Source organism: Paenibacillus sp. CFBP 13594, assembly GCF_014842675.1.
GTDB lineage: Bacteria > Bacillota > Bacilli > Paenibacillales > Paenibacillaceae > Paenibacillus > Paenibacillus amylolyticus_B.
The window spans coordinates 230,687-285,519 of record NZ_JACYVQ010000008.1; the positions used below are offsets into that span (position 1 = coordinate 230,687).

Genomic DNA, 54,833 nt, shown 5'->3' on the forward strand with positions numbered 1-54,833 from the left:
GGTCAACCCGCTGCTTATCCTGATTCTGGCACTGGGTGTATTCGGGATCATTACAACAGAAATGGGGATTGTGGGGGTGCTGCCTCAGGTTGCGCACAAATTCAACATTACGGCTGCACAGGCAGGTTGGCTGGTCAGTATATTTGCGCTGGTCGTAGCCATCGCGGGTCCTTTTCTCACCTTGCTGGCGTCTGGAATTAATCGCAAAATCATCCTTTTAGCCGCTGTGCTGATGTTTGCCATTTCGAACGTCGTCTATGCCTACGCCACAACATTTGATACCATGCTTATCTTCCGTATCATTCCCGCGTTATTCCATCCCGTCTTCTTTTCCGTAGCCCTGGTCACCAGTGCCCAACTCGTTCCGGCAGAGAAAAGCAGTCAGGCCGTCGCCAAAGTATTCACCGGAGTTACCGCGGGCTTTGCCTTTGGCGTGCCACTGACATCGTATCTTGCTGAACGCCTATCCCTCGAAATCGCCTTCCTGTTTGGAGCGATGGTCAGTGTGGTCGCTTTGATCGGCATATGGATCTGGTTACCCTCGATGCCCGTGAAGGAAAAGATGTCCTATGGCAAGCAACTCGGTATTCTGCGCAAACCTGGATTATGGCTGAATGTTGTCGCAGTCATTTTTATATTCGCCGCCATGTTCTCCGTATACAGCTATTTCGCCGAGTATCTTGGACAGGTCACCCAAATGAGCGGATCATGGATCAGTGTCATGCTGACTGTCTTTGGTGTCGTCATGATCATCGGAAATTTGGGGTTTGGACAGTTTCTGCGTAAGAGCGTGGTCCGAACTGTCCTCATGTTCCCCCTGCTGTATGTAGCAGCTTACGCACTCGTCTATTGGGCCGGTCCCCACTTCATGTGGATGGTTATTGTAGTCATCCTCTGGGCATCCGTGCATTCAGGAGGATTAATTGTAAGCCAAACCTGGTTAACCGCTGAAGCGCAAGATGCGCCTGAATTCGGCAACAGCTTGTATGTATCCTTTTCCAACCTCGGTATTACCCTGGGTACTGCTATCGGCGGCTGGTTCATCGCAAACCTGGGAGTACATCAACTGGTCTGGAGCGGAATGATCTTTGCACTGATCGCTTTTGTATTGATATGGATTAAAATCAAATGCTTCTCCTCACGCTCGGTTGCTTAAAGTTCAGAACGACCATCATTCGGATTCTTGACTCCTCGCACCAGTGGTTGATCAAACAGGGAGACAAAATATTCGCACATCAAAAAGCGCCATGTCCCCATACTCATCATGTGGGACAGGCGCTTTTTGATGTGATATCATTATCGAATTTCTACGAGATGCTCAGCCACATCAATACGTAAACTTAAGGATTGTTTGCCAGGTAATTTCTCAGCCATTGCATAGCCGGACGTTCTGTACCGTTGCTATTGACCAAGTGGGAGCCAGCCTGCCAGGTTTGATTCTGGTTGTAACCCCACAGCGTCACACCTTTAACAGCAGAGTGTTTCCACAGCACAGGGAATTTCTGCTGATAACGTTGCAATTGTGTATTATCGTCACCTGTCATATCCAGCTCGGATACATAGATTGGCAACCCTGTTGCTGCAAGCTTGTTCAATACCGTGTTCATCGTGCTCACAGAAACGTTGTCCATATTGAAGTAATGCGCCTGGATTCCAATACCATCAACTAGACCTCTGTTTTTCAAAAGGTTGATAATCTGGATATATTGGTCCGCTTTAGCAGGATCACCGATAATACCATATTCATTAATTAACAGTTTGGAGTTAGGGAAGGCTTGTCTCGCCTGTTGGAATGACCAGATAACCCAATCCCAACCCGTTGCCCCATCTCCACCAATGGCATTGCGATAGGATGGTTTCGCATGCAGAGGTTCATTCACCACATCAACGAAGGCAGACTTCGAATACCGCTGTCCTGCAGCTTTAATCCATTGTGTCACTTCAGCCTTCTGATCTGCGGCTGAGAGACTGTTAATCCAATTTGGCTGTTGATTTCCCCATACGAGCGTATGGAATTTGAACGGAAATCCGTTGTTGTTAGCATAGTTGTAGGCCATATCCGCCTGGCCCCAATTCATTACGTTGCGTGTGCCTTCAATAGCATCCCACTTGGTTGAGTTCTCCGGAGTTACCTGATTCCAATATGGGCTAAAATTCGAAGGAACCTGGTTGGCAATAATATTGCCCAGAAATTTGCTACCTTTCGCCAAACCAGCACTCACACTACCAACCGCAACAGAAGCAGCGAGAATCCCTACCAATGCCAGTGAGCCGACTGTTTTAAACCACTTAGACTTAATCAATGATTTTCCTCCTTAGTATTCATTTTTTGTAAAGCGCTTACAAAAACCATTTTACTGGATAATTTTGGTTTTTAACACCTGTCAAATTATAGTATTTTATTGTAAAAAAATAGAATTTAGTGGTTTTTCTGAGGCTAATTATCGATTCAATCTCTTAAATCCAACATAACTCTTACATTGGAGTTTACATTCACTAGATGTTTATCTAGTATGAAATGATACATATCTTTACACACACTAGATAACAAGGGAGATTACAACATGCGCAAAATTTCAACGAAACGCTTCGCCGGATGGCCTTTATCTTTCCTCTTATGTGCCTCCATTTTGTTCGCCCCTTTTGCTTCCACTCCGGTTCAGGCTGCTGAGGCAGACAAGGAGACCAAGATCACGTTGCTGGGTACATCGGATATACATGGTCGATTCATGCCGTGGGACTATGCTTTGGATGGTCCAAACCCAACCGGAAGCATGACACAGCTCTACACCATTGTAAAAAAAGTGCGTGCGGAGAATCCCAATACGATCCTACTGGATGCAGGAGACATGATTCAGGATAACTCGGCTGAGTTGTTCAATGATCAACCCCAATCTCCCATGATGGTTGCAATGAACGAAATGAAATATGACGCATGGGTTATGGGTAACCATGAGTTTAACTTCGGACTGGACGTACTGGAGAAGATCTCTTCCCAATTCAATGGACAGCCTCTCGTGGGTAACATTTTCAAAGAAAACGGCGACCGCTACATGCCTGCCTATACGATTATTGAGAAAGACGGCATCAAAGTCGGTGTTATTGGAATGAACACACCTATGATTACCGAGTTTGAGAAAGGTACGGATCACCTGGACGGCATCATCGTCAAAGATCCTGTGGAAGAGACCAAGAAGGCCATTGCTGAGCTAAAAGGCAAAGTCGATGTCATGGTTGGACTCATGCATATGGGATTGGACAACGAGAACGGTAATCCGGGAACCGGAGTGACGGATATCGCCAATGCCAACCCGGAGCTGGCTGCCATTTTTGCCGGACACATGCATACTTTGATTGAATCCCAAACGGTTAACGGCGTATTGATCTCCGAACCGAATAAATATGGCTCGCATATCTCTCGAATTGACCTTACATTTGAAAAAGATGGCGACAAAGTTGTGCTGAAAAGCAAGGAAGCTCAAGCTCTCGCTGTGAAAGCAGCAGACGGAACATATGAAGTCTCCGATCCTGCGCTGGAAGAGACTTTGCACCCATTCCACGAGTTCGCTCGTGCCGATGCCAACATTGAAGTGGCTGAACTGAAAGGAACGAACCTGGTCCCTGCTGATGAGATTAAGGGTATCCCTGCGGTGCAGATCCAGGAAACACCTTTGTCTGATTTCTTCACAGAAGTGATGTTGCATTACAGTGATGCCGATGTGGTCGCGCACCAGATTGATAACGACAAGGCCAAGCTGGATGTAGGCCCGATCAAGAAAAAGGATATTGCGTTCAACTACCAATACACCTTTGGTGAAGTGACCGTATATGAAGTAACCGGACGCGATCTGATGGATTATATGGAGTGGTCTGCGGGATACTTCAACTCCACACGCCCTGGTGATGTGACCGTCAGCTTTGATCCGAAACGACGCGCTTCCAAATACAGCACCGATGATTTCTTCGGCGGCGTAACGTATGAGATTGACCTGACCAAGCCATACGGTAGTCGGATTAAAAATCTCAAGTACAGCGATGGGTCAGTGGTCAAAGAAGACGATACGCTGAAGCTCGGTATGAATGCCTACCGGATGGAAGCGCTGATTGCCAAAGGTGGCGCCATGGAAGGTCGCAAGTTCAAGCAGCTCTGGTCCTCCAAGGATGCCTCGGCATTTGGTGAGATTCAAGGCACAATTCGCAACCTGTCCATCGCCTATCTGAAAGATGTTATGAAAGGTGTCTACGAACCGAAGATTCAACATAACTGGAAAATCACCGGCGTAGACCTGACTGCACCGGAACGTGCAGATGTAGTGGAGTTAATTAACGACGGCATCATGTCTGTCCCAACAACGGAAGATGGCAAGTACACCAACATTGCCTCCATTAACATTTTGGATACGGTGACTCAGGAAGAGATTGATACGTTATCTGCCAAAGCAGATGTGAGTGCGGTACAATTCGCAGGCGTGAAAACCAAGGGAGCGTTCTATCAACAGCTGAACAAAACTCGCAAAGCAGTAGGTAGTGGTGAGGGAGCAACTACTCCTACACCTGAGAAGCCAACAACGCCAACAGTACCTAAACCAACACCAACTCCAGGCACATCGAAACCTGGTAAACCATCAACACCAAGCACTGGTAAACCAGGAACTGTCACCAAAGGCCAACAAGCCAAGGTCACTGCAGCTTACCTGAACGTACGCGCTGGCGCTTCATCCAAGGCCAAAGTTGTTGCTGCAGTACCAAAGGGCACTGTGCTTGAGGTGATCAGTACAGACAAGTATGGCTGGGTAAAAGTGAAGCTGGATGGACGTGTAGCATTTGTATACGGGAAATATGTGAGTATTTTGAAATAGGTACAATCGTGACGTACCACGCTTAACGAAAAAGAAAAAGGGCGATCCCTCCCATGGATATCATGGAAGGGATCGCCCTTTTTTATGTTAAAGAACATTTATAATAATTGCTATAACTGCTCTATGGAAAAAAGTCATTTAGCGTTGTGGCAGGTTCTTGATTTTATCCATAAAAGCGTCCAGTTGTATACCATTCGTTTGTTCCGTAAAGTAACGTGATTCCTCCGATTCACCCTCATAGGTGGCAAGTACGTAGTCACCATCAACAATATAGTACGTGCCGTAGCGGGTGAACGAATATCCTCCCAGCTGTTCTCCAGTCGTCCCCTTTTTGACTACAGCGATAATCTTCATACCTGGTTTAAGTTCAGGCTCCACACCTGCAAAGTCAGCGTTGTAAAATAAAAAAGTGTCCTCGGGCACATCATCTCCTGTTACCACTTCATGTACCCTCACCCCATAGGAGATGAATTCAGGTTGATAGGGTGTCGTTCCAGTAGCCCGATCCTTATCAGCCATCTTTCGCTCAGGCGTGCCCGGCTCAGTAGTCAACTCCACACGAAAACTCGGCAAAACATTCATAACCTCTGCCACAACGACCCCATCCCCATATGTCATGATCTCTCTGAAGCTCACTTCTCTCATGTTAATCGTCGCGGGAACGCCAGTGGATAGCGGATATTCCTTGCGGAGTTCATTCATTCGCTTTTGGGAGAGCACGTTCTCCGCACGATCATCTGAATTGACAAACAGAGTTGTACATCCCGTTAGACTAACCAGCAATGCAATACCTGTTAGCCAGCATATTAGTCGGATTCGTGCCATACATCCACCCCTCACCTGGTATGGTTGCTATATATACCTTCAATACTCAACCTCTCTTTACATCCCAGTTCGCAAGCATGCCTCTCGCCATCTCCATGTCCGACTCCTTTCCTGTAATCAGTGCAAACTTGGCAACAATTGCAGGATAGGCTGCCCACTGCTCTCGAATATGCTCCATCATCCGGGGCCATGTTCTTCCCCCTGCCTTCTCATAACGTCTCAACAGTTCACGCAGTCCTTCCTCCTGAAAGAGTGCATAGTAAATGACGAAGTCCTTACCCGGATCTGCAATCTCAGCTTCCGTCCAATCAATAAGTCCAGTTACTCGCTGGGCATCATCGACAATTATATGTGGTGGATGCAGATCACCATGGATGAACGCCGAGTGCTGAGGCCAATAGCTACTTATAGAAAGCCATACCGTCCAGCGTTCAACCAACTCGGTTGGCACCGTAAAATTCTGCTTAACCTCTTCTATATTGGCTGCAAATTCTTTGCGAGCTTCCATAGGTGTCTTGGTCCGCACTCCACCTTTCTTCGCCTTGTCGGGATCGATGTTATGCAGCGTGGCGAGAGTCGTAGCCAGTGAATCCAGGAATGTATCCGATAAGCTCTCCTGAGGGAATCTCCATACATACCCTCCCCCTGCGGGATCCACAACTGCGATCGGATCACCCTCAAGTAAAGGATAAGCGATCAACCCTGGCGTGCAGATCCGCCAATCTGGTACCTGTGCATGTATATTTCCTCGGACCACATTCAGCACCTTTCTCTCATTCTCGGCTCGCTCCCAGACATCTTTGCGTCGCGGCTGGCGCAGAACCCATCTTCGGCCTTCTTCATCCGTGGCGAATGCTACACGAAAGTCCATACCCGACTCGTTGATCTCCAAGGATTCCTCAACGATAAGGAGTCCATTCTGATTTGCTAAAGATAATAATTCCTTTCGAATTGCCAAATGCTCATTCATGTTCGCTTTTGTCATATCAGGTACTCCCCTTTTCCTGGATAAACTAAAAAACACAGACATGTTCGCCTGTGCAATTCATCTCGGAAGTTGGCATACCTGAATGCTCACAAAAAATAGTAGTACATCAAAGAACCACCTCACAGAATGATTCTTTCACGACTAGCGGCATACGTGTAACATGGCAAACCAATCCCGATGAGCTGCACACAGGCAGAAAACAGCAAGCATAAACAAACATCTCGCCATATTATCTCAATCGGGAAAAATTTAGCACACGTATCCCTCCGTTCAATAAGTTACCCATATGCTAACATATTCCAAATCCCAGTTCCAGACTGAATGGAATTTTTTTGGTTCTTTTTATTGATATACAGGAACTTGGGCGTCTCAGGTAACGTCCATAGTTTGTAGATGTAATTAAAAAGAATGAGAGGTGAGCACCCCAATGTCCATTGTACGAAAGTTATCCTTATTACCAGTCATCATGCTCTTGTTAACTCTTGGATGCACAGAGAAGTCCGTAGAACAAGTGAAAGAGAAGCCACATGTGCGAGGAATGATTACGGATTTTGAGGAAGAAAGAGGTCAGGTACTCATAGAGAATAAAGAAGATGGAGGTGTTGAATCAGGACCGATTTGGATTTCGCTCAGCAAGAACGCCGAACTCATCATCGAAGGACAGACTGTCACCGTCTCTTTGGATGAGACACTCGTTGGTCGAAGTGCAGAAGTATGGATTGGTGGAATAATCGCTCAATCTTACCCTCCCCAAACCCAGGCTGTAAAAATGGTCATTCATTAACACACAGCAATATTCACCGATACATTTCGTTTCACGTGGAACGTTATGATACACCTACGCACAGCAACAGGCGGTTCCTCCTCATATCGGAGTTGATAAAAACATTTTAACCACTTGATGCATTTACTCCGTTAGCCTGCCTGCATATAGAGTATAATGAAGAGGTATACGATAAATGTACGGTGCAATAATTGTACAAAAACTAACGCAAAAGAGGTAAACGATGAGCGAGCAACAATTTAAAGATTATGGACTAGGTGAAGAGATCGTAAAAGCACTAGACAGTCTGGGCTACGAGACACCAACCGAGGTTCAAACGAAAGTTATTCCGGTAGCACTAGAGAACCAGGATCTTGTGGTCAAATCACAGACAGGTAGCGGTAAAACAGCCGCCTACGGCATTCCGCTTTGCGAGCTGGTGGATTGGAATGAAAATAAGCCACAGGCTTTGATTCTTACACCAACCCGGGAACTGGCTTTGCAGGTTAACGAAGATATTACAAATATCGGCCGCTTTAAGCGTATTAAAGCAACCGCACTATACGGACAGTCCCCTTTTCATATCCAAAAAGCCGAGTTAAAACAAAGAACACATGTCGCTGTAGGTACGCCAGGTCGGGTACTGGATCATATCGAACGCGGCACGCTGCCACTCGAACGGATTGCTTACCTTGTCATTGACGAGGCCGATGAGATGTTAAATATGGGCTTCATCGAGACGGTACAAGCGATTATTCAGAAGTTGCCGCAGGAGCGAGTAACGATGTTGTTCTCCGCTACGTTCCCTGAAGATGTAGCCAAGCTATCACGCAAATACATGAACAAGCCGGTGGAAATCGAGATCAAAGCAAGTGGACTGACAACAGCCACTATTGAACACGCTGTAATTCATGTGCCAGAAGTGAACAAAACCGCGCTGCTTCAGGACTTGTTCATTGTGGAAAATCCGGATAGCTGCATCGTGTTCTGCCGTACGCAGGAGAATGTAGATAAACTGTTCCGGGTCATGGCTGACCTTGACTATCCAGCAGACCGTATCCATGGTGGCATGGAGCAGGATGAGCGGATCGAAGTCATGAACGCCTTCAGACGGGGACAATTCCGTTATTTGATCGCAACGGATGTAGCCGCACGTGGTATTGATATCACCAATATTACTCATGTCATCAACTACGATATTCCTTTGGAAAAAGAGGGATATGTTCACCGCACCGGCCGTACGGGTCGCGCAGGCAAAACAGGTAAAGCCATTACGTTGATTACACCGAAAGATGGCAGACGTCTTGCGGAGATTGAATCCTATATCGGTTTCGAAATCCCTATTGTGAAAGCTCCTTCCGAGGAAGCTGTAGATCGCCGCAGAGAAGATTTTGAGAAACGATTGAAGATCGTTCCTGAACGCAAAAAGGACAAGCGTGAACAGTTGAATCAGCAGATCATGAAGTTGAACTTCAACGGAGGCAAGAAGAAGAAACTTCGTGCTGTTGACTTTGTAGGTACCATCGCCAAGCTTGAAGGCGTTACGGCTGACGACATCGGGATCATTACCATTCAGGACAATGTAACGGATGTGGAGATCCTGAATGGCAAAGGCCCACTCGTGCTGGAGCTTATGCAGAATATAACGATCAAAAAGATGCAGCTCAAGGTTCGTAAAGGTCATAAATAGTTTGGTAAATGTCGCACTGCCTTCCTAAACGCTCTAAACAAGACAAGCAGACCTGCTAACATGAAGTTATGACAGGTCTGCTTGTCGTTATTAGATTGTATTTATTGCAATAAAGAATCATTCGAGTTTACCCATCAACCGATACGTTGGAACGCTTACAAATAGGGCAAAATGACTGACAGCGGAAAGTACATGGTATTATTAGAAGAAGTCAAATCGTATATGAATGATTGGTACATTAGTGTAGTGAAGCTCTCTAAGGTTGAAGAGCTTTTCTTTTTGTCTTCAGATGATAATGGGGGGAGAACATGAATAAAAAGAAAGATATTTTAAATGCTTGGATTACGATAGAGCAGCTATCCGAAGGATCTATTAAGAAAGAAAAACCGCTAAAGCTCTTACATACCATGGAAGAAGACTGGAATACGTTTTTTACAGACTTTTTAATTAAACAAAAAGAACAACAAAGTGTAGAAGATAAGATCTATAAAAATTCCGGTTTAGTATTATATTTTGATATTTTCGAATTTGAAGAGGTTGTTGAAATATTGAGGAAGAAGCACAAGATCGAAAAAACCCACGAAGAAGTTAGTAAATCTGATAAATTCACCTTCGCTATATATTTTGATAACCAATTAGATTTTATAGCAGACAAATTATTCTTTACCATGAGCGGTTATATCCGCCAATATGGTGATTTACCAGAAGATTTTTCGAAATTTGAAAACTCATTTAGAGAAAATTTGAACAGTAAATTTGAAGATGGATTTAACAGTGCCATTTCTGAGCTTTTGCAAAAGTATAATGTTTCCACTAATAATTTTCGCTATGCATTTGTGAAAAACTTAGATAATGGAGAGGTAAATTTACATTCGTTTTTTATTGAAGATCTGAATAAAGCAAAGGTAATCACTACTAAAAATTTAGATCGTTATTTTAATGGTTTTTCGGGATTCAGGCAGAATTTAGATGGAAATAAAAAGTCACTTCATTTTAACTCACAAATTTTTGAGACAAACAGTTTACAACCTAAGTATTACCCGTTAGGACGTTTTCCAAGTAGCCCTGCTTTTGCACTCTCATTCATGCAACAGGTTGCGGTGAATCTAGCATTACACGATAAAAATGAGATTCGTAGTGTCAATGGTCCTCCAGGAACAGGGAAAACAACTCTGTTAAAAGATATCTTCGCTGATTTGGTGGTTCAACAGGCAGTGGAAATGGTGCAACTTTCTGATAAAACGATAAAAAGAAGTTTAGTTTATTGGCAAAGTGCTAAAATTGGTATTTTACCATCCTCCATTTCAGATAAAAATATTGTTGTTGCAAGTTCAAACAATGGGGCAGTCCAAAACATTGTTAAGGAGTTACCAAAGAAAGAAACGATTGCTGACGATTTTCAAAAGCAATTGGATGAAGCAGATTATTTCAAAGATATATCTAATTCTAAACTAACCGGTGAAGGTTTCGGGAAAAATCGTGAGATTAAAAGGGAGACTTTAAACGAGGAGAATTGGGGAGTATTCTCGTTAGAAGGTGGGGCGTCAACAAATGTGAACAAGCTACTTCTAAGCATAGAAGCAATTGAGAAAGATCTAGAAGATAATTATCAATCCAGTACAGGTGAAGGTGTATATCAAGAATTCTCCCGTCTCTATAATGAATTAAAAATCGAAAGAGAAAAAATGCAGGAATATAGCGAGAAAATACATGCACTTCAAAAATCAAAAACCAAGCATACCGAGCAAAATATTGCTTTTGAACAAGAAGAAAAAAAGAAACGAACAAGTTTAATCACACAAGAAGCAGAAGCGACGCGTGAATTTGAAAGACTGAGACAAGAAAGTTTAAATCTTCAAGATGATATATCGAATGCTTCTATTGAGATAGAAAACCTAATCGATCCACAAGCTCAAGCTAAAAGAAATTATGATGTAGTCACTTCACAAAAACCAAGCCATTTGTGGTTTCATAAAATATTTAATCGACCCAAAGTTGAGCAGTACTTCAAAAATCTGAATGATGCGAATGATCATTTAAATGATCTATCTAAACAAAAAACGAAATGGTTGAATGAGCGCATCCGACTCGAAAATAGGTTAAAAGAAACTGCTACAAAAAGTGAGCATATTCAAAAACAAACCCAGGACACAAAAGCAGACTTCGAACGTTGGATGACTACTCAACATAACGCTTTAGAAAAATTAGCAAAAGAAATTGCAGTACTGGAAAACCTTAAATCTCAAAGTGGCATTAAGGAACTAGATTTTTCACTATCCTATGATGAACTTCAAAAATCTAACCCATGGTTTACAATGCAATTTCGTAAATTACAATCAGAGTTGTTTATTTCAGCTTTAAAAGTTAGAAAGCAATTTCTGTATGAAAACAGAAAGAGTTTGAAGGCCGCGAGGATTATCTGGAGCAAACCGTCTGAATACATTGGAAAAGAGAACGGACTTCAGTTAATTTCGGAATCATGGCAATGGTTGAATTTGGCTATCCCTGTTATCAGCACGACTTTTGCTAGTTTTGGGAGAATGTTTAAAAATCTTAATGAAAACTCAATAGGCAATTTATTCATAGACGAGGCTGGTCAAGCACTACCACAAGCTAGTGTTGGCGCAATCTATAGAAGCAAAAAGGTTATGGTGGTCGGCGATCCATCACAAATACAACCAGTAATGACGTTAGATTCAAATGTGCTGACCTTGATCGAAAGAATTTACAAAGTTGATGAAAAATTTGTCTCTGCTGATGCATCTACTCAAACCATTGTGGATGCCACAAGTCAGTATGGTTTTCAAAAAAATGAGGATGAATGGATTGGTATACCTCTTTGGGTGCACAGACGTTCGGACTATCCAATGTTTACGATTTCAAATAAAATATCGTATGACGAATTGATGGTACAAGGTAAATCAGAAGATGAGTCACAAGGTAAATCACGATGGTATGACTCAACGGGGAAAGCAAATGATAAATTTGTTAAAGAACAAGCTGATTTACTGAAAAGTCTAATTGATAAACGTTTGCAAGAAGACCCGAATTTAGCGGATGAAATTTATGTTATCACCCCATTTAGCAATGTGGCTAATAAACTTGTACAAGTATTAGATGGAATTAACTTCACAAAACGAGAAAATGGAAAAACAACGAACATTGGAACTGTTCATACTTTTCAAGGGAAAGAGGCCAAGATTGTCTACTTTGTTCTTGGGGCTGACTCTGATAGCAGTGGGGCGGCAAGATGGGCTGTCTCTGTTCCAAATATGATGAATGTTGCAGCTACACGAGCAAAAAAAGAATTTTATATTATTGGCGACAAGAAATTGTATGCCTCCCTCGGTAGTGAAGTAGCAAATAAAACGATTTCAATCATTGAAGACTATAACAATGTTGTGGTCTTCAATGATCCTACGTTGTACCAAAAGTAACAGCATTTTTGTGGAACAGGGGTTACCTTGAGTTACTTTCTATGAAAATGCCTGTTACCGTAGATAATATAACTTCAAAGCGGGCAGAGATATTGGTGAATTTTCGGAAATGGAAGAAGTGCCTCACTCTGCCTAATAATTATTGAGTATGTATTGATTTAATGGCACTATTAAAGAGTCTATTTATATTAAGAACTGTTATAGAATGGAGTGGTTTAAATGAATCAGTTTCTTCAGATGGGAGCAAACACAACCCTGAGTGCTGCAAAAGGTAGCGTTATAATTAGCCATGAAATTTCTAATTTAATAGATATTTCTTTAACAGCATTCCTTTTAACGGATTCGGATAGGGTACAAGGTGATAGTGGAATTATATTTTATAATCAACCTACAACTTCATCAGGTGTAGCTACCCTCATGCCATCTGAGCTAGTAGGCAATACAAAAGTACATAAAATCAATTTTGATATGAGTAAAGTTCCTGAAGGTATTACCAAAATAGCTATAACCCTTACAGAGGATAACAGCACTGGATTTTCAAATGTAACGAATTTAAAAGCAGAGATCGATAGCGGAAAGACGATTATTCAGTTAACCCCATCCAGTTTCACCAATGAAAATGGAATTGTCGTATTGGAATTATATTTAAGGAATGGTCAGACAAAAGCAAAAGCAATCTGGCGTGGATTTGATTCCGGGCTTGAAGGGTTATGTAAACTTTACGGTATTGAGGTTGAAGCGGATGAGCAGAACAAACCCTCCGAACCCCAGACTACTCAAAATTCAATAACAACAGAACCTGATCCGACTGTAACAGTTCCTGAAAATAAGAATAGTAAACAAACCTTATCGTCGATAAACCTCGAAAAGGTAAAGGGAAATATCAATCTGGTTAAAGGGCAGAAATCCGTTATCATTGATAAAACACCGGAAATTACAGCGACTGTATCTTGGCAGACTGGGACAGATTATGATATATACGCTTTAGTCTACACAAAGAATGGTGAGCAGATAGATGTAGCAATGTTTGGAGCGGCAGGAACCCCACCCCTCAAAAGTTATGGTAAAGGGATAGTTGAACATATGGGTGATGTTGGAAGAAGTAGCCAATCAACGAAGACAGAAGTTATTAAATTAAGGTTAAACGATGATATTCTTGCAGTTGTACCTGTGGTTTATTCAGCTCAGTCCAATGGATCAGGCTCATTCTACAGATACAAGGTGTCCATGAGTATAGATAATCTGAATGGAACCTCCGTTACGATATCCGCTAAGAATGCAAATAATAACGATCGGATTTATACCTGCGTGCCCGGAATTCTTCATAATACACCAGATGGAGTAATTATTAGCCCACTGGAGCTTTACAGTAAACCGGATTCAGAGTTTAGACCTAAGCTCAAGATGGGATCTTCAAAGATGGTAGAAGTTGAAATGGATAAAGGCCCCCTAAATAATTATAAATAGTTTATCTGGAGATACAGATTAGTAACAGTAGACTCACCCTAAAATGAAGACAGCCGCAGTTTATGACTTGAAGTAAAGTCTTAGACCGCGGCTGTTTTAGGTACTGAAAGCCAGTCTTTTTGAACAAGCAATCTTACTGTCCGACTTACCTCTTCTTTTTCCGCACTGTACCGCCTTCCACCATATACCGAAATAACGCATCTTCGGCGCCCCCTGTATCATCCGTAACTTGAAACGTCGCTGCGTCCCCCGACTTATCTACACTTCCCGTCACAAAGCTGAACACCGCACGGTCATCTTTGCCCCAATATTCATTCAGCATGACAAATGTACTGCCGTTCACACCCTTAACCATGCGTTTGCCATTGGCATTATATAGACTATTCTGGTCCATTGCCCAACTCTGGGGATCGGCATCGAATAGATGTGTAAAGCTGGCTCGATCAATATGTTTATTCGGTTTACCCCACAGATACACCCGATCAGCATCCACTGCCCAGCTCCCGGAAGGTGTTATTAACTCAAACGTTGCTGTGTCTGCCCCCTTGATGATCTGAAGCACATCGTCAGGATGACCGAAAGGCTGACTCGTCCGAGCAACCTCGGCACGATACACATGTTGCAGATCCTTGGAAAATCCAAGATGCTCCGTCCCGGCAAACGCTACAAATTGCCGAGCATCTGCCTCGTCGACACGGTAACCGTTGTAGTACACATGTTTGCCATCACATCCGTACGGTCCACCTAGTGACTGGAACGTATCCGGGTCTGCTCCTTTTACAGTACGCCACTGAAAATAAACACGTTCCCGGTCCCGTGCAAACTGCTCATCCAGTGGTTCAAAGGTAGACCTATGCACATCCCGAACGAGATTGTACACTTCCTTCGCTTCCCGATGAGCCGTACCGCCCCATTCGGTTTTATAAAAAATGGACGACGCAGTCTCAACCCAATTCCCTATGATCTGCGTAGCGCCGTCTGCACTGTGGGCATAATCAGGTTGCCACCAGCCAGGTACGTCGGGATGATGCTCACGCAACCATGCCCTCACCTCATCCTTTTCCCCATTCGCATAACGAAGAGAGCTGGACAGATGGAATAAGTGGTCCTTGTCAGTACAATAATCGTGATGAGCAATCACAGCATTCGTATCGATATCCTCAAATAGATGAAAATGCGTGCTGCTCTTCACATATAAATAACGTTGGTCCCGAGCGAAGTAGGGCGTATCCGGCAGCAGCCGAAAGCTGGGCGGATCGGAGTCAGGCACAGCCTGATCTTCCAGATAGACATATTGAGAATCACAACAGTAATCTTCATCGATTACACGGAAAGCTTCCGTATCCTGGCTGAATAAACTTGCCTTGTTCTTACGAGCATTGAACCACCATATTCCCTGATGATCACGCAGATAGGCGAACGTCAGCCACCCTTTTGGATAAGTCGAGATAACTTCAAAATCCAGTGCGGTAATGCCTCCCTTAATGGGAGTAGGGAGTACTGGTTCCATCTTCTTCATTTTGCAATATCACTTGAAGGTCTTCATCTACAATAAATTTGTCCATGACGGTTCCCCCTCCAATTATGTTGTAAAAATGAGTCTAGCCTTATTTTAACGTGTGCACCTGATCCTCTCTACATCATCGTACATGACATTTAGGAACATTTCCTCCGCTCTCACCGCTCAACCCCGAAGAGATGAAGATATGTTCAGCAATGGATGGATTGTTCACTTGAAAAAGAGTCTAGTCCAACTAAAATATAAATGAAAACATTATATTTTAGTTACATATCTTACGGGAGGTGTATGTCATGGGTAACAGAAAAGCGGTCTGGTTACTGGTCTTTGCACTCACGTTCACCCTGTTTGGACTTCATCCTGAACGAACAAGCGCTGCAAGTGTCACGATCACCAATGGCACCGATTGGCTCGACACCGCGGGCAATCCCATCCATGCGAACAGCGGCAACATACTGCAGGTAGGCTCGACGTATTATCTGTACGGTGAACATGCGGTGGGCGGCAAGTTCGACAGTGTGAACGTCTACACCTCGACCGATCTGAAGAACTGGACTTTCAGCAATGCCATTCTGACGAAAGATTCCGCAACCGAGCTGGCTTCCAGCAAGATTGAGCGCCCCAAAGTCATCTATAACGCCTACACCAACCAGTATGTGCTCTGGGCACACTATGAGAATGGAACGGACTACAACCTTGGGCGTGTAGCGGTCGCAACAAGTAATACCCCGAATGGAAAATTCACCTATGAGGGCAGCTTCCGACCGCTGAATTATGAATCCCGTGACATGACCGTCTTTGTTGATACCGATGGCACGGGTTATCTGGTTACGGCTTCACGCAAGAATGGCGGCGCCAATGATACAATGGCTGTTTTCAAAATGAATGCAAGTTACACCGGAATACAATCCTTCGATGGTTGGCTGTTCGAGAATGCTTATCGTGAAGCGCCTGCTGTTGTGAAAAAAGGAAACCGTTACTACCTCTTCACCTCCCAAGCCGCTGGCTGGTATCCGAATCAGGGTGCTTATGCTACAGCAACTTCCATGACGGGTCCATGGACTGCGCTTACGCCATATGGTAATCCATCTGCCTTTGGTTCGCAGATTCATGATATTGCCACGATTACAGGCAGCAACACCACATCCTACATCTACATGGGAGATCGCTGGAATCCTATGAACCTCGGAGAGCACAAGCATATTTGGCTGCCGCTAACCTTGAATGATTCCAACGGAACAGCATCACTGGAGTGGTATACAACGTGGAACATCGATGCAGCAACAGGTGCGGTAACACCGCCTGCTCTCGTCAATCATGCCCAAGGCAGAACAACTACCGCCAGCTCTACAGCCTCCAGCTCGTCCGCATCCAATGTCAATGATGGCAACTACCAGACTTCATGGGTCGCTTCCTCCAATAGCTGGCCTGCCTGGTGGCAGGTGGACTTTGGCGCACCAAAGACGATCACGGAGATCGACACCTCCTGGTTTATGTATAAAGGTTCCGAAGGATACTACAAATACAAAATCGAGATTAGCAACGATGGTGTCAATTACTCTACCTTGGATCGCACCAACAATCTGACCTATGGCTATACGACGGATGCTGTGCATTTCACAGCTCGTTATGTACGGATCAATATGGTAAACGCGGTCTTGTGGAATAATCCGGGTAACTGGTACACCCCAACCCTGCACGAGGTCAAAATGTTGGGTCCTGCAACACCGGAAGCCACAGGTTACAGCCGGTTCAGTTCACACAACGTTCCGGATCGATACATCCGTCATGCCAACTACACTGCTCGCGTGGATGCCAACGTCTCACCTGTTCTGGATTCACAGTTCCGCGTCGTGCCGGGTCTTGCCAGCTCCATGGGAATATCACTGGAGTCCATCAACTTCCCGGGCTACTTCCTGAAGCGCAACACCAGCAATAAAATTGTACTTGAAGCTTATGCCGACACCTCCGCATATAAGGGAGATGCTACGTTCCTAAGCAGTCCTGGTTGGGCTGACAGCACCAAAGTATCCCTTCAATCGTACAGTCAGCCCGGATATTACATCCGGCATTATGATTACGTGTTACAGCTCGATGCCATCAACGCATCCAGCAACTCGACAGTGAAGAGTGATGCCACGTTTGGGCGAACCAATTTCTAAGCAAAATAATTGGAGATGAGGATTAGCCAGGTTTGGTGGGTTGTGCGAAACAATGCGGGTGCATAACGTGCCGGAGACACAAACGCTGCATGAATTACAGTGAATTATGGAATATATTCAAAAAAAGCCTACTCCGATGGGAGTAGGCTCTTCTGTCAGTCTGATCTGTCAAGGTTATTACAAGTTCGGATCATACTTCATCATAGTCATTTTACCTTGTTTCTTATAATTCACATAAATGTGGTCAGTGCTATCTATGAAAATATCTAGCTCAAGAGCGTCATCAGTGGAGAATCCGGCATGCCCTACGGGTCTCCAATCCAAGTTCTCGTATTTCATCACAGTCACCCTGTTGCCATCTGCAGCATCTCGATATGCAACGTAAGGCGTGCCTTGGCTGTCAAAGGCCATATCCATACTTCCTCCTTTAGACGAACCAACCGAGAATCCGGGAGTGCTCACCTTCTCCCATGCTGTATTTTCTGACGGAATGGAGTGCGGATATTTCCACATTTCAACACCATTGGAGCTGCTAAGATAGATCATATAAGGTACGCCAGATGGATCAAGCGCGGATGCAGCATCCATATTCGCCGATGCTGGATATGAAGATTGTTTCGGATCTAATAATTCCCAAAATTTATCCTGTCCAGATAAGCTATCTGATAAGCTATATCCTAATGCCGCATAACTACTGGATGAATAAGATGAATAAGATGGAGCAAACAAATACATGCCATTGTTTGGTAACGGTGCGAGGAATGCTCTTAGACCTGCGAATGCCTCTAACCTCGCTTCTTGTTTCCATCCACTACCTTGATGATAACTCCATGACATGAGCCTTGACGGTTCTGCAGCGTTACCGACCAAAACACCTCTAAACATCAGAAAAGGATTATCATCCTTATCAAAGGTAATGAAGAAGCTGTCTTTAACTGTATCCACTTTTCTACTGTTCTTTCCGTCATTCCAATAAAAATCAGGGTAAGCAGTTAATGGTCTCCACCACTTATGTTCATCATTGTAATTCTTAAAGCTTACTTGACCTGAGCTATTCTTATAACCAACATAAATCTTGTCCTTACTGTCTATTCCGAGCGATATAGCTGAGCTCCCCAATCCTCCCGCTTTTTCAAGATCGCTCTGATTGCCCACGGACTGCCACGTGCCTCCCTTATATTGCACCACAGATACTTCGTTATTGTCCTTTATATAAGCCATGTAAGGCGTCCCTTGACTGTCGAAGACGATATTGGACTTGCTATTCAATTCCAGCTCGTCACCCACTTGCAGCCACGATGTCATCGTCCACTTCGCGAAAAGCGTGATGTCTGCCGTCACCGGCGTACCGAAGTCGTAGACGATCTCCAGATCACGATCGCTGTACCAACCTTCAAATCGATATCCTGCCCACTTCGGCGCAGCAGGTGCCACAGCTTGGTTGCCAGTAACCACCGTCTGACTACCTACTGCTGCCCCACCGTTACTGTCAAAGTCCACCGTGCGGCTGTTAAATGTCCACTTCGCGTACAGCGTGAGGTTACCCGTCACCGATGTCGTGAAGCTGTAGGCTTCATTCAGTCCGGCGTCGCTGTACCAACCGTTGAACGTGTAACCATCCCTTGTCGGTACGGCAGGCTCCGTAGCATTACCGCCGGTTTGCATATTCTGGTCAGCCACCAGTGATCCGCCGTTACTGTTGAAGGTGACCGTATATATAGCCGTCCACTTCGCGTACAATGTGAGGTTATTCATCACAGGTGTCGTGAAGCTGTAAGATTCATTCAGACCAGCATCACTATACCAGCCTTCAAATACATGCCCTGCACGTGTCGGTGCTTCAGGAATCGTTGCCATTTCACCTTCACTCACAGACTGATTACTCACCGATGATCCATTGTTACTGCTGAAGCTCACTGTGTAGCTATTCTTCGTCCACTTCGCGTACAGCATTACATTCGCCGTTACACCTTCCGTGAAACCATAAGGTATCATCAATTCGCTATCGCTATACCAGCCATCGAACGTATACCCTTCCAGCATCGGAGCGCCAGGAGCAGTAGCCACGGCACCTTCATTCACACTCTGTTCTGTGACTACCGATCCGCCATTACTCTCGAAAGTTACGGTATAAGTATTCGGTACATAAACCGTCCACTTCGCGTACAACGTGAGGTCTCCCGTTACCACCATAGCCGTGAAATCGTAGGCGTTCATTAGCTCGCTATCGCTGTACCAGCCGCTAAACACATAGCCGTCTTTCGTCGGAGGGGCAGGAGCCATAGCCTTGACGCCTTCATTCACTGTTTGGGCATCTACTACCGACCCTTCATTACTCTCGAAGCTTATCGTGTAAGGGATCAGCCACTTCGCATACAGTGTGAGATCCGCCGTCACCGCAGCAGCGAAGTCGTAAGCATTCGTCAACGTGTTATCACGATACCAACCGCCGAATACATAACCATCTTTCGTCGGTTCAGTCGGCGTACTAATCGTAGCGCCAAACCCTACAGTCTGAGCCGGCACTTCTTCGGACCCACCGTTACTGTCGAAATTTACGGTGTAGTCGTTAATTGCCCACTGCGCGGTAAACTGGACATCCTCGGCAGGCATCGTGGTCGGAGGTGTTGGCGACCAACCCGTAAAGCTATATCCCTGCCATGTCGGAGTGCCCAGACGCAACAGCATCGTTGCTCCGAAAGGAACATTATCCGTTTTATTTGCTGCTCCAGAACCATTATAATCAACCGTCATTTGGTATACATCACGCTTATAATAAACCTTCAGCGTCGTTTTACCGTTGCTCGTGATTAGATCCGTCAGTACCGAAATGCTGTCGTCCCGCACGAAGCCATCATAGGATCTCGGCTTGACGTCCGCCAAACTCGCCTCGGTACCCGTAACTCCACGATACGATTCCGTATCTGCAACCGTATAGGTGTCACTTCCGATATTTTGCAGCAAGTACACGACCTGATAAGGCGTACCCTCTCTCCCCGTCCACTTCGCTGTATACGTAGTATCCTCAATCGGCATCGTACTTGGAACTTCTGGCGACCAACCGGCAAACGTATATCCCTGCCTTGTCGGTACAGGTATACGAGTAGCGATGTTCTTGCCAACGGCTTCTGTTAGCGAGATTTGGGGCGCACCGGCATAACCCCCAGCGAAAGTCATTTTACGATTCGCCGGAGAGTAATTCACTCTGACGACCGTTGTTCCGTCACCCTTGATCAATACGCCGCTTACCGTACCTGTCGAATATCCTTGCTCCTTAAACCTGTCGGAGCTGATGCGAATCTCCGTGTCCGTTGTTCCGGTCAAATTCTCCGTATCCACAGGCGGAGCCAATGTTCTGCTATTCGGGTCCAGCACATAATGCTCAACGGTATACGGCGTATTCTTGTTCGCAATCCAGTGCGCATACAGTTTCCGATCCTCCGCAGCCATTCGGCTCGGAATCGTGATCTTCGTGCCGCCGGAAGCGTCCGTATACCAGCCGTCAAAGGTGTATCCTGGATATACTGGGGTGACCACGCTAATAGGCGCGTTATACGGAGCCGCCACAACCTGGGTCACTCCGCCGTTCTGCGGATCCAGCTGAAGGATGTAGTCACCTACTCTGGCAAGCCAGCTTAACTGAATCGTACGCTTAAGCGGATCGGACGTGAACGACCCCGGCGACCCCTTCCAGGTGATAACCAGATTGCCATCACTCACCTGAATGTTCTTGTCCACCACTTCAATCATCCCGTTTGCTGCGTCATACTTGAAGTTTGGATTGTCCACCTGAATATCGAAATTCGAGCGATCATACGCCTGTTCATCCGTATCGCCTGTCTTCAAATCAAAGGTATTCATCGTGACCCACAACTCCGGTACAGCGATGGATGACGCAGAACCCGCCATGTTCACCTTGAGCGACTTATCCTGAGGATAGGCGAAGTCGTAGACGTTCTGTTCTTCTCCAATCGTATACAGCGGCCACTCTTCATCGACCAGCTCCACGCCGCCCGAGAGTGCGCCATCTCCTAATTGAGCACCGAGTTCCACCTCCAAATAGATGCCAATCTCAACGAAGAGGGCGCCTAGAGACTTCGTACTCTCCACCCCGCTAATATTTTTCAATTGATAATAGAAGTAGCCCCACAGATTCACATACACACCAGGTTCTACAGCAAGCCCGATACTATTCAACTTGACGCTTCCAATCCCCGCTTTGACCTCCATATGAATACCAGCTCGTAAACCGATCGTCCCCATCACATAGAAGGTAAATTGGTAATCTCCGTCTCCCGGCAAGCTGACCGTATTGCTCGAACCACTGAAACTCAATACGCGCAAGCTAACCGAGTAACGCTTGGCCATCTTATAGTAGAAATCTGCCCCCACCGTCAGGTTCACCTGGGCGCTGACCACAAACTCCGCTTCAAATTTGACTTCCACAATACCTAAAGCCACGCGTACGCTCTTTTCAAAGAGCTCCTTCTTGATTAACGGAACCCATTCCGTGTCTTGCTCCAACATCTCTTGATACTTTTCCTTCAACGATTCGGCATCTACGGCAGTATCCTGCACGCCCGCCATTACCGCTTTAATCTGTGTCGCAATGTCCTGAACCTTTCCCAACCTGCCAGCGTTCTTCTCGCCCACCCAGTCATTCAGTGCATCATTTAACTTATCGTGTTCAACGAGAGCTATCTCTGCCGTGATGTTCATCCCGGTATAGCTATAAGCATCCAGATTCGCCGTAATTACATAATCATCAATGCTGTACCAGTAAGGAATTCCCCACTTTTTCAGCCAATGCCCTTGCATATCCCCATTAATACCGAGATCCAGGCTCATCTCCTGAACGAATGTACCCGTCATATGGATAACAAGATCGCTGTCTTCATTGATATTGACAACAATATCGGCACCCACTTGTAATGTAGCGCTTACGCCTGAGGTTCGGCCGTCAATATTCTTCAGCCTCGTGCCGAGTGAAGCAACAACGGTCAGATTCTCCACACTTACCCGGCTCCCTTTACCGGACGCCAGGGAAGACTGAGCCTTGATCTCCTGAATTTCCTTCGTCTCCATGGCGATGTCAGACAGATAATCCGCGGCTTCATTGACGAATCCGCTGTCCCTCGCTTGCTGCTCAATTTGCTCTTCGAGCTGTGCAATCTGTTCTTCCGACAACAGATCGTCGCCGTTAATGGCTTGCTTCTGATAGATGTTGAAGACATTCTCAATATCTTCAATCGTGGCATCAGCATATTCGATGATGTCCATCTCTGCTATAGGCGTAATCGAAGTGATACGTCCATAACTGACAATTCGAGAACCTTCTTCAGCAAAGATGCCTTCATAAAAACCGATAAAGTCACCCACATCCACCGTGGTTAACTCATCCAAGCCGAAAGGCTCATATAGGCTGTCGCTGTAATTCATTTGGATATGCTCAACTGTGATGGATTTGTTATTCGGATTTCCATCTGTGTCTGCTTCCACACTCACCGGCAGAACATCCGGCTTGAGCAACACTTGATTGGTATCTGCATGGTCATAGGTATAGGTGTTTCCGTCTACCTCTGTGATCTGGACATAGGCAACATCGCCATCGTCTTCACCCGTTGTTGCTAATGTACGCAGATCAGGGCGAACCCCTTGATAGATGGCGACTGTATTGCCGACTTGAATCACGGTGCTGCCGGAATACACGAACGTTCCACTGCTCGCATTCGCCTCGGCAAGCGCATTTTCGCTACCGCCCACCGTCGTGGCAACTACCGAAATCGCTGGTGAACCCACAGCTTCGCCATTCAATATCATATCCGTGACATCCGTAAATGGAAGGTAGATCATGTTAGGGTTCAGCGGAATGTCCAGAACCTCTTGCTTAGCGACACTAAAAACGTAAATACTCGTCGTCGCATCCTGACCTTGGAAGGACAGGTTATCGCTATTCAACTTCAGTTGATACGTATTGCCTTCAACGAATTTTCCGTCTTCAGCTGCGGATGCTACGGTGAAAGCCCCGTTCCCGCCAGTGACGGTAACTCCAGCAAAGTCGGGATTTGCCGTGTCTGTGAACGTCATACCCGCTTGAACCTCGGATACTGTCAGGTTGCCTGATGCATCGTTTACTGCAATCGTGAAGTCCGGTGCCACATCCAAAACCGAATAGCTTGGTGTGCTCTGTAAGGCATTATCTATGCTATCTGTATACTTCGCATACAACTTCATATCCTCAGTTAGCGCACTACCTTCTGCAAAGATGAGCGAGAAATCACTATCTGTAAACCACCCTTGGAATATGTATCCCTCTTTTGTTGGAGCCGGCAGGTTATTTAGCACCTGGCCTTTTCTCACCTTCTGCGCAGCAATCGCCGTGCCTCCGTTGCTCTCAAACGTGAGCGTATACGCAGTGGAGCCCGTACCTGGGTTACTTCCGTTATCTCCAGGCGTTCCGCCACCGTTATTACCGCCCGGTGACGGCGTTGGCGTTGATGTCACTGGCGATGTCGGTGTTGGTGTCACCGTCGGCGTTGGTTCAGGTGCTGGCGTCACTGGCGTTGGATTCTGCTGTTTCCACGCCTCTACAACTGCATTGTTGCGCATGAAGAGAACCGCTGCTTCCGCGCGAGTCGCTTGCGCACGCGGATTGAAGTTCCCCTTTTCATCCCCGGTGAACACACCGGCTTGCCACAGCTTGATGACCGCTTCAGCCGCCCAAGGTGATACATCCCCGAGATCGCCCGGCTCTGTCGTGACCGGATTCTCGGTCTGATAAGGGATCTGTTCGCTTTCGAAATACCGCAACGTCATCGTCGCCATTTGCTCCCGAGATACGGTAGCATCCGGCGAATATTTCCGATCCCCCGTGCCATCGGTAATTCCCTTCTTAACCGCCCATTCGACATATGGCGCATACCAGCTGCCCGCCTGTACATCAGCAAAGCTCGATGTGGAGTACGCCCCCGCATCGACTCCGGCCATCCGTCCAAGTGCCGTTACATACATGGCACGTGTCATTGTCCCCTTAGGAGAGAAGCTACTCGCGTTCGTTCCGCTGAATATGCCCTTCTCCTGCACATGGACGACTGCATCATAGAACCAGTCGCTGGGACTCACATCCTGGAATCCAGTGGATGTGGTTACTTTTGTCTTCTGCATCGGCAGTTCAGCCGCTACTGCCGATTGCGCTGGTAATAGGGGCACGGCAGAAACTATTAAGCTGATCACCAGCATCCACATCAGGATCTGCCGGCTCACCTTCCATCCCTGTATTACTTTCTTCACTTGTATTCATCCCTTCTATGTATAGATCAAACTAAAAAAAACCATCCAAAATTGGTTTCTAACCAAGCTAATCAACAAAGCCAGACTAATAGCCGAAACCACTGACCCAGATCGGCGTCAGCGGTCTCCTGCGAGTCAGTTCGCTCGGCACGTGGAGATCAAGCGAGGAAAAACCTTACATACAGAGATCCGACTGCTTTAAGGTACGATAATGCTAACTTTACAGATTGAATTCGTTCACCGACCTTTCTGATCAGTCGCAGTCGAATTGTGACACGACACAGCAAATTATGTCGTTTTTTCTTCCGTATTTTAACATGCGAGATAGGGGCGCTTGTGAATTATAAAGAAAACTTTAAGTAAGCAACTACTCGCAAGTGAAACATCAATGACATCAAAAAATAGCGGCGTAGGGAAGGTAACCCCACACCACTATTTTCCATGAATTCTTTAGCTAATCTGCAATCCATTCCAGATGATTCTCTTCTCAACGATTCATCTACCAGAATCGACTATAACGAACTGCTCTTCCCCCAACGCAGTCTTGGAGGAAGTGAAAAAACACTAATATGCCTCTTGGGTTTCAATGAGATAAAAGGCTCCTGCTGATTCTTCGCCACATTGTGGGCGATATGCCTGAAGCGCAGTCCGCTTTCGAACTCGGGATTAAGCGCAATCGGAATACCCTTATGTACGGAACGTATAATTTGTACATCGGCATGGATCACGCCAATCACACCAATATTGAGAATATCGATAATATCCTGCATCTTTACCGTTGCCGAACGGGCTTCCTGTCCGTCGGCCATATTAATGATGAGCTGTGGCGGAGCCGGAATCATATCTTCTAATAATCCGATTACGCGATCCGCGTCCTGAAGCGATGTACGATGAGGCGTAGTAACGACAATAGCCTCATCTGCTGCCAAAGCCGCATTCCAGAATCCATTTTCAATGCCTGCCGGCGAATCAATCAGCACATAATCATAGCCCTGGCCTATTTGCTGTACAACCTCGCCAAAAACTTGTGGATCATCGTGATGCACCGCGTCGTTACTACAGGAGATAAAGGACAAGGTACTGATTCGCTTATCTTTGACGATCACTTGATGTAAAGCACATTGACCCGTCAGAAAATCAGAAATATGATACCCTACCCTATTACTCAAACCAAGCGGAATATCCAGATTTCTCAATCCAAAATCAGCGTCGATCAAGCAAACGCTGCTCCCCGATAAGGCAAGGGCAGTCCCGAGATTAGCCGTGACCGTTGTCTTGCCAACTCCGCCTTTCCCTGATGTGATACATATAACTCGTGCCATCGGAGCCACTTCCTTCTCTTCAAGTACTAATGCGGGACAGCAAGACAACCATTTCTTCACGTGTTATCGTTTGATCCGGCTTGAATGTAACGTCCTCGTAGCTAATAATCAGTTGCAATTTGATGAAATATGTCGTTATATCGACCACAGTGATTTTATCATGATGGATTAACCTACTTGAGAAACCTAAAGAAAACTTTAAATCCGTGCGTATTGGATCGTTTAATTCTTCGGAGAGATGGCACATCATTTTGACGAGGATGGAAAAGCGCAGACTGGTGTTGAGGGATTCAATATCTTGAGTCGGTTACGAAGCTAGTGGAAAGAACAAAAAATGGGCCAATAGCGTCAGGTACTGCTCCAACGCCATTTTCCCATTTATAATAGACTACCACCCTTACTGCTATATTCATGCTTGTGACGTACTATTAGAAACCAGCATATATCCGCTCCCCCGAACCGTAATGATTCGCTCAGGGTCGGCAGGGTCAGACTCAATTTTTTTGCGTAAATTACTGATATGTACAGCAACCGTTCTTGTATCCTCCAGACTTTCCATTCCCCAGATGATTTGAAACAACGTATCGACACTGACGACACGATTCACGTTTTGTGCCATATAGGACAGCAGACTGAATTCTTTTTTCGATAAAGAGATAGGTATACTCCCCATGTTGACGGACTGCGTGTAGAAATCCAGTGTCAAACCCGGTAACTCCAGCAGTTGTTCCCTTCTACCCGTCGACACTCTGCGAAGGTGAGCCTTGATCTTGGCCATGAGCACTCCCGGACTGAACGGCTTGGTCACATAATCGTCCCCGCCATAGGATAATGCGCTAATTTTTATTTCGTCTTCCTCTTGACTGCTCAGAAACACAATCGGCGCACTGGTGAGATTACGCGCATTCCTGCACCAGTCAATACCGTTTTCATTAGCCAGTAATACATCCAGTATAATTAAATCCGGCTCAAACGATGCAAGCAGCTCCATCGCTTCTGACCCGCTATGACTGCAGGTGGAGACAAATCCCTCCCTATCACAATACACCTGCACAATCTCGCATATATGAGGATCATCATCAACGATCATGATTTTGTGCGTGTCCATCTCATCACCCCTTTCCTTCAATCACCGTACAAGGAAAACGTTATATAGAATGTCGCCCCCATCTTGCCGTCGCTCTCCGCTCGAACCATGCCTCCGTGCGCTTGTACGATTTCCCTGCAAATTGCCAGCCCCAGTCCACTGCCCTCTATGCCCATTCCCGGCCGATCGTATCTGTAATTACGTTCGAAGATTTGCTCAAGCTGATCCGGAGGAATCCCCATACCAGAATCCTCTATGCTAATAACTGCATGAGGAGCATGATTCACCATTTCCACAACTAGTGCAATACGCACCAGCCCCCCGCTGGAGGTGAACTTCATGGCGTTAGATACTAGATTAAATAAGGCCTGCTCTACTCTTTTCGCATCCATCTCGACAACTGGCAAAATAGATCGTCTATCCTCGGTATCTCCGATGTCCAGTATGAAGTCTAAACCTGCGTCGCGCACTACCAACTCATATTGTTCAAAAAAACCATGCAAGAAGGGAATGATCTGAACCGGCTCCATTCGGTACGAGACCTGTCCGGTCTCCAAATGAGACAAGAAGGACAACTCCTCGATCATACGGTTAATCCTTATCGTGTTCTCCCGGATGTACTTCAGATATTGTTCATTGCGTTCCGGCTTGACCCTGTCCTGTATAGCTTCTACATATCCAAGCATACTGGATAACGGCATACGCAGATCATGCGTAATATAAGCAAGTAACTTCTTCCTCCCTTGCTCGGAGTGAAGCAGTCGGTCATACGAGGATTGGAGATCATCATGCACTGTAGATAAGGCCTGCGTTCGCTCCTGAACGGTCTGTTCCAGATTCATATTCATTTCGATCAGCTTGTCATTAACGTCCTGTAATTCACGTGTAATTCTCTCTTCGTTCGATGCCGTCCTCGTAGATCGCGAAGACAGCAGAATCAACTGCGCAATCGTAAATATCAATAACCCAAGCGGAGATGTATTTCCAATCGGCGACCATCCGTTAAAATATAAAAAATCGTTGACAACCGTGACCAACGTAACCACCGACACCAGCAGGAAGATCAACGCTCCCTCCATACGTCGCACAGCCGCCTGAACCAGTCCGATCATCAGATAAATCATATGTAGAACTACCATTACACCGATCATCAGCATAAATTTTGAATAGATAAGTGCAGGAGTTACCACCACAAGGACACAGAATACGCCGGTTGTGATCAAGCTAAAAAGACGAAACCATCGTGATATGTAATTGGGAAAAATGCTATCAAAATACATGCTGATGATATAACCACTGACACAAAGAATCAGATATTCAATCTTGAACTGCAATTCCCAAGGAAACTGAGGCAACCATTGTGTAAAGATAAGCTCCCCGTTGAACAAGGATCGAATACCAAGCAGTACAGTAAACAGGCCAAAATATAACGGAGCCCTATCCTTACGTCGCAGCATGAACAACAGCAGATTATACAAGCCGATCACTAGCAAACTTGCCGTGATGAACATATCCCTGGCAAGATTCAGATTGGTCTTGGAAGTTAGTACGTCACTACCACCCAGCTCGATATCCTTGGTAATGCCTCCACGCTTATGATTGAAGTTGGCTACTTGCATAACCAGCTCTATCGTATCGTTTTTAGGCTGAAAATACACCAGTTTCGTCTCCAGATGCGGGGTCACGGAGCTCTTGTCCTGACCCACCTCACCAACTTCTTCTAGAAGATCGCCATTCACCCATAATTTGTACGCATGAAAAATGCTCGGCAACCGCAGAGTAAGCTGCTCGTTTCGATCGTTCTCACTTAGTTGTATGACCAGTCGAAAGGTTGCGTAGCCTGTACCACTCAGCCGCTGACCTTCTAACGGATAGCCAAGCCAGGAGCTTGGGATGCTGATCCAGTGGTCCTGATTTCCTTCCCTTGCCGAACGAACCCGTATGTCCTCAGGCGACAGTAGCTCTTGCCAGTAGAACGACCACTCCCCTGTTAACTTTTGCGGATTCGTACTGAGCTGAACCTGCCTTAAATCCAGAATACCTTTTTCACTTTGGAACTTAGGAGAGTCCGGCTCAGAGAGGACGACATAGCCTGCAACCAAGCCAACAGTAACGGCAACAACGATATAAAACCACACCTTACGAGAACCGACTCGGAGAATTCCCCTCATGATGAATCCAACCCCAATCTCTACAAGCGCAATAAGTAAGTTTATTTATCCAAATGATATCATCATTACAGGAGAATGTACCCTGCAAATTTCTAGGAAGAGACAAGAACAATCATCACGATGAAGCCCTTTTGACGACGCACGCTTAGCTGTACACACCCACAAAAAAGTACGCACTCTGAAGTGCGTACTTAATATGAAAGAGCTTATTCGTACTGGTTAATTCGAGCACAATCTGCATGTGCCAGATTCACAGACACTCCATCAACTACAGTGAATTATTAATGATTTCTGTGAAGGGCTTCATGTTGTACGTATCATCCTGAATGCGCCATTCTCCCTGATCCTGCAAAAAGGTGATATCGCCCGATAACGGAATGGACTTGAACTCTTTGCCATCCTTATCCGTAAATTTCAAATCGAGCGTGTATTCCACAAGAATCCAATCACTCTTGCTATCTTTGATCTTGGTTTGTATATTTTCAGGATGCAGCAGAGCCTTCTCTTTGTCTGCTACACGTAAAGGAATCTTGTTAAATCGCGCATCTATATTGGATTCGAAATTCCTTTCTGTCAAAAATGGTCTGATTACTTCTGCTCTAGCCAGCAGACCCTCCACAGTTAACGTATCTTCATAGTCCTTATAATCAACAGTCAGTTCGGTTGTTTTATAATCCAGCGACATTTCGAGGGCCTGCTGCTCATCTATGGCTGACGCCTTCTGATTGCTCACAATACTCGGCTGATTCGTCGCTGGTGGAATGGTCTCTTTAACGTTCTCGGCTGACTCAGATGGGATGCACCCCATTATCATGACAGATGAAAGAAACAACGTACTCATCATATAAGCTAACTTACGCGAGGTGATCAACTCCTTTCTCTCCTTATTACTCTCAATTATCCCTTCAATAGGATATAATGTCCAGTTACTGGGCACATCTGAACAGACATCCAGTGAATTACATCCATTGAGTGTCATCTTCATCATAGATTGTGTTATAGTCATCGGGAAGTGAACCAACTCTTGAAGGATAGCGCCTGCGGGTCCAATAACTGCGTGTTTCCTTCAAAAATGAAGGTGTGAAAGCTATGTCAACTTATCAAGTCATTCCCATGGTCTATAACTCCAAGGAACAGATTGATGCTATTTTTTTGCTCGAACAACAATGTAAACAACTGGATTCCGTCCATCTAAAGGCAGACCTTGACCATATCAGCAAAAAAGACGGAGACCATGCGCTCCTCTGTTATCGCCACGGTGATCTGGTAGGACTCCTCAGTTGGTATCCATCCGATGGCGTAACCGGGAATATTAATGCCATCGTACACCCAGATTTTCGTCGCCAAGGTGTGTTCAGCAGCCTACTGAAAAGGGCCATCCTGGATATGAAACCACAGGGAATCAACCAACTCAGTTATCGCGTTCCTCAGGGCTTATCTCCGGGCCTTCTTACTGCCCAATCCCTCGGAGCCATTTATGATCGTGCGGAGTACTCGATGCAACTTGTGAATGAGGTGCGTTCGGTTGTGGAGCCACCTGAACTAACGTTGTCCGTGGCAGAAACCGAGGATATGGAGTTTATGGTCACTTGCTCCTCCCAAGCCTTTGGAGACTCGGAGGACTGGACACGCGAGTACTTTATGCAAACAAATGAACCCAGCCGAGTCACCTATATTGCATGGCAGAATCAACTGCCTGTTGGGCTGGTACGGGTCAACTCCATTAATGCAACTACCGCATTTATTCATAACTTCTGTATCTTGCCTGCTTATCAGGGACAGAAACTGGGGCGCACTGCGCTTAGCACCCTGGTTGATCTCCTAAGGAAACAAAGTTACACAGATATTCGCCTATCCGTTGTAACCGAAAACAAACGCGCTTTGAATCTGTACCGCAGTGTTGGTTTTGAAGTGAATTCAGAGTATCACTATTTCAACGGTACTTTATAAAAGGCAAAGGAGAGAGAGATCGTTTTCCTCAAAGGAAGACGATCCCTCTCTTTATATATTGGAAAATTGAAAAATCAATTTATAGCCATCAAACGTATGCCCGTACATTTCCCGATAGTTACCTTCGGTATAATTAGCCACTGTTTTTCGCCAGAAAGATTGGCCAATCTTATTTTTCTCCGATGGATTGGTGAACAACTCCCAGTTTCCTTTAAACATTCCGAAGATCGTGGATGCCGCGTGTTCAGCAACGCCTACACCTCGAAACGGCTGCATCAGAAAGAAGTCATGTACAAAGAAATTCGTGCCTTGTGAACAATGTGGCGGAGTAGCTATGAACGCAAAACCTGCCGGTATGCCATCCACAATCATGAGGAACGGATAAAGACACTCCGGTTTTTCCCACCATATGTTCTGGACGTTATACTGATCCTGCAAAGTTATATAATCAGGACTTGGCTCAAAAATACCATGTTCGTTCGGGCTATGCTCTCCACCCAGACCATAATGTCCGGATAGATCATGAAGGTATAGCGGGTACATATTTTTAATCACATACGCCTCGTCTTTATTCGTTAATTTCACTTCTATATTCATATTATTCATATTCACCAACCTTACCAGATGATTTAAGGAGTTACTTCATGAACTCTCACCGCATAACCTTGTACCGTCAAATGAATTGTACGCGTAATTAACAACCTCGAATATGTAAAAAAGATTTAATAACCATTCTTTACTCTTACAGGAAAAAGCCACATTCGATTGCTCGAACATGGCTTCTATAGTTTCATCCCTTTTTGCGATACACAATTTTCTTGATGCTATCGATGGATAAACAGTACTGGTCCGCAAGCTGATCAATGGTTGTTCCCGCAGCAAAAAGCTGGCGGATCTCGTCGTTCCGCTCCCGGACAATCCTTCTGCCGCCCGAGTTCTCGCCCCATTTCTTATAGGCATCCTTGGGCCTCGGAATATAGATCAGGCCTCCGGGGATATGACGCTGTATTTCTTTGAGCAATTCTTTCGGGAAGATTGTATCCGCATTAATATATTTCACGTTGCTCCACTCCTTAAAAGTTAAAATCTTTAAGGCAGCAGAGTCGTACAATGAACACATTGGATATGCACTACAATGATATGGCGGAAAAGAATTTCAAGCTCTGTGCAAACAACCGCCGTTGTTCATCACATGGACTCTGCATAGAGCGGGTCGTGAAACCTCTTATGAATCGAATCATGGTAGCCCCCCATTCAATCATGCTTATTTATACTGAAGAATTCCAACTATCTATACCATAATAAGGAATATTTGTCTTAATGGCAAAATCTACACGTCAAATCTGTAATATACCCCTGTTAATTCTTCTGACACGCTCCATAGCTTGTTTGAAATGTTAGCGTCATATAATTTTTCGATGATCTTAGTGCTCTTGGGATAGCCCTTAGTGCCGCCCATACCGCCAGGAGCTATATACTCTCCTCCCATAATCGTCGGATCTGTTGCAGCGTACAAGGTGGGTAATGCCCCCATGTGTGCAGGTTGACTAATGATTTTCAGAAGACTCCGCATGAATATATTCGCCTGTTTCCCCGAACCGAAGGAGAACAGATTGGTATTCGAAATTCCTGGATGAGCGGCGATACTCATAGAATCCATATGGCCGGAATTAAACTTATTCTGCAGTTCTCTTGCAAACATCAGATTAGCTAGCTTGCTTTGACTGTAGAACTTCATGGGATTATATCCTTTGGAGCCATCCAAATTATTAAAATCAATTGCACCATTACCAGCTGCCAAACTGCTTAGAGTAACCACTCTCGATTGCGGAGTAGAAATTAATCGAGGCAATAGCAGGCCCGTAAGTGCAAAATGCCCTAGATGATTGCTACCAAACTGCAACTCAAAGCCATCCTTCGTTAACTGGAACGGAGGGTTCATAATTCCTGCATTATTAACGAGAATGGACAAAGAATCATATTGCTCAAGAAAAGCGGCTGCGAACTTACGGATACTAGCTAAATCGCTGAGGTCGAGCTGCATAACGATTACCTCTCCAGCTACATGCACAGACGACTTTATCTGGTTAGCTGCCTTTTCACCTTTTTCCAGATTACGAACTGCAAGGATAACTTTTGCGCCTTTTCCAGCTAACGCTAATGCCGTCTCATACCCTAATCCGCCGTTCGAACCTGTCACAATCACTACTTTATCGGATACAGTCGGGATGATGTCTTTAGTCCAAACTTCGCTCATTTGTCTACACACCTTTCTTATCTCTTCCTTGATACCCTAATATCCAGCGTTTGAAAGCTCTTATCCCCCACCATACTGACTTAAACTCCGTTCCAGCATTCCTCTAACCTGCTGTTGCAGTTCGAGCGGAGACACCACCTTCACTTCCGGCCCATAGGAGAGTAACTTTCGCGCTGTAAAAGAGAACTCCTCAGGCGGAACAAGTCCGCGCCACTCATGGCCTTCAACCGACTTGAACAACACATCTGACGCAGCAATCCTTGCTCCAAATTCCGTGAATTGCAGCACCACTTCTACGCTTGCTCTGTCTTCTTTGGCATCTAGCCACGCCTTCAGGCTCGGAACAGATGCATCCACCGATTCCATAACAGCCAATTGCTGCATGCGATCCACCCGATACAACAATACGAGATCCCTATTTTGGGCTGGCATGTACCAATGTCCCTGCTCATAGTAGATGCCATACGGAAAGACCTGGACTTTTTTGCGACCACTGCGGGCATGATACATAAATTCGATTTCTCTCTTTTCTACCGCTGCACTCAATATCTCGGTTGTTAAAGGCTCGGAATGCTCACCAGGATGCTGGACAAAGGTGATATGCTCTCTCATTCGCATAATCAGATCCTGTACATCCTCAGGCAAAGTAGAGAAATACTGCTCAGCCAGATGCTCACGCATCGATCCATACGGAAAATCCGGGACTTGCTGTAGATATTCCAGCATCATAAACAGCCCTAATGCCTCCTGCTGCGTGAATTGAAGAGGTGGCAAAATTCGATTGGGCAACACCCGGTATCCACCGTTCACGCCAACTTCTGTGTACAAAGGAAAACCCAGCGCCTGCAATGCATCCAGATCCCGCTGGATCGTACGAACCGAGACGTCAAAACGTTCTGCCAGTTCCCGAGCAGTGAACTTCTGTCTGGAATCCATCAGGCGCATGATAGCCAGTTTCCGATGATTCATGTATTCAACATCCTAACTACGTCAACTTTTGTCATAGTTAAAGTGTATCATACATTTTAGAAGGGAGCGATGAACATGTCTGATAACAAAACAATTTTGTACATTGCTATGAGTTTGGATGGATATATCGCAAGACTGGACGGTTCGGTAGATTGGTTATTTGATGTGGAGGGTGACGGAGGAGATAACGGATATGCTGCCTTTTATGAAACGATCGGTAGCGTTGTTATGGGACGTTATACGTATGAAGAGGTGCTCAAACTTTCCGAAGATTTCCCCTATGCGGATCGGCCAACATATGTGCTTTCTCGCTCGGAACAGCCGCCCGCTCCACATGTACAGTTTACAACCGAGACAGTAGATACGCTCATTCCCCGGTTAAAGCAAACTTCTGATGGAGACGTGTGGGTTGTGGGTGGCGGAATACTGGTTCAAGCTGTGTTAGCAAAAAAATTGCTGGATGAGATTGAAGTCGCCATCATTCCCAAAATTCTTGGTGAAGGCATCCCATTATTCCCGACAGGCACTGTGCCCAGCCAATTCAAAATGGTTCGGACCCAGACGCTGGGACAGATCATTTCAATTCGTTATGAGGTACAGAACAGCGGCACAACGGACACACCCTCGAATGTCTAGATAAGCAGAAAAGGAAAAAGACCATTCTTATGATGAAGGGACCTCATAAAGTTAAACACCATCTAACTATTGGGGTACATTTCATGAAAGAGTGGTCTTTCCATTACTATATTTCAAGCTATCCTATCATTCCTCGTACATATTCCGCTAACACCTCTGCCGTCCTACGGTGAGATAACTCGCCTGGATGGGTGCGTGCCCCTACCGTCTCTTCGGTTGTATCAGGAAGCTGGATAATCGTAACCTTACGATCTCCTGTCCCCTTTGTATACGCATCAATCGCACGGTAGATGGCGGGCATCATGGGAAAACCAAGCATGCCATAAGCCCATACGAGATGTGCCGCCGGATTGTTTTTCCGAAGTTTGGACAGGAACTGTTCCACTGCTTTCTCAAAAGCAGCCAGATCCTCTTCATGATACGTACCGTCTTCGTTCAAACGTTGCTTGTACACCTTGCCCGTGTCGGGGTCTTTCCACTCAGGTGACTGAAATGCACCCCCATCATTGCTGCCTAGGTTCACGACTACCACATCCGGCTGCCAGGAACCAAAATCATGCTGATCTCCTGCGCCTAGCGCATCGTTACGTTCTCCAGTAAGCAAGCCACAGACCTGTTCGTAATACTCGGGGATGTTCCCTTTTGGATTGTTATCCCAACTTGTCAGCACACCCCAGCCACTTTGCGAGATGACCCGATACTCCGCATTCAGCGCTTCTGCTGTCATAAACGTATAATTATGTATGGCGCTGAACCACATCGGAATCCAATCTTCCTCCGCTTTTGCTCCAATCGCACCTTCGCCAGATGTAATACTGTCACCAATGAACTCGATCTTGTACGGTTTTTCCTGCACAGGCAGGAACCCTCCATCGGATTTCACCGCATGAATCTGCAAGGCACAACCCGGGTCACCACTCATCGCTTGAACATCCTTTACGATCCGTACATTCTTCACCAGATCTGCGTTCATGCCCCGGAATACACAGACCCAGTACCTTCCCACCGTTAACATCTGTCTGCTCACCGGAACACCGTTGATCAGAATGCTGATCCATGACTCATACATGTCATACTGTGACTCTACTTCAACCCATAGTTCGGAGCCCTGTACATTGAGTTCGACTGCACTCCCCGTCCAAAATAACGTCAACGGCGATCGCTCTTGAGTCGTTCTACCATGCACTTTAAGATTTCCGATCTTAGGCAGAGCATATACCTTTAAATTCTCATTAGATATCACGGTGCAAACCTCCTACGTTTGGCTCAAATTATAAGCAGGCTCTCTACATGTCTCGGATGTACGCTTAACTGATATTATGCAACTTTTGGAGCGCTTCCTTTTTGTTTTTCAAAAAGAAAACATGCTTGCCATTGTTGCACTCATAGATGAAATCTCTCAGGCTCTTGCTGTTATGTTCTTCGAAATCTCCCACAATAGCAAGCTTAACATGATAGTTCACGTACTTCTGCAAAATCTCGCCTGCAAGTTTGGTTTTCAGTTCGAAGAACTCTTCCGTGATGTTCGATTTGTCGATAATGAGTTTATCAGCATCATCGGTATACCTTACCGAGGCCATCAAATCCAGTGCATCTTGAGCATTGTTGATGACGATGCCATCACTTTCAATAATGGCGACCTTGGAATTGCCTTATCGTCTCCATATAGAACACATGCAGCACACTCCGGCTTACCACATCATCATCCACGATCATGATAGAAAGTGTCATCGACATCGGCCCCCTTGATCAGATTCATTTTGGGAATAGCTATAACAAATGTTGTCCCTGTCTCTCCCGAAGACGCCGACTCTACCTTAATTTGTCCCGCCAACGACTGGACGATATCACGCACATGGGACAGGCCAATGCCCGTCGCGGCAATGCCAACTTCATTGAACTTGGTTGTGTAGCCCGGTTCGAAGATGACATCCCGTTTGGCTTCAGGTACACCTTTTCCAGAATCCATCACGACGAAATACACGTCACCTTCCTGTTCATACACACGAATTCGGATCGTCCCGTCATGCTCAATCGCTTCTACCGCATTGGCAATCAGGTTATTCATTACCGTGAGAAGAGGAATGTAATACGGAGACTCACAATCATACTGTTGCTCAATATCGATCTCGACCTGCTTATGCAGCATTTCGCTATATTTTCGATTTGCTTTGCTGGCAAAGTTCAGTACTTCAGACAGGCTCATGTTAACCGCTTTTTCGTTATCATACAGCTTCAGCAGACCCGCGAGAATACGTTGTGAATCCTTCTTCACTTCATGAATCTGTTGAGCGATGCCCAGGGTACGCTGACTGTATTGATTCATGTCCTGCTCCCGGAGATCGCGATATAGATCATAGCTGTCTGCCGTAATGCCTTCGATCGTATTCATCGCTTTCTTCAGATAAAAGACCTCGCTATACAGACCCGAGTTCACACTCAGCATCTGCTCCATCCGCTTCTCCTGCTCTGCATGTAAAAGCCGCATCTGCCTCACCGCAATGCTGTTATATAGCCCAATCACAAAGTAACTTCGCAGGCCACCTACCACAAGCAGATACAACCATTCCTTCATATAAAAGATATTGGTCCCGCTTAACATTCCGCGAAAAAGAAGCTCAACAAGATTAGAGGAGAAATCGATACATGTGATTAACCCGCCGAGCAGAAGAGGCTGCATCTCATGGAATCGATGCTTGAACTTGCTAAGTCCATAGGCAAAGACCACATAATACACACCTGCCCCCAAATTGTCCCGCATGCTTTCCAGTATGGAGACGGTCTGCACATGATTGATGAGATCTGCTGACTGAAATAGCAAATTCGCGATGCCTGTCAGGATCCCTGTCTTCACATAAGACAAGTGTGGCATGATCATCAGCAGAAATAAAAGGATGCTAACCCCCAGCCCGATTCGGAAGTAATCTTCCCGGAACGGATTTATCTTGAATTGCGCCCCTACCGCTGTGGCAAAGGCAATGGCCGTCATCTGTACATTTTCATTTTTGACCCAATTGCGCATCGATCTCTTCACCCACTATAACAACGTTTAGCGCCTACTGCCGGAGCCCGCGCTTCTAATGTTAAACATACTAACATATGAAAGATGCATTAGAAATAATTAAAAATAGGGACTGGATGCGCAAGTAAAACAAAAGGCCGGAAGTCTTCACTTCTGCGGCCTTTTCCTTATATCTTATCCGGAATATCAAATGATACCATTGTGCCCTCACCCGGCTCACTTACGATCGACAATCCCCGACCATACCGTTGCAGCAATCTGCGGTTTGTATTCACAATGCCTATTCCGCCTTTTCCACCTGGCGTAGCATGTAGCAGTTCTGCAACCTTCTCCGGTTCCATACCTTTGCCATTATCCTTCACCTCAATACGGGTATAACCCTCATGACGAGTGATGGATAGGCATAACGTACCGCCTACATTGCGGCTTAATAGACCGTGTCTGACGGCATTTTCAATCAAAGGCTGAATTGATAACGGCGGGAGAAGCAACGGAAGGTCCGGCTCTACGTTTAATACCACCGACAATCGATCTTCAAATCGTGTTTTTTCAATATAAAGATAGGCTTCAACGAGTTCCAGCTCATATGATAATTTCACCAGTTCTCCTGTATTGAGATAGTTGAAGCTGATCCGTAAATAAGATGAAAAAGCTTCACCAAGCTTCCGCATATGCTCTGTATCAATATCACTTAAGACCATAAGTGAATTCAGCGTATTGAACAGGAAGTGAGGCTGAATCTGAGCCTGCAAATAAGCGGCCTCCATGCGCAGGCGCTCTTGGATAGACTGATTTAACAAGGTCAATGCACGTATCCGATATTTCAGTTCCACCGCATCTACAGGCTTCGTGACATAATCATTGGCCCCGGATGCAAACCCCGTGTAGATATCTGGCGGCTGACTTCGTGCCGTCAACAGCAGCACAGGAAGCTCAGACATCGAGAACTGTTCCCTCACCTTCTGGGTTAACTCATAGCCAGACATATTGGGCATCATCACATCTGTAATGAGCAGATCCCACTGACGTGTGCCGAGCAACTCCATCGCTTCCTGACCCGAACCTGCTGTAGTTATATCATATGGTTCCGTCGAAAGAATGCTGACCAACACATCCAGATTCACCGGATCATCATCCACAGCCAGAATGGTAGCTCTCCCCTCTTTTAACAACGGAGCCATCTCTGCCGTCGCCAAGGCTTCCGCGTCCCCCATACCTTGGCGGGGTAACAGGAATCCGCCAGGTGCATCTTCCATCATCTCGGCGGCCTGTTCCCATATCAGGGGAAGTTGTGACTGAGCCTGATCGGCGGCTTCATCCGCGAGTGGCAGATCGAAGCTGAATACCGAGCCCGTTCCGAGTTCCGAGCGAACCGTAAGTGCCCCGCCGTGCAGTTCTACGAGCTCTTTGCAGATGTTCAGTCCAAGCCCGATGCCTTGTCCATCACTGATTCCATACGACCCTTGTTCATACGGAAGGAAAATACGCATCCGTGTATCCTCATCCATGCCAATGCCTGTATCCGTCACATGAATCAGAGCATGTCCTTCACAAATTTCGGCACTTACGGTTATCGTTCCTTCCTCTGTATGTTTAAGCGCGTTATGCAGCAGATTATACAAAATCTGAACGAGCCTTTCTTCATCAGCCATGACCAGTGGGAACGATTCCGGAATCTCCATATGAAGGTGGACTGGTTTTCGTTCTGCCATGAATTGCAGCATGGCGATAATGCCAGGCACAACCGACTGTATGGAAAGAGGACTCTGACGCAACACAATGCGGTGCTCCTTCAGTCGGACTACATCCAGTAGATCACCAAGGAGATGCGACATCCGTCGACCGATCGTAACCAGCAACTCCATATCCTCCAGGCTCCGTTCATCCAACCGGTTTTTCTCTCGGGTGACCACGTTGTGAGCGATGTTAATGATCCCGTGCAGTGGGGTCCGCAGTTCATGTGATGTATTCGCCAAGAATTGATCTTTAATTTTGTCACCCTTCTGCAGTTCTGTATTCAGCTTCATATTCTCTTTGGCATTCCTGAAGTATTTCTTGAACCAATAGGCGGAGAAGCCGGTAATGGCAAAGATGATGTCAATAGGGTAATAGACTGTTGTCACATCTCTGGCTGTCTCGGCCACACTCCATAACAGGTTGGATGTAATACCTCCTGCAGTAAGCAGCAGAAAAACAATATCTCGGTCTGCCTGTTTCCTGAAGATCATCGTTCCGACAATATATAGAAACCAGATCAGGGATACAAGAAAGAATAGGTTAATGAAGTTGTAATGGATCATGGCATATGTAATATGAATGGGCACCACCACAATCACGGCCGTATAGATCAAGGTCATGACAACATGCCACTTAAGCCATGCCTTTCGTAGATGAACCATCGTTAATCTCTGGAATAACAGCAGGATACAAGCATTTTGCAGCAATAATGAGATCAATCGAATTTTAATGCCCCAGGTATAATTAATTGGAAGCCATAACATCAAAATATTATCATGACCCATCGTAACCGTGATGCCAACAGTTAAAGTTAATACGGCTCCAACCAGCAAGGATCGTTCCTGCCGATTAAATGCGTAAAGAATACAGGCATACATGCCGTGAAGGAGCAAAATCAGAAAGATGACCAGCTGAAAACCAATGGAGTACCACCGCGAGTAATCAACAGCTGCCTGTGAGCCAAAGCGAACAGGTTTGCTAATTCCACCCATATACGGGCTGTCGTAATTGGCTACGCGAATCAGTAGTTCAATGGAGGTTGTTCCTTCCTGATCGTAGGTCACTGTATATGAAGTACTCCCGGGTATATATGTAATGCTATCCGAGGAGACCTCACCTGTGCCCCCGTTGGCATCTCCGTTCAACTCAATCTCGGATGAACTTCGAATCCCCTTGAACCAGAAGGTAACGGGCGTCTGAAGTGGGTCTGTCAAAATACGCAATCGATACGTTCCATAACCGTACGAACTCTCATGTTCCTGATTCTGTGCACTCCCCCAGTCTCCTGGGACCTGAACACTCTTCGCACCGCCATCCCTCTTGGAAATATCTTGCAGGGTCAGTAATTTGTCCGGGTAAAGTTCCCATTCCCCGTTCAAGTACATAACAGGGGACTGATCCAGATCCACATCTCTCAGATCAAGCACCCCGTTAACGGCGCGATGCTCATCTACTGTGTTGAATAACTCTGACCATACCGAGCGCATGCCAAGTAACACTCCAAAAATGATTAGCATGATGATCAAATATTTGTAACGGTCCATACGTTTTGTTTGAAGTAATTTCATTAATTATTTTTTCATGACTTTGGTTAAACCGAGCTTCCAGCCCTGATACCATTCGGTAATGTCCTCACTGATCGGTATCTCCAAATCTTGCTCCATTCTGGTGGTTAAGAGACGATACTGCTCCTCTACACCGAGATCGTTGTGCATTTCATCATATAACTTCATTAGCATATAATAACTTTCTTCTTCATCCGGAAGCATATGCTGGATACGTTGTGTACTCTCGATCACTTTTTCCACCAGCCCATGCTGCTGGTAATACAAACTTAGTTGTCTCATATGATACAGCCACAGAAAGCGTAATCTTTCCCGCTCAGGTTCAGCCCACATGTATTCATAATTGCCAAGATAGGTACCCTTATATAGATGAAGCGTTTGCTCATAGGCATGAACGGTACTTGCGTCTACAACTTTCCATTGCCTGATTTCCCGTTCCCACTGCTCACTATCCAACTGAGCCTCACCCAATTCGAGTCGATAGCCTGCCTCCAGGTGTCCACTCTGAATCTTGATCATATCCATATTGCAAGTTTTCAGGGTTTGGCGGACATGATAAATCGCAGTGTAGAGTTGGTGTGCCGTCTTTTCCTCTTCCATTCCCGGCCACAGAAGCTCCAGCAGAACACTGCGATGGACGACCTGGTTCCGGTGGTGAAGCAAGTATGCAAACAGCTCCTGCGCCTTGCTTGTACGCCATTTGGCAACCTGGATATCCTTTCCTGGAAGCTTAAACTGAATCTGATTAAAACAGCAAATTAAAGGTGCGTTTGTATCCTTTGAATGCTGCTCCCGTTTTACGCTCAGTTTCTCTCTTACGCGGCTTACCGTCTGCTTCAATCGATCCTTTTGGATGGGCTTCATCACATAATCCAAAGCCTGTAATTCGAAAGCATGCACCGCATATTGATCGTAACTGGTCACAAATATAATTTCGGTGCCCGGTGTTGCCGTCTGAATCTGTCTTCCCAGATCCATACCATCCATCTCCGGCATATGAATATCCAGAAATACAACATCAGGACGGTGCTCCACAATACCCGCCACAGCCTCTGTTGGATTCATATATGTAGCAATAATTTCAATGCCGCTTACTTCTTTTTCTAGTGATTTTTGAAGGCCTATCAACGCTAGACGTTCGTCGTCAACCAATATCACTTTCACAGGAGCTTCCTCCTCGACCCTGAGGCCTTGAGATGTATTTTTTCACTATTATATCATAGGCATTTTAAGTATTTAGCGTTCTTAGTTATCCATTTTTAATTTTTAGCAATTTAATTGTATAATACTAAATAGAAGACAGGTTATCAGATCCGGTCTTGGAAGAGAGGAAGGTACCATATGTCAGATGTTAATCAAAGCTTTGCGCAAGCCCTTGTCAAATCATTAGTAGGGGAACGTGGCCACATCCGCATCGCCCGTGCTCTACCCGACATCGATGTCACACTTGCTGCTCGTACGCACGATGCCATGCCATATACGATCTATCAATTGGTGAAGCACATGCATTATTGGCAGCAATTTATGCTCGACCACTTGGAAGGACGCAAGCCACAGCTCCCTGCTAACGTGAGTGAGAGCTGGCCTGAGGAGAAGGGTCCACAGGACGAAGCCACGTGGAAGGCAGATATTCAAGCATTTTTGGAGGGGGTTGATCAAGCCGTAGCCATTGCAGAAACGGCACAATTGGATGATCCACTGCTCTATTTCCCGGGTGAAACTAAAGCAGGACTTCTGCGCAATATCGCATCCCATAACTCGTACCATCTGGGTGAGATTGTTCTGCTGCGTCGCTTCTACGGCGCATGGCCGCCTCCAGGTGGCGGATATCCGGCGTAAACCATCTCCACAACAGATCTATTGAACGAATATACAGACACATCTAAGCTGTGAAAGGACGATTGTACCTTTTACAGCTTCTTGTGGTTATAGGCAAGTAACATCCAATGAATTGCCAATTATAATGCTCATGTCCTGCACCAGGCTCATATATTACTTCAAAGTACGTATATGACTTTGAGGTGCGTACTTCTCATCCTTCTTTTTCTGACCCACAATATGAACAGAAGAAGAGAGGAGCATGTCCATTGAAACCCGAACAATCCGTTACCCGTTACACCGCACTTGTCATTGGTGCTGGAGGCGTCATTGGAAGAAACCTTATGGATTATCTGATGACACTTCCCGAGTGGAATGTCATTGGTGTATCTCGCCGCGGAGGGGAAGATGCCCCCAGGTTGCGTTATATATCAGCTGATTTACTGAACGAAGCAGACACACAAGACAAACTGAGCCCTTTAACGACCGTTACGCATATTTTCTACGCCGCGTATCAGAATCGCCCAACCTGGGCCGAATTGGTACAGCCCAACTTGGCCATGCTCGTCAATGTGGTGAATACGATTGAACCGATTGCTCCAAATCTCCAACATATTAGCCTAATGCAAGGTTATAAAGTGTACGGTGCACATCTCGGGCCATTCAAAACACCTGCCAAAGAAACGGACGCATATCATATGCCCCCCGAATTCAATGTCGATCAGCAACGGTTTCTCGAAGATCGGCAACCCGGAAGCAGCTGGACCTGGTCAGCCCTGCGCCCTTCGGTGGTATGTGGCTTCGCTCTGGGTAATCCAATGAACCTTGCCATGGTTATTGGCGTCTATGCGGCTATCTCCAAGGAGCTTAACTTACCATTACGTTTTCCCGGGAAACCAGGAGCGTATCATTCGCTGCTTGAAATGACTGATGCGACATTGCTGGCTCATGCAACCGTATGGGCAGCAACCGAACCTCGCTGTGCCAATCAAGCATTTAATATCACCAATGGCGATCTGTTTCGCTGGAATGAACTCTGGCCCAAAATTGCTGCATTTTTCGAATTGGAAACCGCACCTCCACTCACCCTTTCACTTGCAACAGTGATGTCAGATAAAGAAGACCTTTGGAATTCCATGATCGAAAAGTATGGTTTGGTAAACAACCCTTATGATGATGTCTCTTCCTGGGCATTTGGTGACTTTGTCTTCTCGTGGGATTACGATTTCTTCGCAGATGGTTCCAAAGCTCGCCGCTTCGGATTTCATGATTTCATTGACACTGAGGCTATGTTTATGGATATTTTCAGAAATCTACGTGATCGCAAGATCCTTCCGTAACTTAGATAAATGCAGAATAAGCCGATTCCTGAATTCCAGAATCGGCTTATATAAGTCACTCAACGTCAGTAGTCGTTGGCGGCTTAAACAGAATTTTTCCTCGATCACCATAAACATTCTCCACGTGTATATCGCCCCATCTACACATTAGATGAAGAATCTCTTTGAGACTCCACCCATACGCTGTTAACTCATACTCCACTTTAGGCGGAACCTGGTGATGGGAAATTCGGACAATGACCCCCGCCTCCGTTAGTTCACCAAGTTGCTGCGTCAGCACTTTCTGGGTGATCGCAGGGATCAGTTTCATCAGCTCACCATTACGTTTCTTGCCAAAGGTAAGATGGAATAGAATAACAGGCTTCCACTTTCCCCCGATTACCTCAAGAAAAGCTTCAACTGCGGTGTTATATACTTTGAGCGGTTCCTCCATATCACCTTCGGTCTCCCTTCGAGTCTATTGCTCAATCTTCCCGATTCATCTTCTCAAAAATATGGACTAGTTGCGCTCGATCCTCTTCGTTTAATTTCTGGAATAAATTCTTACGCAGCTGCTGGCCCTCCAATATGGCTCTTCCGAGGACTTCGGCCCCTTTATCCGTAATGTTCAAATAAATAATGCGACGGTCCGCTTCATCTACCATTCTGACGACTAATTCCTTGGCTACCATCTTGTCAGATAAATAACTAAGTGTAGGCGGAGTGAACCCCAAAATTTTTGCAATATCCGAAGGTCGACTTTTTCCATTTTGTTGGAGATGGCTGAGCACAAGCACATGAGAGACACCGAGGTCCTCATTGAATGATTTGTTCCATTGTATAATCAATTTGTTAGTGAAATTATCCATGTTGTGTATAAGCTCAAAAATGTTCTGTTCTTCCATTAGATCCTCCTCGAAAAAATAAACAACAGCCCTCATTTAACTTAAGGGCTGTCATCATTTTACACGCTATTGGGCTGAGTAGCCACCATCGATCACCAGTTCAGATCCTGTAATGTACGAAGAATCATCCGACGCTAGGAACAACGCGGCTTTGGCAATATCGATAGCCTGGCCCAGACGCTGCAAAGGCGTTGCCTGAATTAATCGTTCAAGCAGTTCCTTAGATGTGTTCAAGGATTGGGTCATTGGTGTTTCGATGATCCCAGGAAAAAGAGCATTCACACGAATACCTTGACGTCCGAAGGTGGTCGCAGCAGCTTTGGATAATGCACGTACCGCGCCTTTGGACGCCGAGTAATGGTTAAAGCCTTGTCCAATCAAAGCGGTATATGATGAGATATTGACGATAGAACCTTTTTTCTGGGCTGCCATATAAGGAGTGACATGTTTCATGCCAGCGAATGGGCCGTAACCGTTAATGGAGAGCATTTTCCCCCAATCCTGTGCATTGATTTCCTCAAATGGCTTCTCGGAAGAAATGCCCGCATTGTTGACCAGAATGTCAATTTTCCCAAAACGTTCATTCACTACTTTCGCCAGTGCCTGCCAATCTTCATCCGAAGATACATTCAACTTCATTCCGTACACATTCTCTTTTTGGCTTACTCTCTCCAATGATTCCTCATTAATGTCTGCAGCAATGACGATGGCGCCTTCCTGTGCAAAAAGATCTACCATGCCCTCTCCGATTCCCGAGGCTCCGCCAGTAATAATAGCTACTTTATTATCTAATTTTCCCATGTGAATTGCTCCTAACGTATTTTATTTATTTGTAAGTAACAAGGGCTACTTTGTTTTTCATTCTTAACATGATGCGTAGCCCTTTCTTGAAGAAACCAAGGTATTTAGATATATAATATTTAGATGACTAAATATTATATATCTAAATACTAGCAAAGTAACTGCCTTAATGCAACGAGTACAGCTCTATATACTTATTTTGGATATCTTGGCGAAGCTAACGCAGTTAGTAAAAGCTCGGTTTGGGTGACATTTCCGACTTATCGCGCATAACTAGGCAACAAAAAGACTGCATCCGTCATGACGGATGCAGTCTTTTCAACGTTTCGTATAAAAAGAAGCCCATACCTTTACTTATAATGCACCTTTAAGGTTTGCAGGTTGATTTTCCTCATTCACCAGACCTTGAATAAAGGTTTCAAAATTGGGTGCAAGCCACGTAATCTTGTAGCTTTCTTTTTTATCCACATGAACAACCTCGGGCTCACCAGCATTGCCGGATTCACGATAATCCAGCATCACCACCTCCGAATCGGAAGGGCACTCACAGATAACAACACCGATTTCGGGGTAACCCCCCTGCTCGATAATAAACCGGCTGCCAGTTTCACCACCTAACGAATGTGCTTTCTCACGTCCAATTCCCAGTATCCCCTTGACCTCAACGCGGACTTTCTTGGCAGCCTCTGCTTGGCTAACCGGAAAATGCCTATAGTGGGGGACACCGCCATTATGTAATTTCATCATGTTAATATAGGATGTTGGCAGCTTAAACACCAACTGCTCCTCCACTGACTCGACCTGTTCATCGGTAGGCGGGGCCAACACATATTGATCCACGGCTTCAGCACTGTCATTCCAAAAACCTGTTGGTTCCAGATGGCTAACACTAACAGGTACGGTTGAGATCTCAGTAATAGATGGGACGGTATCCACCGATTCGTCTACGGATTCCTCTGAGGGTTCCTCCTCCATTTTACTTCGAATCCATTCCAGAAACTCCAGCGTATCTTCATCCTCAGGGTCCAATTCATCCGCTCTTTCGAACGCTTGTAGCGCATGCGCATATTGCTCGAGATAATAATAAGCCAGTCCAATCCGATAATGCCAGAGTGGGTCACCTGTGCCCTCTTTAGCAACCGTCAGGAATTGTTCAACCGCTTCTTCATACCGTTCCAGGTTATTCAGCGCTCGGCCCAGATGGTTAACCAGCTCATAATCCCTTTCTTCCACAGGAATCGCTTGAATTGCATCCACAATTTCCTGAAACTCATCTTCTTCATGCCACTCTTGCAATTGAACCAACAGATCGTCTCTCATTCTCTTTTCCTCCCCGTTCATTCACTCATGACTACGTATTGAAAATTATACCACTATCCGGATCACCATCTCCAGCAAAGCAAGATCCTTAGGGATATTATGAATTGATATCTTTTCATTTCCGATGACAAAGCTAAAAGAGGTAACCTGAACCCTGTTAAGAAAACCAGGCAGGTTACCTCTTTTATTCCTTCCACGATATTGCATTCTTCATTCAATTCAGTAACTCCACACAATCGTAAACCCAACCTGCACTTAACCAGTTACCCAAATCACTCGAACCGCTAATAGGCGTAATGGTGATAGTATTGGAACCATTCACGAAATAAGATGCTGGGACATTCCAGCTAAACGTTGTGTTGTTGCCACGATAGGTACCAATCGTGAAGCTACGAGAATTGGGCTGTGAAGATGCAGCAGGATTGGTTAAAGCATGTCCATTAACCGTTACGCTAGGTCTGCCATTATTGTAAGCTGCGGTAATACCGATGTTGAGCGTATGAGAAGATGCCGCTTGAGATGCATTCAAATTAAACGTTATTGTGGTTGGAGAATTCTGACCACGGAACTGGATTGCCGGGAATCGATTGGTCGCGCTACCGGTGGCATAGGTGACAGGTCCCCAGCTTGGGTTACGACTATCGGACGGGTGACGGATCGGAATGGTCTGTCCATTCAGGAACTCCCGTGGTGTACCATCCCAGTTGCCGATTCGCCAGATGTTGGAGGCTTGACTCGGATCATTGTTGATCGTACGTGTATTCAGAGTCGTCGTTTGGCCTGCCGTGACATTAACCGTTTCCGTATATACCGCCAGTTCTCCCTTATAGGCTGTCATGGTGTATGTCCCTGGGATCATGCTATATTTGGCGGCTGCCCCACTTGAAGAGGTACCCACCCAATACTGAGCATTACTATTGGCGAACCCAATTGTATATGCATAACCCGTATCCATTCCGGAGAGACCATTAAGCACTACGTTCCCTCGACTGGAAACCCAACCCTGCAAGTTCAGACCAGACATCCAGCTGAAGTCGGGTACACTTGGGGTACCACCTGTGGTGAAGATCAAAGCGTACGGCCCATGCAGACCCAGGCGCCAATTTTCCGTCTGTGCATGTCCCGAGTTCATATAATTATAGACTTCCGTCTCTGTTCCACTTTGGAACTGAATGTCACGGAAGAATGGGCCGCCAGAGCTTTTTTCCCGATTGCCGTAGGCCATAAATACACCGACGCCATTCCCCGTCACCCCACGAACAGATAAGTCTTTGGCCTGATCATTACCATAATATTTGGAGGCCGACTGTCCATTTGCAAACCCGAACACATCCTGACTTTCAATTGCTCCAGTGTTACCCCGGTTATTAGAATTCGCCGGAACACCTGTCAACATACTACCATTACCACGGAAAATGTACCGTAACTCTCCAATCGAAGGTTGAGCCGTGATATGCGTTGCCATGTATATGATGTTCTCGCCACCACGCGAAGCATAATAGTGAGTTAATGTGCTTGTAGATACCGTAATTAACACGGTCGATCCAGAAGGAGAGGTATTCCAAGTCACATTGGCGGATGAACCCAAACCTGACCCGATGTGCGACCCTCTGTTGCTGTTCAGCTCCGTACCGTTCATTTTGGCCGATATAATATCGCCATTGGTTTTATTCACCACATAGACTAATCCTGATCCGGTGTTTACTTCGATTCTTGTGCCGTTATCGGTCACATTTATGGTTGCCGCGTGTCCGGTAGATGCAGGGTATACAGCAGCTGTTGCAATCATGACGACAATTAAAAACAAACCAAGCGCCTTTCTCACTATACTTTTGGTCATGAGTAAATCCCTCCTTGGAACTCATTTAATAAAGCGCTTACATTACAATGTATAATAACTGACACTTCCGTCTCATATCTCTATGTCTGCTATGTGAGCCTGTCCATGATCAATGGAATGTTATGTCTACGTGCGTATAGAATAGAGTCATCACTTCATGTAAACCTGATCTCGCCACCCCCTTTTTTAAATCACTCTTCTACATAAAAGTATTCTTACAATTCCAATAAAATAACACCATTATATTACATATGTTCGCAATGAAAACGGCCCGTATATCTGATAGCAAATTCTAAAACAAAAAAACGCAGCTTCAAAAAGCTGCGCCCGCAAATATCAAACTAGAGACGTATCATCTCTTCCGAATAGGTATCCATATCTCACTTCTATATTGCTCTACAGTAACATCCTTGTGCTCATTCCATAGCATTTCCGGACCCTCACTCAGCTCATAGTCCGATGAAGGAAACCATTCCGCGTAGATCCGGCCCCACACCTCCTGAAGCGTACCAGGAAACGGACCGACGACAGCAAATACAGCCCATGTCGAAGCAGGAACCTCCAGGTGTTCCAGTCCTTCAGGCGTCTCTTTTGTCGTAGCTGCACCAATGTAATGATCCAGTTCTCCCTGTTCCGCCATACGTCCCTCACTGAAATGGGATGAAGCACTGATTAAGCCCATAGGTTGGACGTTCGATGCCCCCTTAATCCTATCGATCAATTCCGGTGTAAGACTCTGGTACATCGCAGCGATCTCCGGATTAACCCCGTTGAATACGATTGGCACCCTTTTACGAATACCCACGATTCGAAACGCCTCTTTATCTTCAATGCGGTAGTTCATTTCGCTTCCTCCTTGAATGGTCAGTTGAAATGTCATTCGTGGGAAGGCTTTAAGGGATGGACCATGGTTTCGTGCTTCGGAGGGCGTAGTGCCATGCATGCTTTGAAAAGCACGCGAGAAAGAATCCGGCGATGTATACCCGTATTTTAGTGCAATATCAATGATTTTGCTGTCACTGTGGCTTAACTCCATAGCTGCAAGTGTCAACCGGCGACGTCGAATATATTCCGAGAGCGTTACACCACTAAGAAAAGAGAACATGCGTGTAAAATGATATTCCGAGCAGCAGGCAATCCGGGAAATCTCCTTCATGTCCACGACATCCATCAGATGCTCCTCAATATAATTCAAGGCTTCATTTAACCGCCTCAGCGTATCCATATCATCCCTCCCACGTTAATTTAAGCTTAGCAAAGTCATTCTCTTTGCATCCGACATTACCTGCACCATTCTGTAGGCTCTTTGCATTTAAACCAGAAAAAAAGAGCAGCATCAGCTACTCTTTTCTAACTTTGATATTCACATATCACCAGTAGTCAAGTCAAACAGGTCAAACCAGATACTCCGCCATAATCTGCTCGATATCATAGGGTGTAATACCTTGATCGACCGAATAGATTGTATCCGCCTGATCTATTGTATCCACCAGTTCTCCTCTAGCTTTGGCATGGAGCATGAACAAGTCATGCAGATCGGGTTTGCGTAAAGTCGTTAGTGCTTTACCCATCAGCACGATACCTTTCTGATTCCCCTCTACGTTATTGTAGTAGTCCGGATATCTGGTCAGCGCCAGGTCTGTCCAGATGACGGTGCGTTCGACCAGATCCATAATGACAGGGATCGCAATCTGCGTATCCGCTGTAATATCGATTTTGTTCGCTACGGTAGACGGTTCGAAAATCTCGCCAGACCCCGGCTTCTTCCTCATCATCCACCCTACAAAACATTCCGGCAGATCACAATACGGATGGCTGGTGAAGGAATGTACTGTCGTCACCACATAACGTCCACCATAATTCACGATGGATGGAATATGCAGATCAATAAACTCACTTGCTCCGTTAGGTGCAGTCACGATATCTCCGCTATGGACAGCCTTATAGTTAGAGGATCGCAGATTCGTATAGGAAATATGCTCCACATAGTTCCAGTCCTTATCATACATCACCGCAGACAAGTCAATGTCCACGCGCCCTGTAGACTTTCCATCCACGTCCCCCTCTTTCCACCAGTTGAAGAAACGAATGGTATCACCCTCTGCCATCGGCACACGGCTTCCACGAACGATGGTATGCAGAGCCTTGCTCGCTGATCTCTGGGAAAAGGGTACCAGATAATCATGAAGCTGTGGATCGACATAGGTCTTCCCAAGCGGGGAAAGGTTTGCGAATCGCTCTACCAGCGCCTGCTCGCATAATTGCACGACATCTTGACACGTGCCTTCATCGATCTCTGGCAGCTCATTCGGAACAGCAAAAGCTTTGGCTACATTGCCTTTCGGGAAGAAGACACGCAGATCCTGCCGTTCATTACGCTGCGCAAAATGCTGTCTCACCTGCAATAACACTGGGGTAGAGACTTGCTCCAATACCTCACCAAAGGCCAGCAGGACATACGCTTCATCTTCGGTCATACGCAACATGTGATCCAGTCTTCTCGCGAATTCACCTGGACGCTGCGACAACAGATCAATCAGACTCCAGACATTCCGATATTGGAAGGCAAGCTCCACACTTCCGTTGAAGGTCGAATACGGTTTATTATTACGCAAAATATCAAAGGCTTCTTCGCATCTTGGATACCGAAGCTTATATTCCGAAGGATGCAGAATTTCGCCAAGGCGAATCCAGCGATCCTTATATCGCAGCATATCCTCCGTGATGGAGCCACATTGCTCCAATAATCCGAGCAAAAGGCGTCTCTCACGACGTTTGAATTTCCGGAAGCGAGAAGCCGTAGCGAGACTGACATCACCGTCGGACCAGGCAACAGCCAGACGCAGAACATCACTTGCCGTTTTGAAATACGGACCGATCCGGTCGATGTTCGCCTTTTCATGCTTCAGCAACGAGGAAACCACAAAGCCTACATTTTCTTTGAACAGAATCTCGGCGGGTAGAATCGCATCCACTTCACTTGGATCTGCATGCTCCAACACGGTATCGATATCTTTCTTGTCTGTTTCAGAGATGGAACCTTTAGCTTCAATGATCTGACGAATGAGTGTCTGGAATGCTTGTTTGTTTCCCAAACCAATGACTTTCAAGTCCGTCTTCTCCAGCAAATGCATTCTCTCCACAGGGGGTTGATCCGTATAGACCACAGTCAGGTTGGTCAGATAATGAATAATTGCATTAAGGTATAACTCCGCCTCATCCGCTTGCATCACCTGCATCGGGAATCCTGCATACATCGGTGTGTACTTCACATGTGCGCCGACCATGACTCTCAGATCAGCCACAAGTTGATGATATACTGCTTCAAACTGTTCCATGGACAGCTGTCTCATCGCCTGCATTAACTCATCCGAGAAGGTATATCCGAGTGCTTCAATATTTTTGAGGGCAGTCGCCAGATAAGTCTTCGGCAACTGTTGCTTCCCTTCATTAGGTTCAATGATAAGTTTGTTCGCTCTGCGCAAATAGATCGTATTGTTCATGATAAAAGAGTCCAGGAAAGCCACATCCCTATATAACATGAAAGGTTAGGGTTAGAAGGAAGGAATGTGATAGCCTGGACGCCTCCTCTCTGATAATGAAATCTTCAGGAGAGCTGCGACCCTATGATATCTCCAATGATTGTAGAAGGAAGGATCGCAATAGCCTGAAGGCCAGCGATTCGAAGTTCGTCACCCGAATCTCTGGTGAACCCATCATCTCAGATTCCACGATCTGCCAACAGGGCGAAAGTATTACGACACCCCATTGAAATTCTTTTTTATATCCACCAAAAGATATATGTGGTTTATGATCTTTCCCAAATCCAGGGGGAGTGCTCAAAATTGTGTCGAATATAACGAAGAAGAACCCTAGAGAATGATGCAGAAACGAGGTTAGGACGATGGAACTTCAAAAATTATATTCTGATTGTATACGGCTCAAATTCAATTGTGGAGTTAAGCCTGAGCCTTCGTGCACAGATTATATGGAGTATGGTTTGTATGAGGATAATAGTGCCGAACTGTTTATGGTATCCCACCCAGATGAGACATTTACAAGCTGGATGTCGAGACTGCGTCCGAAAGATCCCTATTATGGATCAAGGCCAGACTGGAAGCCGACTCTCTCAGAACCATTTGAACAGCTCGATGTTTATGACGAAATGATTATGTATTATCTGTTATTTACCATCAACACCACGCTGTCGATCAACACGTATAACACCTACAGTGCCATGAATGAATTTATGAAAGGCTATAGCTTCTTCCAATTGTCTCAGCTAAGCGAAATTCCCCAATTCAGCGAGGAACAAAAGCATCTGTTACGTGACTTTTTCTTCTTTTTTTACCTCTATGCACACCCTGTTAATGAAGATACATTATATGCCTGCTCATTCAGCGAACAACACCTTGTACATACGAAGACCGACATTTCATTGGAGGATTATTTTTCGGCATACCATGATCACTACACCTTACTTCGAAATGAATACTGGGAACAAATCGTAATCACTGCTGAAGAGATCCAAGCCTGCAAACGCCTGACGCTGGAACTGCTATATACCATTGAAGGCCGATCTCCCAAGTTAAACATGCCTTCAGAGGAAGGTTTGGAACCAATCCTCATGTTAATCAACAACGTGAGTCAGATGTTACAGTTGTATACAGAGGAACCGGAGGCATTATTCCAGATCATGCGGGATTTCCTTATTCAAGCTGAAGGTCACTCCAGTACATACGCTAACCACTGTTTCAAGACACTGCTTCAGAACTATGCTTCATATATCCTGTTTTTCCGATTTGATGAGGTTCAATTGCTGGTAGATGCTTTCAGGCATACCCCGGCTTGGTGCGAAATAATTGTTAGTAAACTGTTCAACGACTCCATCTTCCTTGAAAAGATCATGAGACTACAGCAGGTCAATCTTGACGCTTATCCAGAAGTCACTATGTTCTTTAATGAAGAGGCACGAAAGATGATTTTGTAGCAACGATCTGGCCCTACAAAAAAATGCCTAAAAAAGCCTTTGCCGACCCCCAATGTCAGCAAAGGCTTTTCGTTTTAAATTGTGTTTATTGATCAATCAGGTTTGTTACTTTCAACATTCTTGC

At 45.6% G+C, this 54,833-nt stretch carries 39 protein-coding genes (1 of these 39 cut by a window edge); 13 read left to right on the forward strand and 26 right to left on the reverse strand.

The annotated features are described in order from the left end of the window. A protein-coding gene (locus IFU39_RS24385; RefSeq protein ID WP_105600518.1) for an MFS transporter crosses the window boundary here: on the forward strand, positions 1 to 1,156 show its 3' portion. Its footprint begins 14 nt before the window's first position; the window shows 1,156 of its 1,170 coding nt (coding positions 15-1,170); its start codon lies off the left edge, out of view; its stop codon occupies positions 1,154 to 1,156. A gap of 184 nt (positions 1,157 to 1,340) precedes the next feature. Here IFU39_RS24385 and IFU39_RS24390 read toward each other — a convergent pair whose 3' ends face one another. Continuing rightward, entirely contained in the window at positions 1,341 to 2,303 is a 963-nt protein-coding gene (locus IFU39_RS24390) for an endo-1,4-beta-xylanase (protein WP_091012361.1), read from the reverse strand. A 426-nt stretch (positions 2,304 to 2,729) separates the two neighbouring features. Here IFU39_RS24390 and IFU39_RS24395 point away from each other — a divergent pair, with 426 nt between their 5' ends. Continuing rightward, positions 2,730 to 4,859 carry a 5'-nucleotidase C-terminal domain-containing protein gene (locus IFU39_RS24395; RefSeq protein WP_374954419.1) on the forward strand — a complete coding sequence of 710 codons (2,130 nt, stop codon included), beginning with the start codon at positions 2,730 to 2,732 and terminating at the stop codon, positions 4,857 to 4,859. Positions 4,860 to 4,997: 138 nt separating this feature from the next. Here the strand turns inward: IFU39_RS24395 and IFU39_RS24400 are convergent, their stop codons facing one another. Together IFU39_RS24400 and IFU39_RS24405 are read right to left on the reverse strand one after the other, a co-directional pair. Further along, on the reverse strand, positions 4,998 to 5,684 hold the full coding sequence (locus tag IFU39_RS24400) for a hypothetical protein (protein WP_091012358.1): 687 nt from the start codon (positions 5,682 to 5,684) through the stop codon (positions 4,998 to 5,000). 46 nt (positions 5,685 to 5,730) lie between these two features. Further along, positions 5,731 to 6,669: a macrolide 2'-phosphotransferase gene (locus IFU39_RS24405; protein WP_105600521.1), complete on the reverse strand. Its 939-nt coding sequence runs from the start codon at positions 6,667 to 6,669 to the stop codon at positions 5,731 to 5,733. Between the two features lie 430 nt (positions 6,670 to 7,099). Here IFU39_RS24405 and IFU39_RS24410 point away from each other — a divergent pair, with 430 nt between their 5' ends. From IFU39_RS24410 to IFU39_RS24425, 4 genes are all read left to right on the forward strand, one after another. Continuing rightward, positions 7,100 to 7,456, forward strand: a complete 357-nt coding sequence (locus IFU39_RS24410) for a hypothetical protein (RefSeq protein ID WP_105600523.1) — start codon at positions 7,100 to 7,102, stop codon at positions 7,454 to 7,456. A 223-nt stretch (positions 7,457 to 7,679) separates the two neighbouring features. Next, positions 7,680 to 9,125: a DEAD/DEAH box helicase gene (locus tag IFU39_RS24415; protein ID WP_105600524.1), complete on the forward strand. Its 1,446-nt coding sequence runs from the start codon at positions 7,680 to 7,682 to the stop codon at positions 9,123 to 9,125. A gap of 308 nt (positions 9,126 to 9,433) precedes the next feature. After that, complete coding sequence (locus IFU39_RS24420) at positions 9,434 to 12,562, forward strand: AAA domain-containing protein (protein ID WP_192135370.1); 3,129 nt, start codon at positions 9,434 to 9,436, stop codon at positions 12,560 to 12,562. Positions 12,563 to 12,781: 219 nt separating this feature from the next. After that, positions 12,782 to 14,029, forward strand: coding sequence for a TerD family protein (locus IFU39_RS24425; RefSeq protein WP_091012352.1), 1,248 nt, complete (start codon positions 12,782 to 12,784; stop codon positions 14,027 to 14,029). Between the two features lie 145 nt (positions 14,030 to 14,174). On the opposite strand, the gene IFU39_RS24430 is transcribed toward IFU39_RS24425, so the two are convergent. Next, entirely contained in the window at positions 14,175 to 15,548 is a 1,374-nt protein-coding gene (locus IFU39_RS24430; RefSeq protein WP_192135372.1) for a DKNYY domain-containing protein, read from the reverse strand. 293 nt (positions 15,549 to 15,841) lie between these two features. Here IFU39_RS24430 and IFU39_RS24435 point away from each other — a divergent pair, with 293 nt between their 5' ends. After that, the gene (locus IFU39_RS24435) at positions 15,842 to 17,710 is read left to right on the forward strand and encodes an AbfB domain-containing protein (protein WP_192135374.1); all 1,869 of its coding nucleotides are present in this window, start codon (positions 15,842 to 15,844) and stop codon (positions 17,708 to 17,710) included. Positions 17,711 to 17,887: 177 nt separating this feature from the next. On the opposite strand, the gene IFU39_RS24440 is transcribed toward IFU39_RS24435, so the two are convergent. The 6 genes from IFU39_RS24440 to IFU39_RS24465 form a co-directional block, all read right to left on the reverse strand. Next, on the reverse strand, positions 17,888 to 25,000 hold the full coding sequence (locus IFU39_RS24440) for an InlB B-repeat-containing protein (RefSeq protein ID WP_192135376.1): 7,113 nt from the start codon (positions 24,998 to 25,000) through the stop codon (positions 17,888 to 17,890). Between the two features lie 512 nt (positions 25,001 to 25,512). Next, complete coding sequence (gene minD / locus IFU39_RS24445; protein ID WP_192135378.1) at positions 25,513 to 26,322, reverse strand: septum site-determining protein MinD; 810 nt, start codon at positions 26,320 to 26,322, stop codon at positions 25,513 to 25,515. Between the two features lie 19 nt (positions 26,323 to 26,341). Then, positions 26,342 to 26,572, reverse strand: a complete 231-nt coding sequence (locus IFU39_RS33625) for an S-layer homology domain-containing protein (protein WP_446740353.1) — start codon at positions 26,570 to 26,572, stop codon at positions 26,342 to 26,344. Between the two features lie 159 nt (positions 26,573 to 26,731). Continuing rightward, entirely contained in the window at positions 26,732 to 27,412 is a 681-nt protein-coding gene (locus IFU39_RS24455; protein ID WP_244661097.1) for a response regulator transcription factor, read from the reverse strand. Positions 27,413 to 27,447: 35 nt separating this feature from the next. Then, complete coding sequence (locus IFU39_RS24460; RefSeq protein ID WP_192135385.1) at positions 27,448 to 29,580, reverse strand: sensor histidine kinase; 2,133 nt, start codon at positions 29,578 to 29,580, stop codon at positions 27,448 to 27,450. A gap of 268 nt (positions 29,581 to 29,848) precedes the next feature. Next, positions 29,849 to 30,421 (reverse strand): hypothetical protein, encoded by a 573-nt coding sequence (locus tag IFU39_RS24465; RefSeq protein WP_206759591.1) that lies wholly within the window; start codon positions 30,419 to 30,421, stop codon positions 29,849 to 29,851. 248 nt (positions 30,422 to 30,669) lie between these two features. On the opposite strand from IFU39_RS24465, the gene IFU39_RS24470 reads away from it, so the two are divergent. Then, positions 30,670 to 31,530: a GNAT family N-acetyltransferase gene (locus IFU39_RS24470; protein WP_192135387.1), complete on the forward strand. Its 861-nt coding sequence runs from the start codon at positions 30,670 to 30,672 to the stop codon at positions 31,528 to 31,530. A 51-nt stretch (positions 31,531 to 31,581) separates the two neighbouring features. On the opposite strand, the gene IFU39_RS24475 is transcribed toward IFU39_RS24470, so the two are convergent. From IFU39_RS24475 to IFU39_RS24490, 4 genes are all read right to left on the reverse strand, one after another. After that, positions 31,582 to 32,127 (reverse strand): hypothetical protein, encoded by a 546-nt coding sequence (locus IFU39_RS24475; protein WP_192135450.1) that lies wholly within the window; start codon positions 32,125 to 32,127, stop codon positions 31,582 to 31,584. 193 nt (positions 32,128 to 32,320) lie between these two features. Beyond that, entirely contained in the window at positions 32,321 to 32,590 is a 270-nt protein-coding gene (locus tag IFU39_RS24480; RefSeq protein ID WP_192135389.1) for a CD3324 family protein, read from the reverse strand. A 270-nt stretch (positions 32,591 to 32,860) separates the two neighbouring features. Continuing rightward, positions 32,861 to 33,787 carry an oxidoreductase gene (locus tag IFU39_RS24485; protein ID WP_192135391.1) on the reverse strand — a complete coding sequence of 309 codons (927 nt, stop codon included), beginning with the start codon at positions 33,785 to 33,787 and terminating at the stop codon, positions 32,861 to 32,863. Between the two features lie 60 nt (positions 33,788 to 33,847). After that, on the reverse strand, positions 33,848 to 34,756 hold the full coding sequence (locus IFU39_RS24490; protein ID WP_192135394.1) for a helix-turn-helix transcriptional regulator: 909 nt from the start codon (positions 34,754 to 34,756) through the stop codon (positions 33,848 to 33,850). 69 nt (positions 34,757 to 34,825) lie between these two features. Here IFU39_RS24490 and IFU39_RS24495 point away from each other — a divergent pair, with 69 nt between their 5' ends. Further along, positions 34,826 to 35,392: a dihydrofolate reductase family protein gene (locus tag IFU39_RS24495; RefSeq protein ID WP_192135396.1), complete on the forward strand. Its 567-nt coding sequence runs from the start codon at positions 34,826 to 34,828 to the stop codon at positions 35,390 to 35,392. A gap of 118 nt (positions 35,393 to 35,510) precedes the next feature. Here IFU39_RS24495 and IFU39_RS24500 read toward each other — a convergent pair whose 3' ends face one another. The 5 genes from IFU39_RS24500 to IFU39_RS24520 all read right to left on the reverse strand — a co-directional run bounded on the left by IFU39_RS24500 (position 35,511) and on the right by IFU39_RS24520 (position 42,880). Beyond that, a complete protein-coding gene (locus IFU39_RS24500; RefSeq protein ID WP_192135398.1) occupies positions 35,511 to 36,635 on the reverse strand; it encodes a GDSL-type esterase/lipase family protein in 1,125 nt (374 codons plus the stop codon). Positions 36,636 to 36,699: 64 nt separating this feature from the next. Next, positions 36,700 to 37,026, reverse strand: a complete 327-nt coding sequence (locus IFU39_RS24505) for a DUF4180 domain-containing protein (RefSeq protein ID WP_091012326.1) — start codon at positions 37,024 to 37,026, stop codon at positions 36,700 to 36,702. 68 nt (positions 37,027 to 37,094) lie between these two features. Continuing rightward, a complete protein-coding gene (locus IFU39_RS24510; RefSeq protein ID WP_342345680.1) occupies positions 37,095 to 38,426 on the reverse strand; it encodes an ATP-binding protein in 1,332 nt (443 codons plus the stop codon). 155 nt (positions 38,427 to 38,581) lie between these two features. Continuing rightward, positions 38,582 to 41,719, reverse strand: coding sequence for a hybrid sensor histidine kinase/response regulator (locus tag IFU39_RS24515; protein ID WP_192135400.1), 3,138 nt, complete (start codon positions 41,717 to 41,719; stop codon positions 38,582 to 38,584). A gap of 3 nt (positions 41,720 to 41,722) precedes the next feature. Then, complete coding sequence (locus tag IFU39_RS24520; RefSeq protein ID WP_192135402.1) at positions 41,723 to 42,880, reverse strand: response regulator; 1,158 nt, start codon at positions 42,878 to 42,880, stop codon at positions 41,723 to 41,725. Between the two features lie 177 nt (positions 42,881 to 43,057). Between IFU39_RS24520 and IFU39_RS24525 the strand changes: the two genes are divergently transcribed. Both IFU39_RS24525 and IFU39_RS24530 read left to right on the forward strand, forming a co-directional pair. Beyond that, a complete protein-coding gene (locus IFU39_RS24525) occupies positions 43,058 to 43,555 on the forward strand; it encodes a DinB family protein (RefSeq protein WP_192135404.1) in 498 nt (165 codons plus the stop codon). 248 nt (positions 43,556 to 43,803) lie between these two features. Beyond that, positions 43,804 to 44,874 carry an SDR family oxidoreductase gene (locus IFU39_RS24530; RefSeq protein WP_192135406.1) on the forward strand — a complete coding sequence of 357 codons (1,071 nt, stop codon included), beginning with the start codon at positions 43,804 to 43,806 and terminating at the stop codon, positions 44,872 to 44,874. Between the two features lie 55 nt (positions 44,875 to 44,929). On the opposite strand, the gene IFU39_RS24535 is transcribed toward IFU39_RS24530, so the two are convergent. The 7 genes from IFU39_RS24535 to IFU39_RS24565 form a co-directional block, all read right to left on the reverse strand. Then, positions 44,930 to 45,307, reverse strand: coding sequence for a winged helix-turn-helix transcriptional regulator (locus IFU39_RS24535; RefSeq protein WP_091012315.1), 378 nt, complete (start codon positions 45,305 to 45,307; stop codon positions 44,930 to 44,932). Positions 45,308 to 45,338: 31 nt separating this feature from the next. Beyond that, entirely contained in the window at positions 45,339 to 45,758 is a 420-nt protein-coding gene (locus tag IFU39_RS24540; RefSeq protein ID WP_091012313.1) for a MarR family winged helix-turn-helix transcriptional regulator, read from the reverse strand. Between the two features lie 66 nt (positions 45,759 to 45,824). Next, the gene (locus tag IFU39_RS24545) at positions 45,825 to 46,559 is read right to left on the reverse strand and encodes an SDR family NAD(P)-dependent oxidoreductase (protein WP_192135408.1); all 735 of its coding nucleotides are present in this window, start codon (positions 46,557 to 46,559) and stop codon (positions 45,825 to 45,827) included. Between the two features lie 354 nt (positions 46,560 to 46,913). Beyond that, positions 46,914 to 47,879: an SMI1/KNR4 family protein gene (locus IFU39_RS24550; RefSeq protein ID WP_192135411.1), complete on the reverse strand. Its 966-nt coding sequence runs from the start codon at positions 47,877 to 47,879 to the stop codon at positions 46,914 to 46,916. A gap of 214 nt (positions 47,880 to 48,093) precedes the next feature. Next, positions 48,094 to 49,719 carry a rhamnogalacturonan lyase B N-terminal domain-containing protein gene (locus IFU39_RS24555; protein WP_192135412.1) on the reverse strand — a complete coding sequence of 542 codons (1,626 nt, stop codon included), beginning with the start codon at positions 49,717 to 49,719 and terminating at the stop codon, positions 48,094 to 48,096. 352 nt (positions 49,720 to 50,071) lie between these two features. After that, positions 50,072 to 50,944, reverse strand: a complete 873-nt coding sequence (locus tag IFU39_RS24560) for an AraC family transcriptional regulator (protein ID WP_192135414.1) — start codon at positions 50,942 to 50,944, stop codon at positions 50,072 to 50,074. A 169-nt stretch (positions 50,945 to 51,113) separates the two neighbouring features. Further along, the gene (locus tag IFU39_RS24565) at positions 51,114 to 53,222 is read right to left on the reverse strand and encodes a TerD family protein (RefSeq protein ID WP_192135416.1); all 2,109 of its coding nucleotides are present in this window, start codon (positions 53,220 to 53,222) and stop codon (positions 51,114 to 51,116) included. 95 nt (positions 53,223 to 53,317) lie between these two features. Between IFU39_RS24565 and IFU39_RS32680 the strand changes: the two genes are divergently transcribed. Together IFU39_RS32680 and IFU39_RS24570 are read left to right on the forward strand one after the other, a co-directional pair. Then, a complete protein-coding gene (locus IFU39_RS32680) occupies positions 53,318 to 53,491 on the forward strand; it encodes a hypothetical protein (RefSeq protein ID WP_206759592.1) in 174 nt (57 codons plus the stop codon). A gap of 132 nt (positions 53,492 to 53,623) precedes the next feature. Then, entirely contained in the window at positions 53,624 to 54,709 is a 1,086-nt protein-coding gene (locus IFU39_RS24570; RefSeq protein WP_192135418.1) for a hypothetical protein, read from the forward strand. Positions 54,710 to 54,833 lie beyond the last annotated feature (124 nt).

Bases quoted from the DNA above. Each gene is read 5' to 3' on its own strand.
- IFU39_RS24395 (WP_374954419.1), top strand. From the start codon at position 2,730: ATGCCGTGGGACTATGCTTTGGATGGTCCAAACCCAACCGGAAGCATG.
- IFU39_RS24400 (WP_091012358.1), bottom strand. From the start codon at position 5,684: ATGGCACGAATCCGACTAATATGCTGGCTAACAGGTATTGCATTGCTG.
- IFU39_RS24405 (WP_105600521.1), bottom strand. From the start codon at position 6,669: ATGACAAAAGCGAACATGAATGAGCATTTGGCAATTCGAAAGGAATTA.
- IFU39_RS24410 (WP_105600523.1), top strand. From the start codon at position 7,100: ATGTCCATTGTACGAAAGTTATCCTTATTACCAGTCATCATGCTCTTG.
- IFU39_RS24415 (WP_105600524.1), top strand. From the start codon at position 7,680: ATGAGCGAGCAACAATTTAAAGATTATGGACTAGGTGAAGAGATCGTA.
- IFU39_RS24420 (WP_192135370.1), top strand. From the start codon at position 9,434: ATGAATAAAAAGAAAGATATTTTAAATGCTTGGATTACGATAGAGCAG.
- IFU39_RS24425 (WP_091012352.1), top strand. From the start codon at position 12,782: ATGAATCAGTTTCTTCAGATGGGAGCAAACACAACCCTGAGTGCTGCA.
- IFU39_RS24430 (WP_192135372.1), bottom strand. From the start codon at position 15,548: ATGAAGAAGATGGAACCAGTACTCCCTACTCCCATTAAGGGAGGCATT.
- IFU39_RS24435 (WP_192135374.1), top strand. From the start codon at position 15,842: ATGGGTAACAGAAAAGCGGTCTGGTTACTGGTCTTTGCACTCACGTTC.
- minD (WP_192135378.1), bottom strand. From the start codon at position 26,322: ATGGCACGAGTTATATGTATCACATCAGGGAAAGGCGGAGTTGGCAAG.
- IFU39_RS33625 (WP_446740353.1), bottom strand. From the start codon at position 26,572: ATGATGTGCCATCTCTCCGAAGAATTAAACGATCCAATACGCACGGAT.
- IFU39_RS24455 (WP_244661097.1), bottom strand. From the start codon at position 27,412: ATGATCGTTGATGATGATCCTCATATATGCGAGATTGTGCAGGTGTAT.
- IFU39_RS24460 (WP_192135385.1), bottom strand. From the start codon at position 29,580: ATGAGGGGAATTCTCCGAGTCGGTTCTCGTAAGGTGTGGTTTTATATC.
- IFU39_RS24465 (WP_206759591.1), bottom strand. From the start codon at position 30,421: ATGAGTACGTTGTTTCTTTCATCTGTCATGATAATGGGGTGCATCCCA.
- IFU39_RS24470 (WP_192135387.1), top strand. From the start codon at position 30,670: ATGTCAACTTATCAAGTCATTCCCATGGTCTATAACTCCAAGGAACAG.
- IFU39_RS24475 (WP_192135450.1), bottom strand. From the start codon at position 32,127: ATGAATATAGAAGTGAAATTAACGAATAAAGACGAGGCGTATGTGATT.
- IFU39_RS24485 (WP_192135391.1), bottom strand. From the start codon at position 33,787: ATGAGCGAAGTTTGGACTAAAGACATCATCCCGACTGTATCCGATAAA.
- IFU39_RS24490 (WP_192135394.1), bottom strand. From the start codon at position 34,756: ATGAATCATCGGAAACTGGCTATCATGCGCCTGATGGATTCCAGACAG.
- IFU39_RS24495 (WP_192135396.1), top strand. From the start codon at position 34,826: ATGAACATGTCTGATAACAAAACAATTTTGTACATTGCTATGAGTTTG.
- IFU39_RS24515 (WP_192135400.1), bottom strand. From the start codon at position 41,719: ATGAAATTACTTCAAACAAAACGTATGGACCGTTACAAATATTTGATC.
- IFU39_RS24525 (WP_192135404.1), top strand. From the start codon at position 43,058: ATGTCAGATGTTAATCAAAGCTTTGCGCAAGCCCTTGTCAAATCATTA.
- IFU39_RS24535 (WP_091012315.1), bottom strand. From the start codon at position 45,307: ATGGAGGAACCGCTCAAAGTATATAACACCGCAGTTGAAGCTTTTCTT.
- IFU39_RS24540 (WP_091012313.1), bottom strand. From the start codon at position 45,758: ATGGAAGAACAGAACATTTTTGAGCTTATACACAACATGGATAATTTC.
- IFU39_RS24545 (WP_192135408.1), bottom strand. From the start codon at position 46,559: ATGGGAAAATTAGATAATAAAGTAGCTATTATTACTGGCGGAGCCTCG.
- IFU39_RS24550 (WP_192135411.1), bottom strand. From the start codon at position 47,879: ATGAGAGACGATCTGTTGGTTCAATTGCAAGAGTGGCATGAAGAAGAT.
- IFU39_RS24555 (WP_192135412.1), bottom strand. From the start codon at position 49,719: ATGACCAAAAGTATAGTGAGAAAGGCGCTTGGTTTGTTTTTAATTGTC.
- IFU39_RS24560 (WP_192135414.1), bottom strand. From the start codon at position 50,944: ATGGATACGCTGAGGCGGTTAAATGAAGCCTTGAATTATATTGAGGAG.
- IFU39_RS24565 (WP_192135416.1), bottom strand. From the start codon at position 53,222: ATGAACAATACGATCTATTTGCGCAGAGCGAACAAACTTATCATTGAA.
- IFU39_RS32680 (WP_206759592.1), top strand. From the start codon at position 53,318: ATGAAATCTTCAGGAGAGCTGCGACCCTATGATATCTCCAATGATTGT.
- IFU39_RS24570 (WP_192135418.1), top strand. From the start codon at position 53,624: ATGGAACTTCAAAAATTATATTCTGATTGTATACGGCTCAAATTCAAT.